This window comes from Sphingomonas melonis DAPP-PG 224, from assembly GCF_000379045.1.
Taxonomy (GTDB): Bacteria; Pseudomonadota; Alphaproteobacteria; order Sphingomonadales; family Sphingomonadaceae; genus Sphingomonas; species Sphingomonas aquatilis.
Genome location: NZ_KB900605.1, coordinates 1829961 through 1880000, shown reverse-complemented (window position 1 = coordinate 1880000; position 50040 = coordinate 1829961). Strand labels below are relative to the sequence as shown.

Here is a 50040-nt window from a genome sequence, read left to right as displayed (position 1 = left end):
GACCGTGTCGGCCACCGCTGCGGTGACACCCATCTAGGCGGGGGCGCCTGGGCCGTCAACACAAAAATTGCAGATTTTTTGCGGACACCCGAAAAAGTCGCTCAGAAGGCTTGCTGAGGCCCTCTACGCGTCGATCCGGTGAAGATCCCCGGTCTCGGGGTTCGTCGCGTCTCAACGCACCAGCGGCGGCCGGTTTCCCGGGCCGCCGCCTGACTGTCACATTCCTTTAGCGTCTTCCCCCTCGCCGGCCCGTGCCAGCAGCGCGCGCGCCTGCTTGAGATGCGGGGCATCGATCATCCGCCCATCCAGCTGCAGCGCCCCCGCTCCCGGTGCGGCGGCAAAGGCTGCCACTACCGCACGCGCGTCGGCCAGCGCCGCCTCCCCCGGCGTGAAGGCAGCGTTGATCACGGCGACTTGGCCCGGGTGGATCGCCATCATACCCGTAAAGCCGTCGCGCGCCCCGCGAGCAGCATACGCAGCGAGCCCGTCCGTATCGCGAATCGCCGGATAGACGGTTTCGATCGCGGCCACCCCCGCGGCATGCGCGCCCATCAAGGCGAGCGTCCGAACCACCTCATAGGGCGGCGTATAGCGCCCGTCCGATTCGCGTGCCGCACTGGCGCCGATCGCGGCAGGCAGATCCTCCGCCCCCCAGGTCACACCGGCGAGCCGCTCTGCCACCGCGTCATAGCCGCCGAGCGCAAAGACCGCGCGCGGCGTCTCGGTCGCCACCGGCAGGATCGGCACGACCGTATCCCCCATCCGCGCGACGAGCGCCGCAATGTCCGTTGCGCCCTCCGCCTTGGGCAGCATCACGCCGTCCGCGCCGCGCGCCGCGGCAAGATCGGCGTCGAGGTCCCCGCTCCCCAGCGGATTGACGCGGACGAACCGAATCACGTCCGCCGGTTCCGCCAGATAGCGCGCCACCGCCTCGCGCGCCGCCGCCTTCGCCGAAACCGCGACGGAGTCCTCCAGGTCGAGGATGATCGCATCCGCGCCGCTGGTCGCCGCCTTAGCGAATCGCTCCGGCCGGTCGCCGGGTACGAACAGCAGGGATCTCAGTCGCATCGCTCTCTCCTTAGACGCACCGTGCTAGCCGACGCCGCTGCCAGCGGCTACCGGCGCCGCATGACGAGCCCCGATACCTATGATGCGATCGTCCTCGGCGCCGGCGCCGCCGGACTGATGTGCGCCGCGGTCGCCGGACAACGCGGCCGCCGCATATTGCTGGTCGACCACAATGACGTAGTCGGCGCCAAGATCCTGATCTCGGGCGGCGGGCGCTGCAATTTCACCAATATCCACACGGCGCCCGACCGCTATCTGTCCGCCAACCCCCATTTCGCCAAGTCGGCGCTGGGCCGCTACACGGCGGCAGACTTCGTTGCCCTCGTCGATCGCTACGGGATCGCCTGGCACGAAAAGACGCTCGGCCAATTGTTCTGCGACGGATCGGCGAAGCAGATCGTCGCGATGCTGCGCGACGAATGCGCGGCGGGCAGCGTGGACTATGCCCTGTCATCGCCGGTCGGCGCGGTCGATCATGACGGCAACGCCTATCACGTCGCCCTGCCCCGCCGCACCGTGACCGCGCCGAAGCTGGTCATCGCCACCGGCGGTCCTTCCATCCCCAAATTGGGCGCGACCGGCTTCGCCTATGATCTTGCCCGCCGGTTCGGGTTGAAGGTGGTCGAGCCCCGGCCGGCGCTGGTGCCGCTGACGCTGGGCGGCGAGGAGGCGTTGTTCGCCACGCTGTCCGGCGTCGCGTCGGAGGTAGTCGCCAGCGCCGGCAAGGCGCGGTTCCGCGAGGCCGCCCTCTTCACCCACCGCGGCCTGTCGGGTCCCGCCATCCTGCAGGTGTCGAGCTATTGGCGCCCCCGCGAAACGATCGGCATCGACTTCGTGCCCAATGCCGCGCCCGGCTGGCTGATCGAGGCGAAGCGCCAGCAACCCCGCACAACGTTGCGCCGCGCGCTGGCCGCGCATCTGCCAGACCGGCTCGCCGAGGCACTGGCCGAGCGAATCGGCGTGAGCACGGAACTGGCCAACACGCCGGACCGGCGGCTGGACGAGGCGGCGCGACGCCTTGCCGACTGGCGTTTCGCGCCCAACGGCAGCGAAGGCTTTGCCAAGGCGGAGGTCACCGTGGGCGGGATCAGCACCGCCGATCTATCGTCGCAGACTCTCGAGGCGCGCCGGGTGCCGGGCCTTCACGCGATCGGCGAGGCGGTGGACGTGACCGGGTGGCTGGGCGGTTACAATTTCCAATGGGCGTGGGCGAGCGGCTGGGCCGCAGCGCAGGCGCTCTGAAATTTGCCTCGTCCCGAGAAACGTCACCCGAGCAACACCCGCACGCCGATCGCCAGAATCAGCGCGGGCACCGTGGTCACCACACCGACGCGCAGGAACTGGAAGAAGCTGACGTCCTCGCCTTCGCGACGGATCGCGATCAGCCACAGGATCGTCGCAAGACTGCCGGTGATCGACAGGTTCGGGCCGAGGTCCACGCCGATCAGCAGCGCATCGACGATCAGCTTGGGCGGGTGCGCCGCCGCGATCGTCTGCGCGGCGATCAGCCCGGCGGGCAGATTGTTGATCGCGTTGCTACCGACCGCGAGCAGGCCGCCTGCCGCCGCCGCGGTCGCGCGCAGGTCGCTCGCTGCGCCGTGCATCACCTGCGTGGCGAGCCACTGGATCAGCCCCGTTTCCGCCAGCGCCTCGACCATCACGAACAGCCCGGCGACGAGCAGAAGAACAGACCATGACACCCGCCGCAGCAATGGTAGTGGCGTCTCGCCGGCCCGCGCCTGCACCGCGATCGCGGTGGCAAGGCCTGCGCCGAAGGTCGGCCAGCCCAGGTCCCAGCCGACCGCCGACGCGATCGTCAGCAGGGTCGCCGTCGCACCGATCCCGATCAGCGCCAGCCGGCCACCGGTCGACAGGCTCACCCCTTCGCCTTGCGCTGCCGTTCCGCTCAACGCGTCGCGGAACAGAAAGCGCAGACCCGCATAAGTCGCCAGCAACGCCAACACCGACGGCAACGCGAACGCGCCGAGCCACGCGCCCAGTCGCGGCAGTTCACTGGCGTAGAGCACCAGATTGGCGGGGTTGGAGATCGGCAGCACGAAACTCGCCGCATTGGCGACCAGCGCACAGGCGAACAGCAGCGGCAGTGGCTTCACCTCCGCCTGTCGCGCTACGGCATAGACCGCCGGCGTCAGCACCACTGCGGTCGCATCGTTCGACAGGAAGGTCGTCACGACCACCCCGGTCAGGAACACCAATGTGAACAGGCGCGTGGCCGATCCGTTCGCGCGCGCCGCGGCAAGATTGGCGACCCAGTCGAACACGCCCTGTTCGCGCGCCGCCTCGGACAGCAGCATCATGCCGATCAGGAACAGATAGACGTCGCTGCCCTTCAGCACCGCGCCCCACGCCGCCGCGGGCGCGATCAGTCCGGTGATGAGCAGCAGCAACGCGCCGCCGACCGCCCAGATCGCCTCCGGCCAACGGAAGGGGCGCGCGATCACACCTGCGGTGGCGCCTGCACAGATGGCGACCGTCGCGATCATGCGGCGTGCCCCTTCGCCTTGGGCGCGGGATGCTTCGGCTTTGTCTCAGGCATCGCCATCGCATAGAGGGCGAGTCCGACCGCCGCTATCGCTGCCAATGTCAGGAAGCTCACGGCATAGCCGGCGCCGACGATGATCGTGCCCGCCAGCGTCGCGCTGAGCGCCGCGCCCAGCCCCTGCGCCGTCGCGACCGCGCCTTGCGCGACGTTGAAGCGGCCCGAACCCTTAGTCAGGTCGGCAATCACCACCGGGAACAGTGCGCCGAAGATACCGGCCCCTACCCCGTCGAGCGCCTGCACGCCGACCAGCCACCAGGCATCGTTCGACAGCGTATACAACGCGCCGCGCGCGGCCAGCACGCCGAACGCGACGAGGAACAGCGGCTTTCGCCCCCAGCTATCGACGTTGCGGCCGACGATGACGGCGACCGGCACCATCACCAATTGTGCGGCGACGATACAGGCGGCGGTCAGCGAGGTCGCCGAATCCTTGCCCACCGTCTTGGCGAGCAGCTGGCTGACGGAGGTCAACATCGCCGCATTGGCGAGGTGGAACAGGAACGCGATGGCGGCGAACAGCAGCAGCGGCCGGTTCTCGACCAGCACGCGCCAGCCGCCGGGCTGGTCGCAAGTCTCGTCCGGTTCGCAATCGAGGCCGCGTGCCACCGCATTGTCGATATCGCCGTTGCGGATGCGCAGCGCTGCGGCAACGCTTGCCACTGTCAGCGCGCCCATCAACCAGAAGACGACGACCGGCCCGAACTTCCACGCCAGTGCTCCGGCCAGCGCGGCGGATACGGCGTTGCCGGCATGATTGAACGCCTCGTTCCGCCCGACGCGCTTCGAAAACAGCTTGGGGCCGAACAAGCCCAGCGTGATCGCGCTGATCGCCGGGGCGAACACTGCCCCCGCCACCGCCGCGAGCGACTGGGTCGCAGTAACTATCGCGAAACCGTGGACGAAGGGCAGCGACACGCTGGTCAACGTCACCAGCAATGCCGCGACGATGACGATCGCCGGCTTGTTGCGGCTGCGGTCGATCAAGCCGCCTGCGGGCGTCTGCGATACCAGCCCGACGATGCCCGCGATGGTCAGCACCATGCCGACGGTCGCCTCGTTCCAGCCATGCGCCGGCCCGCGCACCGCGAGCAGATAGATGGCAAGATACGGGCCCAGCCCATCGCGCACATCCGCCAAGAAAAAGTTCAGCGCATCCAGCGTGCGCCCGGCGCCATGCGGTCCGCCGCGATCTCGGGGTGCGTGCCGTGGGGCCGGGGGAGCCAGTGTCGCCATGCAGTCGTCCTCACCGCGATGGTCGGCGCCGCGGCGGCCCCGTTCCAATCCGTCGCCGCCCAACGGCAGGCGCCGGGCTTTGATCCCGCATCGGACTAATAAATGTTACGGAATGTTGCCCCGCGCGTGCAGCGCCACCCTTCCGATTTTGCCCGAGTTGCGCAGCGGCGCGGTTTGGCGTAGGGAGCCCGCGCGGCCTCGCTCGGCCTCGGCTTCGCGGATTTGGCGCGCAGGCAGGGTCTCTTGGGGTTACGGCCACGGCCATGATGCGCACGCGATAAGCGCCACATTACCCGTATTGCCGCCCGCATTGGCCCGCGATTTCCATCGCGATTTTGTTGACCTGCTGCGCTCCAGCCCTGCCCTGTCGGCATGGGCTTCGGGGCCCGCTTTTATTTTAGGTTTCCCATGCCCTTTTCCTCCCTGCCCCCGCTTCTTGCTGAAGCGCTCGTCGCCCGTGGCTATGAAGCGCCCACCGCCGTCCAGGCCGCGGTGATCGAACCCGAAGCCGCCGGCCGCGACCTCGTCGTCTCCGCCCAGACCGGTTCGGGCAAAACGGTCGCCTTCGGTCTCGCCATGGCGGGCGAACTGCTCGTCGACGGCACGCTGCCGCCGCCGGGCCTCCCCCTCGCGCTGATCATCGCGCCGACGCGCGAACTGGCGCTGCAGGTCAGCCGCGAGCTGATGTGGCTTTATAAGGAAGCGCATGCGCGCATCGCCACCTGCGTCGGCGGCATGGACGCCAGCAAGGAGCGTCGCTCGCTCAGCCACGGCGCGCATATCGTCGTCGGCACGCCGGGCCGCCTGCGCGATCACCTCGAGCGCGGCGCGCTCGACCTGTCGGCGCTGCGCGTCGCCGTGCTCGACGAGGCGGACGAGATGCTCGACATGGGCTTCCGCGAAGACCTGGAGCAGATCCTCGATTCGTCGCCATCCGAACGCCGGACGCTGATGTTCTCGGCGACGATGCCCAAGCCGATCGTCGCGCTCGCCAAGCGCTACCAGAATGACGCGCTGCGCATCTCGACCGTCGGTGAGACGCGTGGCCACGGCGACATCCAATATCAGGCGGTCACCGTTGCGCCCGCCGATATCGAACATGCCGTCATCAACCTGCTCCGCTTCCACGAAGCGGAGACGGCAATCCTGTTCTGCGCCACCCGCGACAACGTCCGCCACCTCCACGCCAGCCTCGTCGAGCGCGGCTTCGCGGCGGTGGCGCTGTCGGGCGAACACAGCCAGAACGAGCGCAACCAGGCGTTGCAGGCGCTGCGGGACCGCCGCGCCCGCGTCTGCGTCGCGACCGACGTCGCTGCGCGCGGCATTGATCTGCCCAGCCTGACGCTCGTGATCCACGTCGAAATGCCGCGCGACGCCGAAACGCTGCAGCACCGCTCGGGCCGCACCGGTCGCGCGGGCAAGAAGGGCACCGCGGTGCTCATCGTCCCCTATCCGCGCCGCCGCCGCGTCGACATGATGCTGAAGCAGGCCAAGATCGCCTGCGACTGGATCCCCGCCCCGTCGGCCGACGACATCCGCAAACAGGATCGCGAGCGCCTGATCGCGACGCTGCTCGAACCGATCGAATATGACGACGAGGATCGCGAGCTGGCGCAGCGCCTGATTGCCGAAAAGTCGCCCGAGGATATCGCCGCCGCGCTCGTCCACGCGCACCGCGCCGCGATGCCGCAGGCGGAAGACCTGCTCGATTCGGCAGCGCCGCAGCAGAGCGAACGTCAGCAGGGTCCCCGCCCCGGCTTCGAGGATACCGTCTGGTTCCGCATGGACATCGGCCGCCGCCAGAATGCCGACCCGCGCTGGCTGCTGCCGCTGATCTGCCGCCGCGGCCACATCACCAAGGCGGAAATCGGCGCGATCCGCATCAACCCGAACGACACGTTGTTCGAAGTGCCGCGCACCGTCGCCGACCGCGTACTGGCCAGCGTACAGCGTACCGCCAACCCGGAAAGCGACGAAGGCAGCCTGCAGATCGTCCCCTTCGCCGGCAATCCGCGTGCCGAGGGCGGTCATGGCGGCGGTCCGCGCGGTCCCCGCGCGCCGCGTGACAATGCCGGTCGCCCGCGTACCGGCGGTGCGCCCGCGCGGCATCAGGCCAAGCCGTATCGCAAGGGCCCCCGCGGTTAAGGCGCGCGGCCGATGACGTCCGATCCGGCATCAGGCGTTCGCATCCTCGTCGATGGGGACGCCTGTCCGGTGAAGGACGAAATCTACAAAGTCGCGTGGCGCCGGGAGGTGCCCGTCACGCTGGTCAGCAACGCGCCCTTCCGCATCCCGCAGCACCCGCTCATCACGCGCGTCATCGTCAGCGACGGCTTCGACGCCGCCGATGACTGGATCGCGGAACGCGCCGATGCCGCAGCACTGGTGATCACTGCGGACATTTTGCTCGCCGATCGCTGCCTGAAGGCAGGCGCGTCCGTGCTGGCGCCTAACGGCAAGCCTTTCACGACCGCGTCGATCGGTGGCGCGATCGCGACGCGGGCGATCATGGCAGACCTGCGCGCGGGCGGCGAGCAACTGGGCGGCCCCAAACCCTTTGCCGCGGCCGATCGCAGCCGCTTTCTGCAGGCCCTCGACACGCTGCTGGCCAAGCTGCAACGCTGACGCCGACACGGGGTTCGGAACCGGACCTGTCGTTCACCGATTATCGCGGACAGTCCAACAAGGAGCATTCTCCATGTTTCGTCCGTTACTTATTGGTGCCGCCTTGGTGATCGCCGCCCCGGCCATCGCGCAGACCCAGAGCACCAATCCCGCCGATCAGCCCAGCACGCCGCTGCCCTATGATCCGGGTCACGACAGCAACACCCCGCGCAGCAACGCGATCGCCGCCGAAAGCGCGCCGGGCGTCGCAGCCGCCAATCGCGACGTCGCGGCACAGGCCCGCATGGATGGTCATGCTGTGACCGCGGTCAACGCCGCCAACGACGCGCGCTATCAGGCGGACGTCGCCGCCTATCGCGCCGCGATGCGTGCCCGTCGTCAGACGATCGTCGCGAATGCCGCGCTTCAGGCAGACCGCGAGCGTGCTTATGCGATGGCGATGGCCGACTGGCGCGCGCAGGTCGACGCCTGCGAACGCGGCAAGACCCGCGCCTGCAACCTCCCGAGCCCGGATCCCCAGAATTATATGTAAGGCGGCGCGCTCAAGACTAAGCACAGCTTAGTCGAGGACCAGCGGCAGCCCGGCCGACGACCGGGCGAGTTCACCCTCGCCCGTGTCGATCGACGACGCGGCTTCGCCGCGGCGGTGGCGCGCTGAAGACCAACTTCGGCCCCATCAAACCCGTCACCCCGGACTTGTTCCGGGGTCCACCAGGCGGCCAGGGGACGCCCAGAGGCTCAAAGCGCAAGCCTCGCCACAGAGTGGACTCCGGAACACGTCCGGAGTGAAGAAGAAAAAAGCCACGCCGAAACACGCCCACGCCGCGGCACAGCCGCGTCGTCGATCGACACGTGCGACGACGGGGTCGCGCGGTCGTCGGCCGGGCTGGCGCTGGTCCTCGGCTAAGCGGCCGCGCCGCTTAGCCTAGAGCGCTCAGCCTTCATCCCCCATCCGCAACGCTGCGATAAACGCCTCCTGCGGAATGCTCACCGAGCCATATTCACGCATCCGGGCCTTGCCCTTCTTCTGCTTGTCGAGCAGCTTGCGCTTACGCGTCGCGTCGCCGCCATAGCATTTCGCGGTCACGTCCTTACGCATCGCGCTGATCGTCTCGCGCGCGATCACCTTGCCGCCGATCGCCGCTTGGATCGGGATCTTGAACATGTGCCTCGGGATCAGCTCCTTCAGCCGCTCGACCATGCCACGCCCGCGCACTTCGGCGGTGCCGCGGTGGACGATCATGCTCAGCGCGTCGACCGGCTCCTCATTCACCAGAATGCTCATCTTGACGAGGTCGCCCTCGCGATAGCCGATCTGGTGATAGTCGAAGCTGGCATAGCCCTTCGACAGCGACTTCAGGCGATCGTAGAAGTCGAACACCACTTCGTTGAGCGGCAGTTCGTACGTCGCCTGGGCGCGGCCCGAGACATAGGTCAGGTTCTTCTGGATACCGCGGCGGTCCTGGCACAGCTTCAGGATGCTGCCGAGATATTCGTCGGGAACGTAGATCGTCGCCTCGATCCACGGTTCGCTGATCGACTCGATCTTGTTGGGATCGGGCATGTCGGCGGGGTTGTGCAGGTCGATCTGGCCGCCACCATGCGTCAGGTCGATCTGATAGACCACCGACGGCGCGGTCGTGATCAGGTCGAGGTCGTATTCGCGGGTCAGTCGCTCCTGGATGATCTCCAGGTGCAGCAGCCCCAGGAAGCCACAGCGGAAGCCGAAGCCCAGCGCCGCACTCGTCTCCATCTCGAAGCTGAAGCTCGCATCGTTCAACCGCAGCTTGCTGATCGATTCGCGCAGCTTCTCGAAGTCATTGGCGTCGACCGGGAACAGGCCGCAGAACACCACCGGCTGCACTTCCTTGAACCCCGGCAGCGGCTCGGCCGCGGGCTTCTTGGCGTCGGTCAGCGTGTCGCCGACGCGCGCCTGCGCGACGTCTTTGATCTGCGCGGTGATGAAGCCGATCTCGCCCGGCCCCAAATCGGTCAGCTGCTCGATCTTCGGCCGGAAGCAGCCGACGCGATCGACGAGGTGCGTCGTGCCCGCCTGCATAAAGGCGACCTGCTGCCCCTTCTTCAGCGTGCCGTCGATCACGCGGACGAGGATGACGACGCCGAGATACGGATCGTACCACGAATCGACCAGCATCGCCTTCAGCGGCGCGGTCGCATCGCCCTTGGGCGGCGGAATCTTGGTGACGATCGCGTCGAGGATGTCATCAATGCCGATCCCCGACTTGGCGCTCGCCAGCACCGCTTCCGACGCATCGAGGCCGATGACGTCCTCGATCTCCTTGCGCACCTTCTCGGGCTCGGCGGCGGGCAGGTCGATCTTGTTGATGACGGGCACGATCTCATGATCATGCTCGATCGACTGATAGACGTTGGCGAGCGTCTGCGCCTCGACGCCCTGCGCCGCGTCGACCACCAGCAGCGCGCCCTCGCACGCCGCCAGACTACGCGACACTTCGTACGCGAAGTCGACGTGGCCCGGCGTGTCCATCAGGTTCAGCGTATAGGTGACGCCGTCCTTCGCGGGATACGACAGGCGCACGGTCTGCGCCTTGATCGTGATGCCACGTTCCTTCTCGATGTCCATGTTGTCGAGCACCTGGCTCGACATCTCGCGGTCGGTCAGGCCGCCGGTGCGCTGGATCAGGCGGTCGGCAAGTGTCGACTTGCCATGGTCGATATGGGCGATGATCGAAAAGTTACGGATCTGCGAAAGCGGGGTCGTCATGCGCCGCCCCTAGCAGGGGACGACGGCTTTGCGCTAGTCGCGGCTCAGCGCCTCGATCGCGCGCAGCGCGTTGATGTACCGCGTCGAGCCCTGCCCGCTTACCAGCGCCCAGCGCACGCCGCGTTCCTCCAGGATCTTGCGGCTGAGATCGAAGAAACGCTGGCGTTGCGCGGGGCTGCCGAACATCCGCGTGCCATCGTCGACCCAGGGCAGATCGATATCGAACAGCAGGTAGATGTCCGCCGTGTTGGTCCAGGTTGCGAACCAGGGATCGCGGCGGCCGAACATCATGTCCGCCCACACCGCCGTCATCAGTGGATCGGTGTCCAGGATCACGGGATAGCTGCGTTCTGACAGCGCGCCGCGGGTCTTGCCGTCATGCCCCTTCGCGATCTCGACCAGATCGGCCATCGTCAGGTCGGTGCCGAACGCCTCGCAATAGGTGCGCCCGAACTCGGCGACATGCGGCACGCCACCGAAATGCTGGACGAGCCGCGGGATCATCGCCGACTTGCCGGTGCTTTCCGGCCCGTGCAGGCAGATCGTTCGCGGCGTCATGCCGCCACCGCCAGCTCGCGTCGCGTCGCCGAGCGCTGCCAGTCGACCAAGCCGTACACCGCCAGCGCCAGAAGCACACCGTACACCCCAGCGGTAAACCACAGCCCCTTGGCGACATAGAGCGGTACGCTCGCCACATCGACCGCAATCCACACCCACCAGCTTTCGATGCGACGGCGCGCCTGCAACAGCTGGGCTGCCACCGACGCGATGGCGATGGCACCGTCCCACCAGGGGTAAGAGGCATCGGTGTAGCGATGCATCAAGGCGCTCCAGATCGCCCAGGCGGCGATACCGCCCGCCAACCAGCGCGTCCGCCCCCGCGAATCGAGGGCGCCGACCACCACCTCGCCCGCCGCGTGTCGACTGCGCGACCAGTTCGCCCAGCCGTACAGATTCGCCGCGAAGAAAAAGCCCTGGAGCAGCGCATCGCTATACAGTCGCGCCTCAAAGAACACGCTTGCGTAGATCGCCACCGCCACCAGCGCGACCGGATAGTTCCACAGGCTGCGACCCGCGACGAGCGCCACGTTCAGGATTACCAGCGCCGCAGCAAGGGCTTCGATCATGTTCACGCGCCACCTGCTACGGCGGACACGCATGATTTCGCAAGAGAGTGCATCGGGCGCTTGCATCCCGTTTCGGGCGTGGCTATAGGCGCGCCTCCAAGCACGGTCGGGTCGCCGAAAACGACCCGGACGGACTCCGTCGGGGAGTAGCTCAGCCTGGTAGAGCACTGTCTTCGGGAGGCAGGGGCCGGAGGTTCGAATCCTCTCTTCCCGACCATTCTTCCGCTGTGGGTCCCACCCACGGCCCAAATACCCGCCGTGGCTTCTGCCATGGCCAAGCGCCCGTAGCTCAGCTGGATAGAGCATCAGACTACGAATCTGAGGGTCGGACGTTCGAATCGTTCCGGGCGCGCCATTTTCCAAACATCGATGGATGTGGCTCGGCGTCTCGCCGACCCGGCTCAGCCGCGCGCGAACGCAGCGGCCTCGGCGACCTGCGCATCGGTCGGCGTTACCCCCGTATACAGGATGAACTGCTGCAAGGCCTGTAACGTCGCCACCTCGGCGCCGGTGATGCAGCGCTTGCCTGCCTCGCGGGCGGCGCGGAGGAAAGGGGTTTCGGGCGGATATTGCACGACGTCGAAGGCGATCGTGCAGTCCGCGATCATCTCGGCCGGAAAGGCGAGCGCGTCGGCATCGGCACCCGTCATGCCGAGCGGCGTCACGTTGATCAGCAGCGCTGCGCCCTCGGTCAGTTCCGGCGCCCAGCGATAGCCGTACAGCGTCGCGAGCGGTTCGCCCGCCGCCCGGTTGCGCGCGACGATCGTGCCGTCGGCAAAGCCGCTGTCCCGCAGCGCGGCGGCGACCGCCTTGGCCATGCCGCCCGATCCGCGCAGCACGAATCGCGTGGCAGGGTCGACGTCGCGCAACAGATCCACCACCGCGCCATAATCCGTATTGTGGCCGGTCAGCACGCCATCGTCGTTGACGATCGTATTGACGCTGTCGATCGCCGCGGCGGAAGGCGCGAGGCCGTCGAGCAGCGCGATCACCGCCTCCTTGAACGGCATCGAGATCGCGCAACCGCGGATGTTCAACGCCCGAATGCCGCCCACCGCCGCGGGCAGGTCGGTGGTCGAGAAGGATTTGTAGACGAAGTCCAGCCCCGTCAGCTCGTACAGCCGGTTATGGAAGCGCGAGCCGAAATTGCCGGGACGCGCCGACAGGGACATGCACAACCGCGTGTCGCGGCCGATGGGGGGCTTGGTCATGCCCCCTCCTCTCGCGTGTCGGCGCCCGCGTCAACGCACGTCATTTCGCGAACGGACCGTTGCCGTTTGCCGCCCTTCATCGTCTCGCCCACCCGCGCCATATTGTGGATCAACGAGGGCCGCCGGCGATCCGCCGCCCCTCATCGGGAGACGTATCATGATCGACCTTCGTCCCTTCGCGTCGCTGGGCGGTGCCAACCATGGCTGGCTCGACGCCAAGCATCATTTCAGCTTCGCGAATTACTATGATCCCAAGCGCGAAAGCTGGGGCAATCTGCGCGTCTGGAACGACGATACGATCGCGCCGCAGTCCGGATTCCCGCCCCACCCCCATCGCGACATGGAAATCATCACCTACGTCCGCGAAGGCGCGATCACGCATCAGGACAATCTGGGCAACCTCGGCCGAACAGAGGCAGGCGACGTGCAGGTCATGAGTGCGGGCACCGGCATCGCGCATGCCGAATATAATCGTGAGGATGTGACGACCAAGATCTTCCAGATCTGGATCCAGCCGACCAGCCGCGGCGAAAAGCCTAGCTGGGGCGCCCGCCCCTTCCCCAAGGGCGAGCGCGCGGGACAGTTCGTCGTGCTGGCGAGCGGTTACGAGGAGGACGGCGATGCGCTGCGCATCCGCACCGACGGCCGCGTCGTCGCAGCGACGCTGAAGGCGGGCGAAAGCGCGGACTATCCGCTGGGCAAGGATCGGCGCGGCTATCTGGTGCCGGCAACGGGCGCGGTCGAGATCGACGGCGTGCGGGTCAACGCCCGCGACGGCGCGGCGATCGCGGACCAAGACGTGCTGCGGGTGACCGCGCTGGAGGATAGCGAGCTGGTGCTGGTGGACGTGGCGTAAGGCCCCTGCTGCACAGCGTGCCTCACCGCCCAACACGCCGGTCATGCTGAGCCTGTCGAAGCAGGGTGAGACTCACCTGCCCTTCGACAGGCTCAGGACGAACGGTTCCTGCGTGGCGAGCGCTCCGGCGGCTGCTCGCCACCGAGTGACCCGGCCGCGATCCTGCCCCGCAGGATCGCGAGTCCCGGTCACTCCCACTCGATCGTGCCGGGGGGCTTGCTGGTATAGTCGTAGACGACGCGGTTGACGCCCTTCACCTCGTTGATGATCCGGGTCGCGACCCGCGGCAGGAAGTCGCCGGGGAACTGGAACGCCTCCGCGGTCATGCCGTCGACCGAGGTGACGGCGCGCAGCGCCAGAACGCTGTCATAGGTACGACCATCGCCCATCACGCCGACCGAGCGGACCGGCAGCAGCACCGCGAACGCCTGCCAGATCGCATCGTACAGCCCGGCGTTGCGAATCTCTTCGAGATAGATGGCATCCGCCTTGCGCAGGATGTCGCAGCGTTCCTGCGTGACTTCGCCGGGGATACGGATCGCGAGGCCGGGTCCGGGGAACGGGTGGCGGCCGACGAAGATTTCGGGCAAGCCCAGCTCGCGACCCAGCGCGCGGACCTCGTCCTTGAACAATTCGCGCAGCGGCTCGACGAGCTTCATGTTCATGCGCTCGGGCAGGCCGCCGACATTGTGGTGGCTCTTGATCGTCACCGACGGACCGCCGGTAAAGCTGACGCTTTCGATGACGTCGGGATAGAGCGTGCCCTGCGCCAGGAACTCCGCCCCGCCGATCTTCTTCGCTTCCGCTTCGAAGACGTCGATGAAGGTCTTGCCGATGAACTTGCGCTTCGCCTCGGGGTCAGTGACTCCGGCGAGGCCGTTCATGAACAGGCTCTGCGCCTGCACATGGACCAGCGGGATATTGTAATGGCCCCGGAAGAGGCCGACGACCTGCTCCGCCTCACCGGCGCGCAGGATGCCGCCGTCGACGAACACGCAGGTCAGCTGGTCGCCGATCGCCTCGTGGATCAGCAGTGCGGCGACCGCCGAATCGACGCCGCCCGACAGGCCGCAGATCACCTTGCCGCTGCCGACCTGGGCGCGAATGTCGGCGATCTTGGCCTCACGGAACTCGGCCATCGTCCAGTCGCCGGTCAGGCCGCAGACGTGGCGAGCGAAATTGGCGATCAGCTTGCCGCCGTCCGGCGTGTGAACGACCTCCGGGTGGAACTGCACGCCATAGAAGCGGCGCGCCTCGTCGGCGACGATCGCGAAGGGCGCACCTTCCGATACGGCGACGGGGGTGAAACCGGGGGCGAGCGCGTCGACCTTGTCGCCGTGGCTCATCCACACCTGATGGCGCTCGCCCTCGGCCCACAGGCCGTCGAACAGGCCGCAGCTGGTCTGCACGTCGACGAAGGCCTTCCCGAACTCGCCACCGTCGCCGGAGACGACGACGTTGCCGCCCAGCTGCGCGGTCATGACCTGCTGGCCGTAACAGATGCCGAGGATCGGCAGACCGGCATCGAAGAAGCGCTGCGGCACGCGAGGGCTGTTCTCGGCCGTGACCGAGGCCGGACCACCGGACAGGATGATGCCGGCCGGCTTGATCCGGTCGAAGGCCTCGTCGGCGGACTGGAAGGGCGCGATCTCCGAATAGACCCCAGCCTCTCGCACCCGGCGGGCGATGAGCTGCGTGACCTGGCTGCCGAAATCGACGATGAGAATGCTGTCGCTGTGCTGCATGGGCGCAGGCCTTAGCGGCGCAGGCCGATCAGGCCAAGCCCGGCCGGTGGGGCGAAGGCCCCGTTCGACGACGCGGCTTTGCCGGGGTGGGCCAAGTCTCTGACAAACACGAAAAAGGCTGCACCATCGCTGGTGCGGCCTTTCGTATCCGAAGCACGACTCGGCAAAGCCGAGTCGTCGGACGTCGCTTGTAGCGACGCCGGCCGGACGAGGCTGGAGCCTCGATCCAGCTCCGCTGGCTCTTACGCCGCCTCGTCGAAATCCTCGTCCGACATCACCGGGCCCGAATCCTGGCCCTTGGCCGACACGTCGCGGTCGACGAATTCGATGATCGCCATCGGCGACGCGTCCGACGCGCGGATGCCAGCCTTGATGATGCGGGTGTAGCCGCCGTTGCGATCGGCGTAGCGCGACGCGAGAACGTCGAACAGCTTCACCAGCTGCACATCGTCGAGCAGGCGGGCGTGCGCCAGACGACGGTTGGACAGGCCACCCTTCTTCGCCAGCGTCACCAGCTTTTCGACGTAGGGACGCAGTTCCTTCGCCTTGGCGACGGTGGTGGTGATCTGCTCATGCTTGATGAGCGCGGCCGACATGTTGCGGAACAGGGCCGTACGATGGGCCGAGGTACGCTGCAGCTTACGGCCGCCGACGCGATGACGCATGGGTATTTCCTTCGTTTGTCAGGGGGCCGTGTCACGGAACCCCAAGGCTGGCGGTTTGATAGCAGGGGACCGCCGTTCACCCCTTTTGGAAAGTCACAAAAGTCACGCCGAAGCGTGGTCTTTCGGGCCGGGTGGCGGTGCGGCGAAGCCGCACCGGTCACGTCGATCGGGTTCGGGTTGCGGCGTTGCCGCTCCCCGACCCGTCGGCCGGGCTGACGCCGTCTTCGGGATAGCATCGCTATCCCGATGCAGCTTAGCCCATGATCTCCTGCTCGAGCTTCTTGGCCATCTCTTCGATGTTCTCGGGCGGCCAGCCGGGGATTTCCATACCCAGGCGCAGCCCCATCGACGAAAGCACTTCCTTGATTTCGTTCAAGGACTTGCGGCCGAAGTTCGGGGTGCGCAGCATCTCGGCTTCGGTCTTGCCGACCAGATCGCCGATATAGATGATGTTGTCGTTCTTCAGGCAGTTCGCCGAACGCACCGACAGCTCCAACTCGTCGACCTTCTTGAGGAGGTAACGGTTGATCTGCTGCGTGTCGCCCGCCGTCTCGCCACCGGCTGCCGGAGCGGCCGCCTGGCCGATCGGTGCCGAAGAGCGCGTGATCGCCGAATCGTCGAAGTGGACGAACAGCGCCAGCTGGTCCTGAAGGATGCGGCCGGCATAGGCCACCGCGTCTTCCGGGGTCACCGTTCCGTCGGTCTCGATCGTCAGCGTCAGCTTGTCGTAATCGAGGTCCTGACCGACGCGGGTCGGATCGACCTTGTACGACACCTGGCGCACCGGCGAATACAGCGCATCGACCGGGATCAGGCCGATCGGCGCATCGGCCGGACGGTTGGCGGTCGCGGGCACATACCCCTTACCGATGTCGGCAGTCAGCTCCATGTTGAGCGTCGCGCCTTCGTCCAGATGGCAGATGACCAGATCGGGGTTCATCACCTCGATATCGCCCGACACGGCGATGTCGCCGGCCTTCACCTCGGCCGGGCCGGTGGCGGACAGCTGGAGACGCTTCGGGCCTTCGCCCTGCATCTTGAGCGCGATCTGCTTGACGTTCAGGACGATGTCCGTGACGTCTTCGCGCACGCCGGCAAGGCTGCTGAACTCATGCAGCACGTTCTCGATCTTGATCGAGGTGACCGCGGCGCCCTGCAGCGACGAGAGCAGCACGCGACGCAGTGCGTTGCCGAGCGTCAGGCCAAAGCCACGCTCCAGCGGCTCAGCCACGAAGGTCGCCTTGCGCTTGCCATCGCCGCCCTTCTTCTCAAGGCCGTTGGGCTTCTTCAGTTCCTGCCAGTTCTTTGCATTGACAGACACAGGTGTCCCCTAATTTGGGCCGGAACGGGGGCAGCTCCAGCCGGGAGAAAGACGCGCCGGCTCGTCAGCCGGCGCGTGGGTAATCAGACGCGGCGACGCTTCGACGGACGCACACCGTTGTGCGGGATCGAGGTGACGTCGCGGATCGAGGTGATCTGGAAACCGACCGCCTGCAGCGCGCGCAGCGCCGATTCGCGGCCCGAACCCGGACCCTTCACCTCGACCTCGAGGGTGCGGACGCCGTGCTCGGCGGCCTTCTTGCCGGCGTCTTCCGCGGCCACCTGAGCGGCGTACGGGGTCGACTTGCGGCTGCCCTTGAAGCCCATCATGCCGGCGGACGACCACGAAATGGCGTTGCCCTGCGCGTCGGTGATGGTGATCATGGTGTTGTTGAAGCTGGCGTTCACATGCGCGACGCCGGCGGTGATGTTCTTGCGTTCGCGACGGCGAAGACGCTGCGGTTCACGTGCCATGGATTATGTCCTGACCTTAACTAGCTGAAACGCCGGGCGATCGTTGCCGACCAGCTTCCGGCGGAGAAGGAAGCGCGCAGGCGCTTACTTCTTCTTCCCTGCGATCGGCTTCGCCTTGCCCTTGCGGGTGCGCGCGTTGGTGTGCGTGCGCTGGCCGCGGACCGGCAGGCCCTTGCGGTGACGCAGACCACGGTAGCAGGCGAGATCCATCAGGCGCTTGATGTTCATCGCGGTTTCGCGACGAAGGTCACCCTCCACGGTGTGATCGGCGTCGATCGTCTCGCGGATCTGCAGCACTTCCTGATCGGTCAGGTCCTGAACGCGGCGCTCGGCGGCGATGTTCAGCTTTTCCGTGATTTCCTTGGCCTTGGCCGGGCCAATGCCGTGAATGTAGGTCAGCGCGATCACCACGCGCTTGTTGGTCGGGATATTGACACCCGCGATACGTGCCATGAAACGTTTCTCCTAGCTCCACAGGGCTTGGCATGGCCGCACAAACCCCATCTCGTCGCATCTTCCGAGCAGCACCTGCCCTGTACGCATGCACGCGACGCGCGCCAACAGGCGCCGCCGGGACCGGTGCTTCGGAAGGACAGGCAGGTAGGCGCGCGCAAACGCCCTGTCAAGCGAGCGGTTCCGCATTCGCCCGCACCTTCCTCAGCCCCACCCACCAGCGGCGGATGGCGATCGCCGTCCAGAGCAGCTCCACCGCGCCGAACGGCCAGGCACCCTGCAGGAACCCATAGGCCGAGCTGAGCAGGCAGCCGAAGGCGAAACCCAATGTCCACCACGGCGACCGCTCCTCCATCAGGTAGCACAGCAGCATGAACAGGATGGCGAACAGGCCGAACAGATTGAGCGCAGTCATGCCGATCGCTGTACCGCTTTGCGACGCCGAGGCCAGCCGTTAACCATTTGGTGAGCATGTTGGCGGCATCGTTCCCCGGGTCAGCCCGAGGAAGATGTCATGGCCCTGTCGCAACACGCCTATCGCCGGATCGCCCAGAAGGTGCAGATGCCCGCGCCTGCTACGGTGCCCTGGTCGGCGCCCTCGATGAGCGAGCTGATCGCGCGGATTGAGGCCGCCCTCGCGATGCGCCGGGCAGCGTAAGGGCCTACTTTCCTTACCGTATATATCGCCGTTCGCCCTGAGCCTGTCGAAGGGCGCCTACCCACGAGCGATCCGCTTGCGGTGAGGCGCCCTTCGACAGGCTCAGGGCGAACGGGTTACGGGAACCGGTAGAGGACGCGGTAGCGCGCCCCTTAAAGCGGTAGCGCGCGCCCTCACACCAGCGGGAACGGCGCCTTCGCGGTGAACGCCATCAGCAGCAACATGCCCGACAAGCCGGCGGACAGGCCGACCAGCAGATAGCCGACATATTGCAGCATCGGCGGATTGGGCCGCTTCAGCTTGGCGTTCCGGGCGGCGCCCTGGAACACGAAGCTCATCAGCATGCCATAGGTGAATACGATGGCCCCCAGCATAACGCTCCTTCTTGCCGTCTCCGGCGCAAAAGCCCCACATGCAGCCCCCCGGCCGCGTCCTGCCCGACACACTAAGCGCCGCGCCCTGACAAGTGGTTAACCATCGGCGGTGGGGAAAACGCGACGAGTGGGCGGATCGGCCTGCTGGTCAGGTCCGCATCACCGGCAGCACGATCCGCGCGATCAGACCCGGCGCGTTGTCGGCGAGTTCGAACCGTCCATCGTGCAACCGTGCGACCGCCTCGATCAGCGCCATGCCGAGGCCCGCCCCCGGCGTGGTACGCGCCGCATCCAGCCGTCCGAAGCGCTTCAGCGCCTGTTCGCGATCCGCCTCGGCGATCCCTGCGCCGCGGTCCTCGACCTGGATCGCGATCGCCGTCGCGTGCCGTTCCAATCGCAGCGTCAACGCGCCGCCATCGCCGGCATGTTTCAACGCATTGTCGATCAGGTTGCCGATCGCCTGGCTCAGCAATTCGCGATGGACGCGCATCACCGGCGCCGAGTCGTCGATCGCGACGGTGAAGACCAGCCCCGCGTCCTCCGCGACCGGTTCGTAGAGATCGGCGATCTCGCGTACCAGTTCGGCGGGCGCCACCTCGGTGAAGCGGTCGCGCGACACCGATTCGGATCGGCTGATCTCGATCACCATGGTCAGCATCCGCATCACGAGGTCGGTTTCGGTGAGCAGCCCGCCCAACGCAGCCTCGCGCGCCTGCGGATCGGCGATCAGCACCGCCTGCTCGGTCTTCGTTCGCAGACGCGCGAGCGGGGAGCGCAGATCATGGGCGAGGCTGTCGGTGACGACGCGCAGTTCGACCATCAGCCGTTCGAGTTTCGACAGCATCTGGTTCAATCGGTCCGCCAATCGGTCGAAGGCATCGCGATGCGCGGGCGTCAGCGGCACGCGCCGCGACAGATCGCCTTCGCTCACCGCCTCCACCACCGCGGCGATGCGCGTCAGTCGGCGGCCGACGTAGCGCGCGAGGATCAGCGCGGCGACCACCCCGAGCAACAGCGACAGCAGCACGGCGATCACCAGCGCATCCTCGATCGCACGCCGTTCGGTATCCACCACGTCGAGTCGGCGACCGGCGAACAGCCAATGGTCGCCGATCGGACGCAGCACATAACCGATGCCGTCGCGCGTGGTCGGCAGAGCGACATCGCCGATCCGGAACGCGGTGGGCAGCAGGGCCGGCGATAGGCCGGGGGGCAGCGCGCCCGCAACCGTCCGGCCCTTGTGATCCAACACCGCGATAAAGAAGGAACTGTCGTCACCCGTATGGGCCTGGGCGGTCGCGGCCACCACCGGCGGCAGCCCGCCGATGCGGTAGAGCGCGCGCATCGCCTCGGCATGTTCGATCGTGTCGCGACGCACCGTGTCGACGACCACCGCATCGGTCTGTTTCCAGACGAATCCGAGCAGCACGATATTGGCGGCCAGCGTCAACAGGATCGACAGCAGGGCGATACGGGCGGTGACGGACAGGCGCATGGCTCGCCCTATCGCAACCGGCGGTCAGCGGACAGTCCGGGACGGCCCCTTGCGGAGGACAGCCGCTACCGGCCGAACTCAGGCGGGGTCGGCCGCCAGACGGTAGCCCGCACCGCGCACGGTGTGGAGGATCGGCGTCGGAAAACCTTCCTCCAGCTTGCGGCGGAGGCGACCGATGTGGACGTCGACCACGTTGCTGCCGGGATCGAAATGGTAGTTCCAGATCTTCTCCAGCATCATCGTGCGCGTCACCACCTGCCCCGCATGCCGCGCAAGGAATTCCAACAGGTTGAATTCGCGCGCGCCGAGCGGGATCGATCGGCCGGCGCGGGTGACGGCGCGGGAGAGCAGGTCGATCTCCAGGTCGCCGACCGACAGGCGCGTCTTGGTCGGCTCCGCCCCGGCGCGGTCCGACCGGCGGACAAGCGCTTCGATCCGGGCCGACAGTTCGGCGAACGAGAAGGGCTTGCAGAGGTAATCGTCCGCACCCGCCTTCAAGCCGTCGACGCGGTCGTCCACGGCGCCCAGCGCGGACAGGATCAGCACCGGCGTATCCAGCCCCGCCGCGCGAATCGCGCTGACCATGGCGAGGCCGTCGAGGCCCGGCAGCATGCGGTCGGCGATGATGAGGTCGAAGATGCCCTCGCTGGCGAGGAACAGACCGTCACGCCCGTCATGCGCGGCTTCGACCGCGTAGCCGGCTTCGGACAGGCCCTTGGCGAGATAGGCCGAGGTCGACGCATCGTCTTCGACCACCAGGATCTTGCGGGTCATGCGCGCTCCTTTCGCCTGTCTGCAACCGTCTGCCTTCAAACGGGAACGGCCGCGGAAAGCAAGCCCTCCGCCGGCCGCCACGGCACCCCCGGGAGTGTCGGGCGCCGATCTCGTCGAACCGTTCGGCCGCGTGGCGACCATGGGTTCGGTGTAGAGAGTGCGAGGTGGAGGGGCGATGACCGCGACATGACAATTGCGTCATTTGCGGGCGATCGCCCCCACTCCCGTCATTCCCGCGAAGGCGGGAATCCAGACGCGCTACCGTCCCGCATCCAGCCGAAACGTCAGAGGTTATGGATTCCCGCCTGCGCGGGAATGACGGTTACGTGGTGATGATAGCCGCCCAAACGAACAAGGGCGGCCCCACCGGACCGCCCTTTCCTTATTCGAACCTGAGCGGGCTCACTCGCCGTCGAGGATTGTCGCAATCTCGTTCGCGACATGCTCGATGTCGGCCATCCCGTTGACCCGCTGCACCAGGCCGCGGGCCTGGTAGATCGGCAGGATCGGCGCGGTCTTGGCGCGATATTCGTTCATCCGCGTGCGCACGGTCTCGGCATTGTCGTCCGGCCGGCGCTTGAACTCGGTCGAGCCGCACACGTCGCACACGCCGGCGACCTTGGGCAGCTTGAACCGGTCATGATAGCCCTCGCCACACTTGGCGCAGGTGTAGCGGCCCTCGACGCGCTCGATCAGCGCAGCCTCGTCGACCTCCAGCTCGATGACATGATCGAGCGTCATGCCACGCGCTTCGAGCAGCGAATCGAGCGAAGCAGCCTGCGCCGCGGTGCGCGGATAGCCGTCGAAGATCGCGCCCCCGCCGACGCCCTGGTCCAGCCGCTCGCCGATCAGCGCCGAGACGATATCGTCCGACACCAGTTCGCCCGCATCCATCACCGCCTTCGCCTGCAGCCCGACGGGCGAGCCCGCCTTCACCGCAGCGCGCAGCATGTCGCCGGTCGACAGCTGCACCATGCCGCGCGAGGCCATCAGCCGCTGCGCCTGGGTGCCCTTGCCCGCCCCCGGCGGCCCGAGAAGGATGATGTTCACGCGTGTCCCCTTGTCGTCGGTGCAATCGTCGTCGCGGCGTTAACGCAGGCGCCCGCCCTTCAGCTTCGCCTTCTTGATGAGGTCGCCATATTGATGCGCCAGCAAATGGCTCTGGATCTGCGTCACCGTGTCCATCGTCACGTTGACGACGATCAACAGGCTCGTGCCACCCAAATAGAAGGGGATCGACAGTGCCGACACCAGATATTCCGGCAGCAGGCAGATGATGACCAGATAGGCCGCGCCGATCACCGTGATGCGCGTCAGCACATAGTCGAAATAGGTCTCGGTGTTCTTGCCCGGGCGGATGCCGGGAATGAACCCGCCATAGCGCTTCAGATTGTCCGCGGTCTCTTCCGGATTGAAGACGACGGCGGTGTAGAAGAACGAGAAGAAGATGATGCCGGCGGCGTAGAGCGCCATGTACACGGGCTGACCGTGCGCCAGATACTGGTTGAGCGCGATGATGAAATCGCCCCACTTCGACTGGCCCGCGACGCGCTGACCGGCGAACTGCGAGATGGTCAGCGGCATCAGCAGCAGCGACGAGGCGAAGATCGGCGGGATGACGCCCGCGGTGTTGATCTTCAGCGGCAAGTGGCTGCGATCCGCCTGCATGCCACGCTGCGTCTGGCGCTTCGGATATTGGATCAGGATGCGGCGCTGCGCGCGCTCCATGAAACAGATGAACAGGATCAGCGCGACGACCGCGACGATGATGCCGATCAGGCGCACCGCATCGATCGAGCCCGAGCGGCCGCCTTCCAGCAGGTTGACCAGCGTGGTCGGCAGGTGGGCGACGATGCCCGCCATGATGATGAGCGACACGCCGTTGCCGATGCCGCGGCTGGTGATCTGCTCACCCAGCCACATCAGGAACATCGTACCGCCGATCAGGCTGATGACCGCCGCGATGCGGAAGGTCATGCCCGGCTCGATCACCGCCTGCACGCCATTGGTGGCCGACAGCGCTTCGAGGCCGACGGCGATGAAATAGCCCTGGATCGCGGTCAGCGCGACCGTGCCATAGCGCGTGTACTGATTGAGCTTCTTGCGGCCCGATTCGCCTTCCTTCTTGATCGCGGCGAGCTGCGGCGACAGCGACGTCGACAGCTGCACGACGATCGACGCCGTGATGTACGGCATCACGCCCAGCGCGATCAGCGACATGCGGCTGAGCGAACCGCCCGAGAAGGTGTTGAAGAAATCGAGCACGCCGCCCGTGGTGCGCTGGCTCAGCAGGCCCAATGCGGTCGGATCGATGCCCGGCAGCGGCACGTAGGACAGCAGGCGGAAGACGATCAGCGCGCCGATCGTAAACCACAGCCGCTTTTTAAGGTCGGTCGCCTGCGCGAATTTCGCGAGGCTGATGCTTTGCGCCATCTGGTCGGCTGCGGATGCCATGCGTGTCGGTGTCCTGAAACGAAAACGGCGGGTAAGCGTTTGTCCGCCCCCGCCGCTCATATAGGCGCTACGCGCGCCTTGTCTAATCGCGACGCACCTCGTTTCTCATCCCTTCGTCCCCCCGGGGTCGTTGGCCCCGGGTCCATTCGCCCGCCGCAGTGTCGCCAGCGGGCCGATAGATGCCGGGCCAAACCCGGCATGACGAAGGATGAGACGAGAGCGGCTTACGCCTTGAACGACGCCTTCTTTTCCTGGCGCGCCTTATAAGCGACGCCCTTCTTGGCAGCGGCCTTCTCCGACGCCGGGACGACCGTCGGGATGTCGAGCGAGCCACCGGCCTTTTCGATCATCTCACGCGCACCGGCCGAAACACCCGCGACGTGGAACGACAGCTTGGCAGTCAGGTCGCCCTTGCCCAGCACGCGCACGCCGTCCTTGCCGCCGCGCACCAGACCGGCCGCCTTCAGCGCCGCCTGATCGATCGTGCCCTCGGCCGACAGCTTGCCCGAATCGATCGCCTTCTGGATCGCGCCGGTGTTCACCGTGGCGTAGTCCTTGGCGAAGATGTTGTTGAAGCCGCGCTTCGGCAGACGCATGTGGAGCGGCATCTGACCGCCCTCGAAGCCGGCGATGCTGACACCTTCGCGGCTCTTCTGACCCTTGACGCCGCGGCCGCCGGTCTTGCCCTTACCCGAGCCGATGCCGCGACCGACGCGGATCTTGGACTTGCGGGCACCCTGGTTGTCGCGGAGTTCGTTGAGCTTCATGATATGCACTCGCTTTCGCTTGTTACGCGCTGATGGATTGGAAGCCGGCGCGCATAGCGGCATCGCCCTCGCTTGTCACGTGCTTTCAGCGCGAGGGCGCCCGCGGCAGCAGACGTGGCAGCCAGCGCTCCACGGACCACGCGAGCGCGATCAACAGCACCGCCGCCAGCGCGAAGCCCCCTGCCCCTTTGGCGCGCTGCCAATCGACCAACAGCGGCATGTGCAGGACGTAGAGGCCATAAGAGATGCTCGCGACCCCGGACCAGAGCGCCGGCGACCATGCGCTGGCACGCCCCATCAGCCGGCCGATCGGACCGAACATCACCGCAACCACGACGGCGGCCACCACGAAATGTCGCAGCGGCAAGATCGGATAGAGGCCGATCCCATATCGCGGCTGCACCAGCGCCACCACCAGCGCGACGCCACAGAGCGCGACCAGCCATGCCAGCGGCACCGCGATCGCCCGGACGCTCCGCTCCCCATCGAGATAGGCCTGTGCCGCCATCGCGCCCGCCCACCACAAGGGATAATAGGCGATCACCAGCGCCAGATGGTTCGGCACCATCGCGAACAGCGCATAGGCCCCGCAGCCGATCGCGCCCACCGCATGCGTCGTCAGCGCCGGCCGCTTGGCCCACAGCGCCAGTGTCGGGGGGAAGATGATGTAGAAGGCAATTTCGTACGACAGCGACCACAACGGATCGTTGCCCAGATACGGATCGGCCCACACCCCGGGCTTCAGCGTCGACACGTCCTGTATCGCCAGCAACGTGCCGATCAGCCGTCCCGCGTCGAAATGCCGGGCGAGCGTGCCATTGTCCCAATAGACGAGCGTCGAGACGATCATCGCCACGATCAGCGGCGGATAGATGCGCCGCACGCGTCGCCACGCATAGCCCCGCGGCGACAGCGCCCGGACACGTTCGTTCGCGAAGATCACGAAGCCGCTGAGCAGGAAAAAGACGATCACCGCCTCCTGCCCGAAGCGCAGCAGGTGCCCGGTCAATCCGGGGAATCCATAGCCTTTGGCGACATGGTGCGCGACGACGTACAGCGCGGCGCAGGCGCGCGCGGCGTCGAGCAGCGCGCGGACGTGGGGGCTCAGCGCGGGGGGCTGCGGCCTGGCGGTCATCAAAGCCGGTCGCGCAAACGTCGTGCAGGGATCATGCGACTAGGTGGCACAGATCGCTGCCCTTTGCCCATAGGATGGATTGCGCGATAGAGGGCGCTAGGCGTCGAAACACAGCTCGTCGCCTCCTCCTCCCTTCATCCCCGCGGAGGCGGGGATCCAGACACGCTAGCGACTGACGCTGGCCGCACGAGATGCCCGTCTCCGCGGGAACGCCCACGGGAGGAGTGGCAGCGGGTAATGCACCATGTGCCTGAGCTTGCTGATCACTCCCGATGACAAAGGCGATAGCTCCACGCCGCGCGAGCCCACCTCCACCAAACAAAAAAAAGATCCCATGGGCGCGGGCTGGCGCCGGTTGAGGCAGACTGACCTTCCCGCTTTGTCGTGAAGGAGGTTGCCCGTGCCCGTGTCCGTCTCATGCCATGCCGCCGTCAGCACGCAGCTGAACGCAATCTTCGTGTCGCTGGAGCTGAGCCGCTCCACCTGGCTGGTGACGTCGCTGTCGCCGGGTCGCGGCGAGCGGATCTCGCGGCATCAGGTGAAGGGCAGCGACGTGCCGGCACTCCTGGAGCGGTTCGCGCAGTTACAGGCGAAGGCCGAGGCGCGGATGGGCGAGCAGTACCCGTTGGTCGTCATCCAGGAGGCGGGCCTCGACGGCTTCTGGATACACCGCTGCCTGGTGCGCGAGGGTATCGAGAGCTACGTCGTCGACGCCGCCTCGATTGCCGCTTCACGACGCAGCCGGCGCGCCAAGACGGACAAGCTCGACGGCGAGGCGCTGGTCCGCACGCTGCTGGCCTACAAGCGCGGGGAGCCGCGGGTGTGTGCGATGGTGGCGGTGCCGAGCGTCGAGGACGAGGACCGGCGACGCATCTCGCGCGAGCGGCGGGCTTTGGTCGTGGAGCGGGTGCGGCACGTCAACCGCATCAAGGGCCTGCTGTTCGCGCAAGGGGTCGGCGACTACGAGCCACTGCGCGCCGACCGGCGGGCGCGGCTGGACGAACTGGTGACCGGCGATGGACGACCGCTGCCCCGGCATGTTCGCCGCGAGATCGAGCGCGAGCTGGACCGGCTGGAGATGGTCGTCGGCCAGATCAAGCAGGTCGAAGCCGAGCGCGACGCGCTGCTCGAGCCGCGGTCGGATGCCGCCGGTGAGGCGGACACTGGTCCCCGGCTCATCCAGTTGCGCGGCATCGGTCCTGAGTTCGCCGGCGTGCTGCACGCAGAAGCGTTCTTCCGCAGCTTCAGCAATCGACGACAGGTCGCCGCCTATGCCGGGCTGGCCCCATCACCGTGGCAAAGCGGCAGCATGGACCGGGAGCAGGGCGTGTCCAAGGCGGGCAACAAGCGGTTGCGAACGACCATGATCCAGGTCGCCTGGCTGTGGCTGCGTCATCAGCCGGACTCGGAGCTGACGAAGTGGTACGCGGAGCGGGTGGGCGCGAACGGTGGTCGCGCGCGGCGGGTCATGATCGTGGCAGTCGCACGCAAGCTGCTGATCGCGCTGTGGCAGTTCGTCTCGGCCGGCGTGGTGCCCGCAGGCGCGCTGCTGAAGGCCGCATGAGCACGTAACCCGATACGAGTTCCCGCAGGGCATCGTCCCTGCCGGATCCAGGTGGACGGACCGGAGGTCCCTGTTGGCTTCAGATGCCGAAAAAAAGGTTGGTCCCGTCTCCTGAGCCAGACCCGACGCAAGCGGGATTGTGGTGCAGCCGCGCACGAGCGGCGACCGGATGTGAGGTTAGAGCGGACCGGTCACCGGGACGCTTGTTGCAACAGGCTCAGGCCAGTGATCCAGAAATTGAGGAGGACGACCATGGCCTGACGCTCTGACCATTCCTGACGATTGATCTGGAATGGCGACGACAAAGCGATAAGCTGGCGTCATGTACGCCGCACGAGCCAAGCGCACCTATCCTTCAATTTGGCGGGTGATCCTCGCCTTTGTAGTGGTCCCGGGCGCAGCCGCCTTGTTGATGGCTATTGCTATGCCAGCATATGAGGGCATCACCGATCCGCTCGAACGGATCTGGCGGAGCGCTGTGGCATTTGCCGTGTTTGGCGCTTACCCTCCAGCCTTTATCATCGGGCTCCCGGCGTTCTTCATGTTACGCCGACACGTCAATGCGACAATCATCAACTGCGCTGCGACTGGTGCAGTGGTCGCCGCTCTTCCCTGGCTCGTGCTCGCGTTAATAAGTCGACCGGATAATGCGAGCATTGATGGACGATCAACCGTCATCGACGGATCTTTGACTGCTTACGGATGGCTGATGAACTTCTACTACGTCGGCCAAATTGCCCTATTAGGCGCTATTGCAGGCGCGCTGTTTTGGTTCATTGCTGCGGCTGGCAGCCGAACCGGCAAGGTAGAACAGATATGATTGTGCGGAAGGAAAGAGGCTGCACGCTCTACCGCACAGCCTCTTGACCTGAGAACTCCCATGTGAGGGGCCGGCGAACCGACCCCTTCTTTTTGTCCATCGAAATGCGAGGGCTCAGCCCTGCACTTCGACCATATGCTGGACCTTGCGGATCATGCCGCGCACTTCGGGGCTGTCTTCCAGCTCCGAGACCTTGTGCATCTTGTTGAGGCCAAGGCCGATCAGCGTCGCGCGCTGATCCTTCGTGCGGCGGATCGGCGAACCGGTCTGCTTGATCTTGATCGTCGCCATGTCGCGTTACTCCGTGACGGCCGCTGCGTCCGCCTCGGCGGTCTGCGAACCACCGCGGCCGAGCAGGTCGGCGATCTTCTTGCCACGACGCTGTGCGACCGACTTCGGCGAAGTCTGCTCACCCAGCGCTTCGAACGTGGCGCGGATCATGTTGTAGGGGTTCGACGTGCCGACCGACTTGGTCACGACGTCCGCGACGCCGAGCGATTCGAAGATCGCGCGCATCGGACCGCCGGCGATGATGCCGGTGCCCTGCGGCGCCGAGCGCAGCGTCACGCGACCGGCACCGAAGTGGCCGTTGCCGTCATGATGCAGCGTGCGGCCGTCCTTCAGCGGAACGCGAACCATCGCCTTCTTCGCCGATGCGGTCGCCTTCGAAATGGCTTCCGGCACTTCGCGTGCCTTGCCATGACCGAAGCCGACGCGGCCCTTGCCGTCGCCCACGACGACCAGCGCTGCGAAGCCGAAGCGCTTGCCGCCCTTCACCGTCTTCGAGACGCGGTTGATGTGGACCAGCTTCTCGATCAGCTCTTCGCCGCCGTCGTCCTGGCCACCACGACGATCGTCGCGACGACCGCCACGGCCGCCGTCACGGCCACCGCGATTGCCGCCCGGACCACCGGGACCACGACCGCCGCCACGGCCGCCACGAGGACCGCGACCACCGCCCGGACCGCCGAAGCCGCCCTGGCCCTGCTGCGCGTCCTGGGGCGCGCCTTCAGCCGCTGCGGGCTGCACGTTGTTTTCGTCAGCCATCGTCAGAACTCCAATCCGGCTTCACGCGCGGCTTCCGCCAGCGCCTTGACACGGCCGTGGAACAGGAAGCCGCCGCGATCGAACACGACCTGCGTCACGCCCGCTGCCTTCGCCGCTTCCGCCACGCGGGTGCCGACTGCGGTCGCTGCCGCAATGTTAGCGCCCGAGGTGCCGCGCACGTCCTTTTCCAGCGTCGAGGCCGACGCGACGGTCTTGCCGGCGACGTCGTCGATGACCTGGGCATAGATGTGCTTGCCCGAGCGATGGACCGACAGCCGCGGACGGGTGCCGGCACGCGCCTTCAGCGCGGTACGATTGCGCCGACGGCGCTTCGCGAACAGAGAAAGACCCTTGGTCATTACTTCTTCTTCCCTTCCTTGCGGAAGATGAACTCGCCGTCGTACTTGATGCCCTTGCCCTTGTACGGCTCCGGCTTGCGCCAGCGGCGGATCTCGGCGGCCAGCTGGCCGACCTTCTGCTTGTCCGCGCCGCTGATCTCGACGGTGGTGGCGTCCGGCGTCTTCACCTCGATGCCTTCCGGCACGTCGATGTTGACGTCGTGGCTGTAGCCAAGCTGCAGCTTCAGGGTACGACCCTGCGCCGCGGCGCGATAGCCGACGCCGGTGATGAGCAGCTTCTTGGTGAAGCCGTCGGTGACGCCCGTCACCAGGTTCTGCACCATCGTGCGCTGCATGCCCCAGAAGGCGCGGGCGCGCTTGGTGTCGTTGGCCGGCTGCACCGAGATGCCGCCGTCTTCGAGCGTGTAGCTGATCTCGTCACGCAGCGGCATGGTGAGGGTGCCCTTGGGGCCCTTCACGCTGATGATGCCGTCGTTGATCGTCGGGGTCACGCCCGCCGGTACGGTGACCGGCTTCTTACCGATGCGGCTCATCAGAACACCTCCGCGAGCACTTCGCCACCGACGTTCTGCTCACGCGCTTCCGCGTCCGAGAGAACGCCACGCGGCGTCGAGACGATGGTGATGCCGAGGCCGTTGCGGACGCGCGGGAGTTCCTGCGAGCCGGAATAGACGCGGCGGCCGGGCTTCGAGACGCGCGCGACGTGCTTGATCGCCGGCTGGCCTTCGAAATACTTCAGCTCGATGCGGACGCCGGCGGCCGGGCCCATCTGTTCGTCGCTGTAGCCACGGATGTAGCCTTCGCGCTGCAGCACGTCGAGGACGCGCAGACGCAGCTTCGACGCGGGCGAAAGGACGCTGTCCTTCTTCGCGCGCTGGCCGTTGCGGATGCGGGTGAGCAAATCACCCAAGGGATCGGTCACTGCCATGATAAATCCTTACCAGCTCGACTTGGTCAGGCCGGGGATCATGCCCTTGTTGGCCAGATCACGCAGCATCACGCGAGCAAGACGGAACTTGCGATAATATGCACGCGGACGACCGGTGATCTCGCAGCGGTTGCGGATACGGGTCGGGTTCGCGTTGCGCGGCAGTTCCGCCATCTTGAGGCGAGCGATCAGACGCTCGTTCTCGTCCAGGCTCTTGTCGTTTGCCTGGGCCTTCAGCTTCGCAAGCTTGGGAGCGTACTGCTTTACCAGCTTCTTGCGACGCTCGTTCTTGTTGATCGAACTCAGTTTCGCCATGGACTTAAGCTCTCTTCCTTACTTCAGGGAAGCCAGACCGCTCACGCGGCCTGCTTCTGCTGCTCAGCCTCGGGCTGAGGGAACGGGAAGCCGAACAGGCGGAGCAGCTCGCGCGCCTCGTCGTCCGTCTTCGCGGTGGTGGTGACGATCACGTCCATGCCGCGCACCTTGTCGATGCGGTCATAGTTGATCTCGGGGAAAATGATCTGTTCCTTGATGCCGCAGGCATAGTTGCCGCGACCGTCGAAGGACTTGGGGTTCAGACCACGGAAGTCGCGCACGCGGGGCAGCGCGATCGTGATGAAACGGTCCAAGAACTCGTACATGCGCTCGCGACGCAGCGTCACCTTGACGCCGATCGGCATGCCTTCACGCAGCTTGAACTGCGCGATCGACTTCTTGGCCTTGGTGATCACCGGCTTCTGGCCCGCGATCAGCTCCATTTCCGACGCGGCCTGATCGACACGCTTCTTGTCCTGGGTCGCTTCGCCAACGCCCATGTTCAGCACGATCTTCTCGATCCGGGGGATCTCGTTGACGTTCTTGTAGCCGAACTTCTCGACCATCGCCTTGATGATCGTGTCTTCGTAAATGCCCTTCATCCGGGGCTTGTAGGCATCAGCCATCGATCTTCTCCCCGGACTTCACGGCCACGCGGACCTTCTTGCCGTCCTGCGTCTCGAAACGGACGCGGGTGGGCTTGCCGTCGGCGGTCACGTGCGCGACCTTCGAGATGTGCATCGGCGCTTCGGTGCGCTCCAGGCCACCCTGCGGGTTCGCCTGGGTCGGCTTGCGGTGACGGGTCGCGACGTTAACGCCCTCGACCACGACCTTGCCGTCCTTCGGCATGGCGACGGTCACGGTGCCGGTCTTGCCCTTGTCCTTGCCGGACAGGACGATGACGCGATCGCCCTTCTTGATCTTCGCGGCGGCCATTACAGCACCTCCGGCGCCAGAGAGATGATCTTCATGTGCTTCTTGCCACGCAGCTCGCGCACGACCGGGCCGAAGATACGGGTGCCGATCGGCTCCTCGTTCTTGTTGACCAGGACGGCGGCGTTGCCGTCGAAGCGGATGGTCGAACCATCGGCACGATGAATGTCCTTGGCGGTGCGAACGATGACCGCGCGATGCACGTCACCCTTCTTCACCTTGCCGCGGGGCTGCGCTTCCTTGATCGACACGACGATGATGTCGCCGACCGATGCCGTGCGGCGCTTCGAGCCACCCAGCACCTTGATGCACTGCACCCGCTTCGCGCCGCTGTTGTCAGCGACGTCGAGATTGGATTGCATCTGGATCATTGATCCATTTCCTTCTCGTCAATGGGGTGGATACCGACCCAACCCCGCCTAAAACAATGACCCCGGCGCAGCGGACTGCACCGGGGGAGCGGCCCTGTAACCGCTCCGCTGGCAGGACGCAAGCCCTGCCCTTGCCATCCGCCGGCACGATGGCCGGCGGCGTGACTTATGCGTCGACGTCGACCCGTTCCGGCGTCGCATGGGTGTTCACCCGATCGATCACCTTCCAGGTCTTCAGCTTCGAGATCGGCGCAGTCTCTTCGATGCGCACGGTCTCGCCCTGCTTGTACTCATTCGCCTCGTCATGGGCGTGGTACTTCTTCGAACGGCGGATGATCTTGCCGTAGAGCGGGTGCTTCACCTTACGCTCGACGTTCACAACCACCGTCTTGTCGCCCTTGTCGGAGACGATCAGTCCGGTCAGCACGCGCTTCGGCATGTGCTAATTCCTTACTTGGCGGCCGCGGCGCGGGTGCGCTGCGACTGCAGGGTCTTGATCCGCGCGATGTCGCGACGGACTTCACGCACGCGGCTCGACTTTTCGAGCTGGTTCGTCGCCGCCTGGAAGCGGAGGTTGAACTGCTCGCGCTTCAGCTGGCCGAGGTTCTCGGCGAGCTGATCGTCGCTCTGGCTGACGAAATCGGTCTTGGCCATCTTACTCGCCTCCGAGGTGCGAGGTGTCGCCCAGGCGGGCAACGACCTTGGTCTTGATCGGGAGCTTCATCGCGGCGCGCTCGAACGCCTCCGCGGCGATCTTGCCCTCGACGCCGTCCAGCTCGAACAGGATCCGGCCCGGCTTGACGCGGGCGGCCCAGAATTCCGGCGAACCCTTACCCGAGCCCATGCGGACTTCGGCAGGCTTCGACGAGACCGGCACGTCCGGGAACACGCGGATCCACAACCGGCCCTGACGGCGGATGTGACGCGTGATCGCGCGGCGGGCCGCTTCGATCTGACGGGCGGTGATCCGGTCCGGCTCCATCGCCTTCAGGCCGTACGACCCGAAGTTCAGGCTGGTGCCGCCCTTTGCATCGCCATGGATGCGGCCCTTGAAGGCCTTGCGGAATTTGGTGCGCTTTGGCTGCAACATGGTGTGTCAGTCCTTAACGACGGTCGTCACGAGCCGGACGGACGCCGGAGGTCTGAGCCTCCATCATCAGCCGGTCGGTCGCCATCGGGTCATGGCCGAGGATCTCGCCCTTGAAGACCCAGACCTTCACGCCGCACACGCCATAGGACGTGTGGGCTTCGGCCTCGGCATAGTCGATGTTCGCGCGCAGCGTGTGCAGCGGAACGCGACCTTCACGATAGCTCTCGGTACGAGCGATCTCGGCGCCGCCAAGACGGCCACCGCACATCACCTTGATGCCATCGGCACCCAGGCGCATCGCCGACTGCACCGCGCGCTTCATGGCGCGGCGGAAGGCGATACGACGCTCGAGCTGGTCGGCGATGCCCTGCGCGACGAGGCGCGCGTCGATTTCCGGCTTGCGGATTTCGACGATGTTCAGCGACACGTCCGACTTGGTCATCGCGCCGAGCGTCTTGCGCAGCTTTTCGATGTCCGAGCCCTTCTTGCCGATGATCACACCGGGACGGGCAGCGAAGATCGAGATGCGGCACAGCTTGGCCGGACGCTCGATCACCACCTTCGAGATCGCCGCCTGCGGCAGCGTCTTCACGATGTACTGGCGGATCTTCAGATCCTCCAGCAGCAGCTGGCCATAGTCATGGCCCTCGGCGAACCAGCGGCTGTCCCAGGTCCGGTTGATCTGGAGCCGCATGCCGATCGGGTTGCTCTTGTGACCCATTATGCTTCTTCCTGCTCGCGCACGACGATGCGCAGACGGCTGAACGGCTTCAGGATGCGGGTGGACTTGCCACGGCCGCGGGTCGCGAAGCGCTTCATGGTGATCGACTTGCCGACCGACGCCTCGGCGACGACGAGCGCGTCGACGTCGAGGTTGTGGTTGTTCTCGGCATTGGCGATGGCCGAAGCCAGGACCTTGCGCGCGTCGACCGCCATCGCCTTCGTCGAGAAGGAGAGGATGTTCATCGCATCGCCGGCCTTCTTGCCGCGGATGAGGCCAGCGACCAGGTTCAGCTTCTGCGCCGAGCCACGGATCTGGGTGCCGACCGACAGGGCTTCCTTGTCGCCGACCTTACGGGGGGATGCAGGCTTGCTCATCAGCGCTTGCCCTTCTTGTCAGCGGCGTGACCTGGGAAGTAGCGCGTCGGCGCAAACTCACCCAGCTTCATGCCGACCATGTCTTCATTGACCGACACCGGCACGAACTTGCGGCCGTTGTAGACGTTGAACGTGAGGCCGACGAACGACGGCAGGATGGTGGAACGACGCGACCAGGTCTTGATCGGCGCGCGGCCACCGGCATCCTGCGCGGTTTCCGCCTTCTTCAGAAGGCTCAGTTCGACGAACGGGCCCTTCCAGACTGAACGAGCCATGGTTTAGCCCTTCCTCTTGGTCGAATGACGCGACCGGATGATCATCTTGTCGGTCGACTTGTTGTGACGGGTGCGCGCACCCTTCGTCGGCTTGCCCCAAGGCGTGACCGGATGACGGCCGCCCGAGGTCCGGCCTTCACCACCGCCGTGCGGGTGGTCGACCGGGTTCTTCGCGACACCGCGGGTCAGCGGCCGCTTGCCCATCCAGCGCGAACGACCGGCCTTGCCCAGGTTCTGGTTCTGGTTGTCCGGGTTCGACACCGCACCGACCGTCGCCATGCACTCGCCACGGATGTAGCGCTGCTCGCCCGAGTTCAGGCGGACGATGACCATGCCGCGGTCACGACCGACGACCTGCACGTAGGTGCCGGCCGAACGGGCGATCTGGCCGCCCTTGCCCGGCTTCATCTCCACGTTGTGGACGATGGTGCCGACGGGGACCTGACCGATCTCCATCGCGTTGCCCGGCTTGGTGTCCGTCTTCTTGGCGGCGATGATCTTGTCGCCCGGTGCCAGACGCTGCGGCGCGATGATGTAGGCCAGCTCTTCGTCGGCATACTTCACCAGCGCGATGAACGCCGTGCGGTTGGGGTCATATTCGAGCCGCTCGACAGTGCCCTCGACGTCCCACTTGCGACGCTTGAAGTCGACGTAGCGGTACTTCTGCTTGTGACCGCCGGCGATGCCGCGCGAGGTCACATGGCCCTTGTTGTTGCGACCGCCGCTCTTGCGCTTGCCTTCGGTAAGCGCCTTGACCGGCTTGCCCTTCCACAGGGAGGACTTGTCGACGAGGACGAGGCCGCGCTGCGCGGGCGTCGTCGGGTTGTAATGCTTGAGTGCCATGACCCTTAGATCCCCGTCGTCACGTCGATGGACTGGCCGTCCTTCAGGGTGACAATGGCCTTCTTCATGTCGGAGCGCTGGTACGGAGCGCCCTTCCACTTCTTGGTCTTGCCCTTCTGGACGATCGTGTTCACGCCGGTCACGGTGACGTCGAAGAGCGCTTCGACGGCAGCCTTGATCTGCGGCTTGGTCGCATCGCCTGCGACCTTGAAGACGACGGCGTTATGCTCGGAGAGCAACGTCGCCTTTTCGGTGATGTGCGGCGCGACGATCACGTCATAATGACGGTTGTCGACGGCCTTCTGCTGCTTAGCCATTGAAGCGAGCCTCCAGCTTTTCGACCGCCGCGCGGGTCAGCACCAGCGTGTCAGCCTTCAGGATGTCATAGACGTTGGCACCGGCCGACGGCAGGACGTTGATGCCGTGCAGGTTGCCGGCGGCCAGCGCGAAGCTCGTCTCGACGGCGTCGCCGTCGATCACCAGCGCGGTCTTGCCGAAGCCGACCTTGGCGAGATCGCCGACCAGCGTCTTCGTCTTGCCGTTCTCCACCGCCAGGCTGTCCATGACGATCAGCGAGCCGGCCTTCGCATGGCTCGACAGAGCCATCTTGAGACCGAGGGCGCGGATCTTCTTGTTCAGCGACGGATTGAAGTCGCGGACGCGGGCGCCGTGCGCCTTACCACCACCAACGAACACCGGAGCGCGGCGATCGCCGTGACGGGCCACACCGCCGCCCTTCTGGCGACCGAGCTTCTTACCCGAACGGGCGACATCGGCGCGCTCGCGCGTGCCACGTGCCGTCTCGCGACGCTTTTCCAGCTGCCAGGTCACGACGCGGTGCAGGATGTCGGCGCGCGGATCGAGGCCGAAGACCTCGTCGTTGAGCTCGACGTCCGCCGCAGCGGTGCCGGCGAAGGATTGAACCTTGACCTTCACGTTCAGCCCTCCTGGCCGTCGGTCGCTTCCGGCGCGCTCGTCTCAGCGGGCGTGTCGGCGGCGGTGTTGCTGTTGGCAGCCTGCTTCAGGCTGGCGGGATACGGGGTGTCGGCGTGCGCCTTCACCTTGACGGCGTCCTTCACGAACAGCCAGCCACCCTTCGAACCGGGCACCGAGCCCTTCACGAAGATCAGGCCGCGCTCGACGTCGGTGCCGACGACTTCCAGGTTCTGCTGGGTGCGGTTCTTGTCGCCCATGTGACCGGCCATCTTCTTGTTCTTGAAGACGCGGCCCGGATCCTGACGGTTACCCGTCGAACCGTGCGAACGGTGGCTGACCGAGACGCCGTGCGTCGCGCGCAGACCGCCGAAGTTCCAGCGCTTCATGGCGCCGGCAAAGCCCTTACCCTGGGTACGACCCTGAATGTCGACCAGCTGGCCGGCAACGAAGTGGTCGGCCGACAGTTCGGCGCCGACGTCGAGGAGGTTGTCCTCGGTCACGCGGAACTCGCAGACGACCGCCTTGGGCTCGACTTCGGCCTTGCCGAAGTGGCCGCGCTGCGGCTTGGCGACATTCTTGGCCTTGGCGACGCCAGCACCGAGCTGGACGGCGGTGTAGCCATCACGATCCATTTCGCGACGGGCGACGACCTGAACGCCTTCAAGCTGCAGGACGGTGACGGGCACGTGGCGGCCGTCGTCCTGAAACAGGCGGGTCATCCCCATTTTCTTCGCGATCACGCCGGTACGCATGATCCTGCACTCCTTTTACAGAGGCACGCCGGGACCATTCCCGAACGTGCGTGCGACCCTTCCGAAGAAGGATCATCCAACCCGTGTGTAACTGCGTCGGCCCCGTCCCGGGCTGGATGCCCCCGTTGCCGGGGACGTGACGGGAGACGCTGGCCCGGCTCCGTAGAGCCGGCGGTATCTCGTGTCTGTCAGGGGCCCCACGAGGCGGGGTTCCTAACCGGCTGCCACCGCATCACGCGGAAAACAGCAAACCCGCGGGACTCACGTCGACCGCGGGGATGCGGGCCATTACGCCAGCTTGATCTCGACGTCAACGCCAGCGGCGAGGTCGAGCTTCATCAGCGCATCGACCGTCTGCGGGGTCGGCTGCACGATGTCGAGCATGCGCTTGTAGGTGCGCACTTCGAACTGCTCGCGCGACTTCTTGTCGATGTGCGGGCCGCGGTTGACGGTGAACTTCTCGATGCGGGTCGGCAGCGGAATCGGGCCGCGGATGAGCGCGCCGGTGCGACGCGCGGTGTCGGCGATATCGCCGGTCGCCTGGTCGAGAACGCGATGGTCGAACGCCTTGAGGCGAATACGGATGTTGCTGTCCATGATCCCTACCGATGCGAGGAGCACGACCCCGGCCGTCTCCACCGCGGTGATGCGGAGGACTCGTGCCGCAGGTGCTGGACCGGCGGGATGAGATCCCACTGAAACAGCGGGACGACGAGAAAGAGCCGAAACTCAATAAAACTGAAGGGCGGCCCAATACGGCGGCCCTCATAAAAAGGCAACAGCCCGACTCTCCTTTTTTGGGAGAGCCGGGCTGCTGCTGTTCCGGTCGGCGCGGGGAAGACCCCGCCCCGTCTGGTTCTTACTTGTCGATCGCGCTCACGACGCCCGCGCCGACGGTACGACCGCCCTCACGGATGGTGAAGCGCTGGCCGACGTCCATGGCGATCGGCGCGATCAGCTTGATGCCGAGCGCGATGTTGTCGCCAGGCATGACCATCTCGGTGCCCTCGGGCAGCTCGACGGTGCCGGTCACGTCCGTGGTACGGAAGTAGAACTGCGGACGATAGTTCGCGAAGAACGGGGTGTGACGGCCGCCTTCTTCCTTCGACAGCACGTACACTTCCGACTTGAAGTCGGTGTGCGGCTTGATCGAACCCGGCTTGCAGAGCACCTGGCCACGCTCGACTTCGTCACGAGCGACGCCACGGATCAGCGCGCCGACGTTGTCACCCGCCTGGCCCTGGTCGAGCAGCTTGCGGAACATTTCGACGCCGGTGACGGTGGTCTTGCGGACTTCCGGGTGGATGCCGACGATTTCGACTTCTTCACCAACCTTGATGATGCCGGTTTCGACACGGCCGGTGACCACGGTGCCGCGACCCGAGATCGAGAACACGTCTTCGATCGGCATCATGAACGGCTTGTCGAGCGGACGCTCCGGCTGCGGGATGTAGTCGTCGACGGCGGCCATCAGCTCGAGCACGGCTTCCTTGCCGAACTTGTCGTTCGAACCCGACAGCGCGCAGGTCGCCGAACCCTTGATGACGGGGATGTCGTCGCCCGGGAATTCGTACGAGCTGAGCAGCTCGCGGATTTCCAGCTCGACCAGCTCGAGGATTTCCTCGTCGTCGACCAGGTCGACCTTGTTCATGAACACGACCATCGCCGGCACGCCGACCTGACGGGCAAGCAGGATGTGCTCGCGGGTCTGCGGCATCGGGCCGTCGGTCGAGGACACGACCAGGATCGCGCCGTCCATCTGGGCGGCACCGGTGATCATGTTCTTCACGTAGTCGGCGTGACCCGGGCAGTCGACGTGCGCATAGTGACGGTTGGCCGTCTCATACTCGACGTGCGCGGTCGAGATGGTGATGCCGCGAGCGCGCTCTTCCGGAGCCTTGTCGATGTTTTCGAAATCGACCTTTTCCGACAGACCCTGGTCGGCCAGCACCTTCGTGATCGCTGCGGTCAGCGAGGTCTTGCCATGGTCGACGTGACCAATGGTGCCGATGTTGAGGTGCGGCTTGTTCCGCTCGAATTTTGCCTTAGCCATTTTCCTACCTTCTGATTCGAATTCGGTGCCGCCGGGGGGCTACGCGAACGCGGCCCTTTAGCGGGAGTTTGTGGGTAATGCCAGCCCCTCGTGGGAGAGGCCGACCGGGGAGTAAATCCCCAGTCGTCGGACGGGCTCGACTGCGTCGCCCCGCCGGCCGGCCTTGCGGCGACTTAGGGCCAAGCGTGCTTGGCCCTATGCGCCTCAGGCCATCTTCGCCTTCACTTCGTCTGCGACGTTCTGCGGCACTTCGTCATAGTGCGAGAACTGCATCGAGTAGCTGGCGCGGCCCTGCGTGAACGAGCGCAGCGAGTTCACGTAGCCGAACATGTTCGCCAGCGGGACCATCGCGGTCACCGCCTGCGCGTTGCCGCGCGTGTCGGTGCCCTGGATCTGGCCACGACGCGAGTTCATGTCGCCGATGACGTCGCCCAGATAGTCCTCAGGGGTAACGACCTCGACCTTCATGACCGGCTCGAGCAGCGTGATGCCCGCCTTCTGGGCGCCTTCACGCATCGCACCGCGCGCGGTGATTTCGAACGCCAGCGCCGACGAGTCGACGTCGTGGTACGCGCCGTCATACAGCGTGATGTCGAAGTCGATGATCGGGAAGCCGACCAGCGAACCCGTGGCCGCCGTCTCGCGGAAGCCCTTTTCGATCGCAGGGATATATTCGCGCGGAATGTTACCGCCCTTGATCTCGTCCTTGAAGACGATGCCCGCGCCACGCTCGCCCGGCGTCAGCTTCACCTTCACGCGACCGAACTGACCGGTGCCGCCCGACTGCTTCTTGTGCGTGTAGTCGATATCCACGGCCTTCTTGAGGTATTCGCGATACGCCACCTGCGGCGCACCGACGTTTGCCTCGACCTTGAACTCGCGCTTCATGCGGTCGACGAGAATCTCGAGGTGGAGTTCGCCCATCCCCTTGATGATCGTCTGGCCCGATTCGTGATCGGTCGACACGCGGAACGAGGGATCCTCGGCAGCCAGGCGGTTGAGCGCGATGCCCATCTTTTCCTGGTCGGCCTTGGTCTTCGGCTCCACCGACAGCTCGATGACCGGCTCGGGGAATTCCATGCGCTCCAGGATGATCGGGTGCGCCGGATCGCAAAGCGTGTCGCCCGTCGTCGTTTCCTTGAGACCCGCCAGCGCGACGATGTCGCCCGCACGCGCCTCTTCGATGTCCTCACGCGAATTCGCGTGCATGAGGAGCATACGGCCGATCTTTTCCTTCTTGTCCTTCACCGAGTTCAGGTAGCCGCCCTTGACCAGGACGCCCGAATAGATGCGCGCGAAGGTGAGCGAGCCGACGAACGGATCGTTCATGATCTTGAACGCCAGCGCCGAGAACGGCGCGTCGTCCGACGACGGACGCTCGTCCGGCGTTTCGCCGTCCAACTTCACGCCGTTGATCGCCGGCACGTCGAGCGGGCTCGGCAGATAGTCGACGACCGCGTCGAGCAGGGGCTGCACGCCCTTGTTCTTGAACGCCGAGCCGCAGACGACCGGCACGAACGCCATCGACAGCGTACCCTTGCGGATCAGCGCCTTCAGCGTCTTCGTGTCGGGCTCGTTGCCCTCGAGGTACGCTTCCATCGCCTCGTCGTCCTGCTCGACGGCGAGTTCGATCAGGTCGTTGCGGTACTTCGCCGCCTTCTCGACCATGTCGGCCGGGATGTCCTGATATTCGAACTTCGCGCCGAGCGATTCCTCGAGCCAGATGATCGCGCGGTTCTCAACCAGGTCGACCAGGCCCTTGAAGCCGCCCTCGACACCGATCGGCAGATACAGCACGGCCGGCTTCGCACCGAGACGCTCGATGATCGAGTTCACGCAGAAATAGAAGTCGGCGCCGGTACGGTCGAGCTTGTTGACGAAGCACATGCGCGGCACGCCGTACTTGTCGGCCTGACGCCACACGGTTTCCGACTGCGGTTCGACGCCGGCAACGCCGTCGAAGCACGCGACCGCGCCGTCGAGGACGCGCAGCGAACGCTCGACTTCGATGGTGAAGTCGACGTGGCCCGGCGTGTCGATGATGTTGATCAGGTGCTCAGGGCCCTGACCCTCTTCGGCCTTCCACTTGCAGGTGGTGGCGGCCGACGTGATCGTGATCCCGCGCTCCTGCTCCTGCTCCATCCAGTCCATCGTCGCGGTGCCTTCGTGCACTTCGCCGATCTTGTAGGACTTGCCGGTGTAATAGAGGATGCGCTCGGTCGTGGTCGTCTTGCCGGCGTCGATGTGCGCCATGATGCCGATATTGCGATAGCGCTCGAGCGGATGGCTGCGGGCCATGATCGTGATTTCCTTAGAGATATGGGGAGCGCAGCTTTCGCCGGCTCCCCATGATATAGTTTAAAAGCGGTGCGCTTCCAAGCCTTACCAGCGGTAGTGCGAGAACGCCCGGTTCGCTTCCGCCATGCGGTGCGTGTCTTCGCGCTTCTTCACCGCGTTGCCGCGGTTGTTGGCGGCGTCCATCAGCTCGCCCGAGAGGCGGGCCGACATGGTGTTCTCGCTGCGGGCACGCGCCGCGGCGATGAGCCAGCGGATCGCGAGCGCCTGGGCGCGCTCCGGACGAACCTCGACGGGGACCTGATAGGTCGCACCGCCGACGCGGCGCGAGCGCACTTCGATGCCCGGCTTGATGTTGTTCAGCGCGTCGTGGAACACGCCGATCGGCTCGCGCTTCGCGCGCTGCTCGACGGTTTCCAGAGCACCGTAGACGATGAGTTCTGCGACGGACTTCTTGCCGTCCAGCATCACCGAATTCATGAACTTCGACAGAACCTCATCCCCGAACTTGGGATCAGGCAGGATGACCCGCTTTTCGGGACGACGACGACGTGCCATTTCAAAAACCTTTCAAACTTCAGCCTTCTGGACGAGCCTCTCGGGAGGCCGACCGGCTTACTTCGGACGCTTGGCGCCGTACTTGGAGCGGGACTGGCGACGATCCTTGACGCCCTGCGTGTCGAGCACGCCGCGCAGGACGTGGTAGCGCACGCCGGGAAGATCGCGCACACGGCCGCCGCGGATGAGCACCACCGAGTGCTCCTGCAGGTTGTGGCCTTCGCCCGGGATGTACGAAATGACTTCGCGGCTGTTGGTCAGGCGAACCTTGGCCACCTTGCGAAGCGCCGAGTTCGGCTTCTTCGGGGTCGTCGTGTAGACGCGGGTGCAGACGCCGCGCTTCTGCGGGTTCTGCTCCATCGCAGGGACCTTCGACTTGGCCTTCTGCGGGTCGCGGCCCTTGCGGACCAGCTGGTTGATCGTCGGCATGAAGCCTTCACCTCGTATATGGGTTACTTTGCTGGAGCCATCACAGCACTTCGGAATACAAAAAGGGACGCGGACGGCGAAACGCCACCCCGGCCCCACAACTTTTGCATCCAGCAATGTTCAAGCTTGCCCACCGGATCGCTCCGATGGAACGGGCGGGCCTATACGCAGAGTCGGGCCGGCGGTCAATCCAGGGCGGTCCGGCCACGCTACCGTACGGGCATGATGACGCCTTAACCACGCGGCAACCGGTCCCGGTGCAGAACGCGCCCATGCCGCCGTTTCGTCCTGCCCCCCCCCCCATGCCGGTCGCGGCGCTTGCGAGCGCGGCGGTGGTGGCGGGCCTGTTGCCCGATACCGGCTGGAGCGACGCTTTGGCCTTGCTGGCCATCACCGCCGCGCTGTTCGCCGCGCACGAACGCCGCCATCGCGATATGGCGATCGCCGCGGCGTTGGGCGTCGCCTTGTCCCCGGCGGGGCTGCTCCTGGCGCCGCTATGCCTGGGCCTCGCCATCGGCCGCGGCGCGATCCGACACCTGCCCGTGGCTGCCGTCATCGGGCTGCTGGTCGCCACCCGCCTGCCATGGAACGCGCCGGCCGCTCAGCTGCCGAATCTGGCGACGCTTCCCGCAGCATGGCCGACAAGCCTCGCTTTGGTCGCCGCAATCGGCGTCGGCACGAGTGCGTGGCTGACGGCCCGCGGCACGATCACCCGTCCGGCCGCCGTGTTCGCCGAAGCCCGCTTAGGGATCGTCGTGCTGGCCATGCTCCTGCCACTGCCGCCGGGCGTGCTCGGCTTCGTGGTGATGGTCCTTGCCCTCCCCCTGCCGACCCCCATCCGGTGCCAAGCAGCGAACGACAATATCGTCGTGCGCCGCCCGATCCGCCTCGCCGCCTGACGCATTCGGCCCGCGCGGCGTCTTTCGTCACACGAGCCGCTTGCGGTTTCGCCCGGACAGCGCTAGAGGCCGCCCCCGGCTGCAGGAGTGTAGCTCAGTTGGTAGAGCATCGGTCTCCAAAACCGAGGGCCCACGGTTCGAGTCCGTGCACTCCTGCCAGTTCGCCACGTAACGGCGAACACGCGCATCGCGACGAACTCTTCGAAAAATAAGACTGACAGATGAATGATCTGTCATAATCCTTGACGAAGGTTGTTTACGCCGCCGTCGGTCGTCCCTACACGCGCCCGCATCATGGATGAAGCGACCCGCCACACCCTCGTCATTGCGATTATCGCGGTTCTGCTTCTGATCGGCACGCCGGTGCTCGTCCTGAAGTTGCGCAAGCGCAAGCGGGACAAGCTGCGGCGGCGCGGGATCAAACGCTACGGCCATTGATCGCGTGAGGCAGGCGGGCCGCCCTTGCGTTCGGCGCCCCGTACGGCTATTTGCGCAGGCCATCCGACAGCTGAGGACGGGCAGCGCCGGTTTCCCATCACGGGAAAGCGGCGGAAGGCTCATGCCCCGGCGGTACGGATTTTCGTGATTCCAGCGGGTTTCTGAGAAAAACAGTGGCAAAGACGACCCCCATCGAATTCATCCGCCAGGTCCAGGCCGAAACCAAGAAGGTGGTCTGGCCGACCCGGCGCGAGACGATCATGACGGGCGTCATGGTGGTCATCATGACGACCATCCTCGCGCTGTTCTTCCTGGGCGTTGATACGTTCTTCAACGCGGTCGTCCAGGCGCTGCTCAAGCTCGCGAAGTAAAGGTTCAGGCAATGGCGCGCTGGTACATCATTCACGCCTATTCGGGCTTCGAGGGCAAGGTTCGCGACGCGATCATGGCAGAGGCGACGCGCCTCGGCCTGGAGCAGCTGGTCGAGCAGATCGAAGTGCCGACCGAGACGGTCACGGAAGCCCGTCGCGGCAAGAAGATCGCGGTCGAGCGCAAGTTCATGCCGGGCTATGTGCTCGCCAAGCTGAACATGAACGACGACGTCTATCACCTCGTCAAGAACACGCCCAAGGTCACCGGCTTCCTCGGCAGCATGGGCAAGCCGCAGGCGATCAGCGAGGCGGAAGCCGCCCGCATGCTCAACAGCAAGGAAGAAGCGGCCGCCGCGCCCAAGACCAAGATCAAGGTCGATTATGAGATCGGCGATGCGGTCAAGGTGCTCGAGGGTCCGTTCGCGAGCTTCAACGGCGTCGTCGAGGAGCTCGATTTCGACAAGGCGAAGGTCAAGGTGTCGGTGTCGATCTTCGGCCGCGCGACCCCGGTCGAGCTGGACTTCGAACAGGTCGAACGCAGCAAGTAAGTCCTGCCGGCGCGTGGCGCTGGCAATCTTGCAGAAACACACGGGAAAACCGGGGCTTAGGCTCCGGTTTTATTGTGTTTCCGGCCGACCGGCCAGGGCGCCACGGTGGCAACCCGGCACGCGTTCGGCCATTGTGCCTGCATCACGGTCACCGGCCCAAAGGCCGGGACCGCCGCAGGAGACCCATGATGCCCCCTCACCTTCCCGTGCTGGCCCTGACGCTTGGTCTGGCGGCACCAGCGATGGCGCGTAATGTCGCGCCGACGGTGACGATCGACCACAGCGCACAGCTCGATCATCACAGCGGCCCCGTCACCGCCCGGTATCGCGGCGCGTTGGTGGTCGACCATCGCCAGATCGGCGCCGTCGCGCCCGCCGGCCGCGCCGCCAGCCTGCGCTGCCACTGGACCGCCCAGCTCGCGGTCGAGCGCCACGCCACCACCGCGACCGGCGCCACCACGCAGCGCAGCTTTGTGAGCGATCGGTCGCTATCCGGCCATCGTCCCGGCTGGTGCGCCGGCCAGCGCGACGCCATCGCGCGTGACGTCGCCGCGCAGTCCATCGCTCTGGACCGACACATCCAGGCGGTCGCCCGCGAGGATCATGACATATTGCGTGCCGAGCTCGACCGTCTCCACGGCAGCGTTGCCGCCGGATGATCGACATCCTTGCGAAAGCCGCCCTCGCTGCCGGCGCACTGCTGGCGACCACGCCCGCCATCGCGCAACTCGCGACCAGCGCCGGAGTCGAGGCGACGACGGACGAGAATCGCCGCGGCATCAGCTGGAGCGAGGGCCGCGCCTCGATCGCGGGGGATGCCACGGTGAGCGGCTACGGCCTCGATCTCACGGCGCGCGTCGCGGCGCTGCGCGGATCGGACCGGCACTGGGGCGCGGACGCGGTTGCCGACCTGACGCTCGGCAGCGGGTGGGACGTCGGGGCGGTGCGGCTGCGCGCGCAGGGCACCGCGCATATCTTCGGCGGCGCCCGTGGAAACATGGACTATGCCGAACTCGGCGGATCGGCGAGCTACACCTATGGCCCCGCCGATCTGACCGCGGGGGCGATCTGGGCGCCCGAGCAGCGTGCGATCGGGGGCAGCAACCTGTACCTCTATGCCAATGCGAGCGCGGGCCTCCCCGGCACGCCGCTGACCGCGATCGCCGGCGTCGGCCATTCGTCGGGAACGGTCAGCGACCCGGTTCGCGCGGAGCGGTTGCGCCCCGGCGGCGCCTATACCGATTGGCGGCTCGGCGTCGAATATCGCCGCGATCGCCTGACGCTGGGCGTCGACTATGTCGGGACGGACGTCACGCGCGCCGATGCGTTCGGGCCGTTCGCGGATGCGGGCCATGCCGGCGACAGGCTGCTCGGCCGGGTCCGCTTCGACTTCTGATCCCGCGCATCGCCACGGGACGCGATCACGCCGCCTGCGCGATCTCGTCCCGTTCCGCCGCGCGCAGCGTCAGCACCGCGGTCGCGCCCAGTCCCTTGCCGTCGCTCTCGAGGCGCAGGCTGCCCTCCATCGCGGTCATCGAATTGGCGCACCAGTGCAGGCCGAGCCCGCCCGATTTGTGCGCGCGCGTCGAGAAGCCGCGCTGGAACAAGGTCGCGCCCGTCGCCGCATCGAAGCCCTCGCCATCGTCGAGAATGCGTACGACGACCTGATCGCCGTCCTCGTCGATCGTCACCCCGATCGACCCGCTCTGCCGCCCGGTCGCCGCAATCGATTCGGCCGCATTGCCCAGCAGGTTGCCGATCACCTGGCTCAGGATCACGCGGTTCGCCAAGGCCAGATGCGCCTCCGCCGGGAAGCTGAACGCGATCGACGCGCTGTCCGAATAGCGCGCGATGGCCGCGTTGCGTGCGACGATCTCGCTGAGGTCGCAGCGTTCCAGGCTGGGGCGCTCGTGCGCCTGCTTCTGCTGTTGCCCGATGATCTCCAGCACGTGCGCCATCGCCTCGCGCCCCACCTCCAGCTCGCGGCGCATCGCCTCGCGGCTCGCCATCTTGGCGGCGAACGCGGCCTGGACGAAGGCGGCGAGCTTGGCGCGGCGCTCGGCCGGCAAATCGTCGCGCGCGAGTTCGGTGATCGCCCGTTCCAGCGTCGCGCGATCGATCGGCGGCGCCTGCGCGATGCCCTGGCTCAGGATCGTGCTGATCGGATTGAGCGCGTTACGCACATTATGCATCACCGCGACTGCGCTCTCGCTGCGGCCCAGCGCGAAGCTCTGCACCTCGATCTGTTCGCGCAGGTCCTTCAGCTGCGACAGCATCGCGTTGAGGCTGCGGCCCAGCGAGCCGAATTCATCGCGCCGCCCGTCGTCCTGGAACAGCGCCATCGATCCCGACGCGCGCACCCGCTGCATATGCCGTTCGACGCGCAGCAGCGGCGCCAGCACCAACCGCGCGATGACGCGGCGCAGGACGAGCAGCACGATCAGCAGTAGCAGCGTCGACCCGGCGATGGCGAGCAGCAGCATCCGCCGTCCCAGCAGCGACACGTCGCGCACGACATGGAATCGTGCCGCGGCAACGGCATGGCCATCGACACCCGCGATCGGCACGGCAATCGCCATCGTGCGCTTGCCCGGCGTGACCATCGGCGCATCGCCCAGCCCGGACCGGTCGATGCGCGCATCGAGGCGGATCAGGTCGGACAGCTGACGCGACGTCACCTGCCGCGCCATGAGCACATAGCCACGCGGGATGCCGGTGCCGTCGGAGCGCCGCACCTGCGCCACGCCGATCGCCGCGACCACCGGCCCGAGCCGCGCATAGAAATGCCCGGAATTGTTGCGTCCGATCACCCTGGCGAGATCGGCATGCGTCGCCAGCTGCACCAGCGCCGTGCGCAGCCGCACCCGTTCGCGTCCGCTGGCGGGGTCGAGCCAGCGCGCGATGCGCAGCGTCCCCTGCGGCGTCACATAGGCCATGCCCTGCACGCCGAGGTTGGTCATCGCCAGCGGCGAGAAGCTGTCGCGTTCGAACGTCGCCGCCGCGGGCGATCCCGGCGGCGTCGCCATATAATCGTAGCTCTGCGTCCAGTCGCCATAGTCGCGCACGGCGTTTTCGACCTTGGCGGCATATTCGCCCAGCGCCGCCTGCGTGCGCTCGACATGGCCAGCGATCGCCTTGGCCTCCAGCGCCGAAAAACTCGGCGTGATGACGCTGGCGAGCAGTAGGGTGATCCCCAGCGCACCGGCCACGCCGACCGCGGTCAGGATCAGCACCAGCTTGGCACCGAGCGAGGCAGGACCGATCGGCCGCCGGCGCCCGAAGGGCCACCGGGTCCGTAGCGCCGGGATCATCCGTGCGTGCCCGTGGCGGCTCCGGCTTCGACCAGGTCCTGATTGAGGAACCGCTGCTCAGCCAGCGCCAGCGCCGCATCGGGCGCAACCGGCCGCGAGAAGAAATAGCCCTGCAAATGGCTCGCCCCCGCGAGTCGCAGCGCCTGCACCTGCGCTTCGGTCTCGACGCCCTCGGCGATCACTTCCAGCCCCAGCGCGCGGCCCAGGTGGATGATCGAATGGACGATCGCGGCACTCTCACGCTCGCGCCCCATGCCGTCGATGAAGCTGCGATCGATCTTCAGGCTGTCGAGCGCGAATTTCCGGATGTTGTAGAGCGACGAATAGCCCGTGCCGAAATCGTCCAGAGCGATGCGGAATCCCATCTGGCGCAGCTTGTACAGCGTTTCGGCGGCGCGTTCGGCGTCGTCGAAGATCGCGGTCTCGGTGATCTCGATCTGCACGCGGTTCGGCGTCACGCCGGCGCGCTGCACCGCCTCCATGATGTGGCCGACGAAATTGTGGCGGCGGAATTGGCGGGGCGAGAAGTTGACCGAGACATATTGGCCGGGGAAGCGCGTCACCATGGCGAGCGCGGTGTCGAGGATCCAGTCGCCCAGTTCGTGGATGACGTTCGATTCCTCGGCGATCGGGATGAAGGTCGCCGGGCTGATCGGCCCATATTCCTGCGTGTTCCAGCGGACCAGCGCCTCGAAGCCCGTCACTTCCAGCTGGTTGCGCGCGACGATCGGCTGATAGACGAGGCTCAGCTCGTCGCGCGCGATCGCCTGGCCCAGCCCATGTTCGATCCGGCGGCGGAAGCGGATGCCCTCGTCCATGCTCTCGTCGAACAGGCGGGTCACGCCGCGGCCGGCGCGCTTGGCATCGTTGAGCGCCAGGTCGGCGCGGCGCAGCGCGTCGATGGGATCGCACACCCCTGCCCCCTCGACGACGACAAGGCCGGCGGAGGCGCCGCTCTGTACCGAATTGCCGAATACCTGATGCGTACCGGCGCAGGCCGCGACGATGCGGTCGCAGGCCATGACCGCCGCCTCCTCGCCGGGTGCATCGAACAGCACGCCGAATTCGTCGCCACCCAGACGCGCGACGATCGCGCCCTCGGGCGCCTGCGCATGGAGGATGCTGCACACTTCGCGGATCAGTGCGTCGCCGGCCAAGTGGCCCAGCGTGTCGTTGACGATCTTGAACCTGTCGAGATCGAACATCGCGGTCGCGAACAGGCCGGGCCGCTTGGCGCGATCACCCAGCGCGCGCAGGAAGGCGAGCCGGTTGGGCGCATCGGTCAGCGAATCGTGCGTCGCCATGTGGATCGCGCGGCTTTCGTTCGCGGCGAGTTCGGCGCTCTGCTCCTCGAGCTGGACGATCTGGGCGGCGAGCTGCTCCCGCGCGGCGGTGAGTTCGCGATCGACCTGCCAGCGATGCGCCAGGGCGGTCGCGGTCTGGACGATCTCCGCCACTTCGAACGGCTTGGCGATGTAGAAGATCTTGTCCGCCGGCCCTGCGACCTTGCTGATCTCGATCGGCGAAAAGTCGGAAAAGCCGGTGACGATGCACAGGTTGATCTCGGGATCGAGCGCGCGGATGCGACGCGCGGTCTCGCGGCCGTCGATGCCCGGCGGCATGCGCACGTCGATGAACGCGACGGCATAGGGCGTGCCCGCCGCCAGCGCCGCCTCCACCGCCGCGACCGCGTCGAGGCCCTGATGGCAATGCGTCAGGTCGAAGCTGTCGTCCGCCGCCGCATCCGCCGACGGCGCGTCGTCGCCGAACAGCTCCGCCGCCATCGCGTCGAGCGCATTCTCCGCCGCACCGCGCTGCACCGCGAAGCAGCGGGCATAGCTGTCGTGCATGGCCGGCTCGTCATCGACGATCAGCAGGCGCTTCGAAACGGCGGCGGTCATCTGCAGCAACTTCCCTCTTATGGTTGACGAGGGAGTAAGCAGATGCGGTTAAGGCGTCGTAAACGCCCCCGCCGACGCGGCCGTGCCCATGCGTTCGGCCAGCGCCTGCTCGCCGAGCACGATCGCGCCGAGCGGCCCGGCATTGCCCCCCAGCGCGGGCGGC

General features: G+C 66.3%; 61 protein-coding genes and 3 tRNA genes (1 of these 64 cut by a window edge). 17 read left to right on the top strand and 47 right to left on the bottom strand.

What is annotated here, in order from left to right; all coding sequences use genetic code 11:
* Positions 1-216: 216 nt before the first annotated feature.
* Positions 217-1068 (bottom strand): HpcH/HpaI aldolase/citrate lyase family protein, encoded by an 852-nt coding sequence (locus SPHME3_RS0109225; protein WP_017979447.1) that lies wholly within the window; start codon positions 1066-1068, stop codon positions 217-219.
* 60 nt (positions 1069-1128) lie between these two features.
* Between SPHME3_RS0109225 and SPHME3_RS0109220 the strand changes: the two genes are divergently transcribed.
* On the top strand, positions 1129-2310 hold the full coding sequence (locus SPHME3_RS0109220) for a BaiN/RdsA family NAD(P)/FAD-dependent oxidoreductase (RefSeq protein WP_024310416.1): 1182 nt from the start codon (positions 1129-1131) through the stop codon (positions 2308-2310).
* A gap of 23 nt (positions 2311-2333) precedes the next feature.
* On the opposite strand, the gene SPHME3_RS0109215 is transcribed toward SPHME3_RS0109220, so the two are convergent.
* Together SPHME3_RS0109215 and SPHME3_RS0109210 are read right to left on the bottom strand one after the other, a co-directional pair.
* Positions 2334-3572: an arsenic transporter gene (locus tag SPHME3_RS0109215; protein WP_017979449.1), complete on the bottom strand. Its 1239-nt coding sequence runs from the start codon at positions 3570-3572 to the stop codon at positions 2334-2336.
* Positions 3569-4864, bottom strand: coding sequence for an MFS transporter (locus tag SPHME3_RS0109210; RefSeq protein ID WP_024310415.1), 1296 nt, complete (start codon positions 4862-4864; stop codon positions 3569-3571). Before SPHME3_RS0109210 ends, SPHME3_RS0109215 begins: the two co-directional genes overlap by 4 nt.
* 408 nt (positions 4865-5272) lie before the next feature.
* On the opposite strand from SPHME3_RS0109210, the gene SPHME3_RS0109205 reads away from it, so the two are divergent.
* The 3 genes from SPHME3_RS0109205 (at position 5273) to SPHME3_RS0109195 (ending at position 8021) form a co-directional block, all read left to right on the top strand.
* Positions 5273-7009, top strand: a complete 1737-nt coding sequence (locus tag SPHME3_RS0109205) for a DEAD/DEAH box helicase (RefSeq protein ID WP_017979452.1) — start codon at positions 5273-5275, stop codon at positions 7007-7009.
* 12 nt (positions 7010-7021) lie between these two features.
* Positions 7022-7489, top strand: coding sequence for a YaiI/YqxD family protein (locus SPHME3_RS0109200; protein ID WP_017979453.1), 468 nt, complete (start codon positions 7022-7024; stop codon positions 7487-7489).
* A gap of 73 nt (positions 7490-7562) precedes the next feature.
* Positions 7563-8021 (top strand): hypothetical protein, encoded by a 459-nt coding sequence (locus tag SPHME3_RS0109195; protein ID WP_226341824.1) that lies wholly within the window; start codon positions 7563-7565, stop codon positions 8019-8021.
* 402 nt (positions 8022-8423) lie between these two features.
* Here SPHME3_RS0109195 and lepA read toward each other — a convergent pair whose 3' ends face one another.
* Genes lepA through pnuC form a run of 3 tightly spaced genes read right to left on the bottom strand, consistent with a single transcriptional unit; the run spans position 8424 to position 11362 of the window.
* Positions 8424-10235, bottom strand: a complete 1812-nt coding sequence (gene lepA / locus SPHME3_RS0109190; protein ID WP_017979455.1) for a translation elongation factor 4 — start codon at positions 10233-10235, stop codon at positions 8424-8426.
* A 33-nt stretch (positions 10236-10268) separates the two neighbouring features.
* Entirely contained in the window at positions 10269-10793 is a 525-nt protein-coding gene (locus tag SPHME3_RS0109185) for an AAA family ATPase (RefSeq protein WP_017979456.1), read from the bottom strand.
* Positions 10790-11362, bottom strand: coding sequence for a nicotinamide riboside transporter PnuC (gene pnuC / locus SPHME3_RS0109180; protein WP_018250687.1), 573 nt, complete (start codon positions 11360-11362; stop codon positions 10790-10792). Before pnuC ends, SPHME3_RS0109185 begins: the two co-directional genes overlap by 4 nt.
* Positions 11363-11502: 140 nt before the next feature.
* Between pnuC and SPHME3_RS0109175 the strand changes: the two genes are divergently transcribed.
* Both SPHME3_RS0109175 and SPHME3_RS0109170 read left to right on the top strand, forming a co-directional pair.
* Positions 11503-11579, top strand: a tRNA-Pro gene (locus tag SPHME3_RS0109175).
* Positions 11580-11640: 61 nt separating this feature from the next.
* Positions 11641-11717, top strand: a tRNA-Arg gene (locus SPHME3_RS0109170).
* Between the two features lie 46 nt (positions 11718-11763).
* Here SPHME3_RS0109170 and SPHME3_RS0109165 read toward each other — a convergent pair.
* The gene (locus SPHME3_RS0109165) at positions 11764-12573 is read right to left on the bottom strand and encodes a shikimate 5-dehydrogenase (protein ID WP_017979458.1); all 810 of its coding nucleotides are present in this window, start codon (positions 12571-12573) and stop codon (positions 11764-11766) included.
* Between the two features lie 157 nt (positions 12574-12730).
* Here SPHME3_RS0109165 and SPHME3_RS0109160 point away from each other — a divergent pair, with 157 nt between their 5' ends.
* Positions 12731-13429, top strand: a complete 699-nt coding sequence (locus tag SPHME3_RS0109160) for a pirin family protein (RefSeq protein ID WP_017979460.1) — start codon at positions 12731-12733, stop codon at positions 13427-13429.
* Between the two features lie 188 nt (positions 13430-13617).
* Here SPHME3_RS0109160 and guaA read toward each other — a convergent pair whose 3' ends face one another.
* The 6 genes from guaA to SPHME3_RS0109130 form a co-directional block, all read right to left on the bottom strand.
* Complete coding sequence (gene guaA / locus SPHME3_RS0109155) at positions 13618-15174, bottom strand: glutamine-hydrolyzing GMP synthase (protein ID WP_017979461.1); 1557 nt, start codon at positions 15172-15174, stop codon at positions 13618-13620.
* 242 nt (positions 15175-15416) lie between these two features.
* Entirely contained in the window at positions 15417-15839 is a 423-nt protein-coding gene (gene rplQ, locus SPHME3_RS0109150) for a 50S ribosomal protein L17 (RefSeq protein ID WP_017979462.1), read from the bottom strand.
* Positions 15840-16092: 253 nt separating this feature from the next.
* Positions 16093-17160: a DNA-directed RNA polymerase subunit alpha gene (locus SPHME3_RS0109145; protein ID WP_017979463.1), complete on the bottom strand. Its 1068-nt coding sequence runs from the start codon at positions 17158-17160 to the stop codon at positions 16093-16095.
* 83 nt (positions 17161-17243) lie between these two features.
* Positions 17244-17633 (bottom strand): 30S ribosomal protein S11, encoded by a 390-nt coding sequence (rpsK, locus tag SPHME3_RS0109140; RefSeq protein WP_017979464.1) that lies wholly within the window; start codon positions 17631-17633, stop codon positions 17244-17246.
* Positions 17634-17717: 84 nt separating this feature from the next.
* Entirely contained in the window at positions 17718-18086 is a 369-nt protein-coding gene (rpsM, locus tag SPHME3_RS0109135; RefSeq protein WP_017979465.1) for a 30S ribosomal protein S13, read from the bottom strand.
* A gap of 169 nt (positions 18087-18255) precedes the next feature.
* Positions 18256-18501, bottom strand: a complete 246-nt coding sequence (locus SPHME3_RS0109130) for a hypothetical protein (RefSeq protein ID WP_017979466.1) — start codon at positions 18499-18501, stop codon at positions 18256-18258.
* A 99-nt stretch (positions 18502-18600) separates the two neighbouring features.
* Here SPHME3_RS0109130 and SPHME3_RS21335 point away from each other — a divergent pair, with 99 nt between their 5' ends.
* Positions 18601-18744, top strand: a complete 144-nt coding sequence (locus SPHME3_RS21335) for a hypothetical protein (protein ID WP_017979467.1) — start codon at positions 18601-18603, stop codon at positions 18742-18744.
* A gap of 173 nt (positions 18745-18917) precedes the next feature.
* Here SPHME3_RS21335 and SPHME3_RS0109120 read toward each other — a convergent pair whose 3' ends face one another.
* The 7 genes from SPHME3_RS0109120 to SPHME3_RS0109090 all read right to left on the bottom strand — a co-directional run bounded on the left by SPHME3_RS0109120 (position 18918) and on the right by SPHME3_RS0109090 (position 25743).
* Positions 18918-19118, bottom strand: a complete 201-nt coding sequence (locus SPHME3_RS0109120; RefSeq protein ID WP_017979468.1) for a hypothetical protein — start codon at positions 19116-19118, stop codon at positions 18918-18920.
* Positions 19119-19266: 148 nt separating this feature from the next.
* Entirely contained in the window at positions 19267-20613 is a 1347-nt protein-coding gene (locus tag SPHME3_RS0109115; protein WP_017979469.1) for a sensor histidine kinase, read from the bottom strand.
* A 78-nt stretch (positions 20614-20691) separates the two neighbouring features.
* Positions 20692-21387, bottom strand: coding sequence for a winged helix-turn-helix domain-containing protein (locus tag SPHME3_RS0109110; protein WP_017979470.1), 696 nt, complete (start codon positions 21385-21387; stop codon positions 20692-20694).
* Positions 21388-21789: 402 nt separating this feature from the next.
* Positions 21790-22437, bottom strand: a complete 648-nt coding sequence (locus tag SPHME3_RS0109105) for an adenylate kinase (RefSeq protein ID WP_017979471.1) — start codon at positions 22435-22437, stop codon at positions 21790-21792.
* A 39-nt stretch (positions 22438-22476) separates the two neighbouring features.
* Positions 22477-23841, bottom strand: coding sequence for a preprotein translocase subunit SecY (gene secY / locus SPHME3_RS0109100; RefSeq protein ID WP_017979472.1), 1365 nt, complete (start codon positions 23839-23841; stop codon positions 22477-22479).
* Between the two features lie 224 nt (positions 23842-24065).
* Positions 24066-24608 (bottom strand): 50S ribosomal protein L15, encoded by a 543-nt coding sequence (rplO, locus tag SPHME3_RS0109095; protein WP_017979473.1) that lies wholly within the window; start codon positions 24606-24608, stop codon positions 24066-24068.
* 85 nt (positions 24609-24693) lie between these two features.
* On the bottom strand, positions 24694-25743 hold the full coding sequence (locus SPHME3_RS0109090; RefSeq protein WP_017979474.1) for an acyltransferase family protein: 1050 nt from the start codon (positions 25741-25743) through the stop codon (positions 24694-24696).
* A gap of 406 nt (positions 25744-26149) precedes the next feature.
* On the opposite strand from SPHME3_RS0109090, the gene SPHME3_RS0109085 reads away from it, so the two are divergent.
* Both SPHME3_RS0109085 and SPHME3_RS0109080 read left to right on the top strand, forming a co-directional pair.
* Positions 26150-27307, top strand: coding sequence for an IS110 family RNA-guided transposase (locus SPHME3_RS0109085; RefSeq protein WP_172436192.1), 1158 nt, complete (start codon positions 26150-26152; stop codon positions 27305-27307).
* Positions 27308-27629: 322 nt separating this feature from the next.
* Complete coding sequence (locus tag SPHME3_RS0109080) at positions 27630-28127, top strand: hypothetical protein (protein WP_018250504.1); 498 nt, start codon at positions 27630-27632, stop codon at positions 28125-28127.
* A gap of 114 nt (positions 28128-28241) precedes the next feature.
* Here the strand turns inward: SPHME3_RS0109080 and rpmD are convergent, their stop codons facing one another.
* From rpmD to rpsL, 24 genes are all read right to left on the bottom strand, one after another.
* Positions 28242-28418 carry a 50S ribosomal protein L30 gene (rpmD, locus tag SPHME3_RS0109075; RefSeq protein WP_017979476.1) on the bottom strand — a complete coding sequence of 59 codons (177 nt, stop codon included), beginning with the start codon at positions 28416-28418 and terminating at the stop codon, positions 28242-28244.
* A 6-nt stretch (positions 28419-28424) separates the two neighbouring features.
* Complete coding sequence (rpsE, locus tag SPHME3_RS0109070; protein ID WP_017979477.1) at positions 28425-29174, bottom strand: 30S ribosomal protein S5; 750 nt, start codon at positions 29172-29174, stop codon at positions 28425-28427.
* A gap of 2 nt (positions 29175-29176) precedes the next feature.
* Complete coding sequence (rplR, locus tag SPHME3_RS0109065; protein WP_017979478.1) at positions 29177-29533, bottom strand: 50S ribosomal protein L18; 357 nt, start codon at positions 29531-29533, stop codon at positions 29177-29179.
* The gene (gene rplF, locus SPHME3_RS0109060) at positions 29533-30066 is read right to left on the bottom strand and encodes a 50S ribosomal protein L6 (protein ID WP_017979479.1); all 534 of its coding nucleotides are present in this window, start codon (positions 30064-30066) and stop codon (positions 29533-29535) included. The genes rplR and rplF overlap by 1 nt, the downstream gene beginning before the upstream one ends.
* Positions 30066-30461 (bottom strand): 30S ribosomal protein S8, encoded by a 396-nt coding sequence (gene rpsH / locus SPHME3_RS0109055; protein WP_017979480.1) that lies wholly within the window; start codon positions 30459-30461, stop codon positions 30066-30068. Before rpsH ends, rplF begins: the two co-directional genes overlap by 1 nt.
* A 9-nt stretch (positions 30462-30470) precedes the next feature.
* Positions 30471-30776 carry a 30S ribosomal protein S14 gene (gene rpsN / locus SPHME3_RS0109050; RefSeq protein WP_017979481.1) on the bottom strand — a complete coding sequence of 102 codons (306 nt, stop codon included), beginning with the start codon at positions 30774-30776 and terminating at the stop codon, positions 30471-30473.
* A gap of 41 nt (positions 30777-30817) precedes the next feature.
* Positions 30818-31402, bottom strand: coding sequence for a 50S ribosomal protein L5 (gene rplE, locus SPHME3_RS0109045; protein ID WP_017979482.1), 585 nt, complete (start codon positions 31400-31402; stop codon positions 30818-30820).
* Positions 31395-31712: a 50S ribosomal protein L24 gene (gene rplX / locus SPHME3_RS0109040; protein ID WP_017979483.1), complete on the bottom strand. Its 318-nt coding sequence runs from the start codon at positions 31710-31712 to the stop codon at positions 31395-31397. The genes rplE and rplX overlap by 8 nt, the downstream gene beginning before the upstream one ends.
* On the bottom strand, positions 31712-32080 hold the full coding sequence (gene rplN, locus SPHME3_RS0109035; protein WP_017979484.1) for a 50S ribosomal protein L14: 369 nt from the start codon (positions 32078-32080) through the stop codon (positions 31712-31714). The genes rplX and rplN overlap by 1 nt, the downstream gene beginning before the upstream one ends.
* A gap of 166 nt (positions 32081-32246) precedes the next feature.
* Positions 32247-32519, bottom strand: coding sequence for a 30S ribosomal protein S17 (rpsQ, locus tag SPHME3_RS0109030; protein ID WP_017979485.1), 273 nt, complete (start codon positions 32517-32519; stop codon positions 32247-32249).
* A gap of 11 nt (positions 32520-32530) precedes the next feature.
* Positions 32531-32734, bottom strand: a complete 204-nt coding sequence (gene rpmC, locus SPHME3_RS0109025; protein ID WP_017979486.1) for a 50S ribosomal protein L29 — start codon at positions 32732-32734, stop codon at positions 32531-32533.
* A gap of 1 nt (position 32735) precedes the next feature.
* Positions 32736-33170 (bottom strand): 50S ribosomal protein L16, encoded by a 435-nt coding sequence (gene rplP / locus SPHME3_RS0109020; protein ID WP_017979487.1) that lies wholly within the window; start codon positions 33168-33170, stop codon positions 32736-32738.
* A 13-nt stretch (positions 33171-33183) separates the two neighbouring features.
* Positions 33184-33891, bottom strand: a complete 708-nt coding sequence (gene rpsC, locus SPHME3_RS0109015; protein ID WP_017979488.1) for a 30S ribosomal protein S3 — start codon at positions 33889-33891, stop codon at positions 33184-33186.
* Positions 33891-34268: a 50S ribosomal protein L22 gene (gene rplV, locus SPHME3_RS0109010; RefSeq protein ID WP_017979489.1), complete on the bottom strand. Its 378-nt coding sequence runs from the start codon at positions 34266-34268 to the stop codon at positions 33891-33893. The genes rpsC and rplV overlap by 1 nt, the downstream gene beginning before the upstream one ends.
* Positions 34268-34543, bottom strand: coding sequence for a 30S ribosomal protein S19 (gene rpsS, locus SPHME3_RS0109005; RefSeq protein ID WP_017979490.1), 276 nt, complete (start codon positions 34541-34543; stop codon positions 34268-34270). The genes rplV and rpsS overlap by 1 nt, the downstream gene beginning before the upstream one ends.
* A gap of 3 nt (positions 34544-34546) precedes the next feature.
* Positions 34547-35386: a 50S ribosomal protein L2 gene (gene rplB / locus SPHME3_RS0109000; protein ID WP_017979491.1), complete on the bottom strand. Its 840-nt coding sequence runs from the start codon at positions 35384-35386 to the stop codon at positions 34547-34549.
* Between the two features lie 5 nt (positions 35387-35391).
* Positions 35392-35703 carry a 50S ribosomal protein L23 gene (locus SPHME3_RS0108995; protein WP_017979492.1) on the bottom strand — a complete coding sequence of 104 codons (312 nt, stop codon included), beginning with the start codon at positions 35701-35703 and terminating at the stop codon, positions 35392-35394.
* Positions 35696-36322, bottom strand: a complete 627-nt coding sequence (gene rplD, locus SPHME3_RS0108990; RefSeq protein WP_017979493.1) for a 50S ribosomal protein L4 — start codon at positions 36320-36322, stop codon at positions 35696-35698. Before rplD ends, SPHME3_RS0108995 begins: the two co-directional genes overlap by 8 nt.
* 2 nt (positions 36323-36324) lie before the next feature.
* Positions 36325-37074, bottom strand: a complete 750-nt coding sequence (gene rplC / locus SPHME3_RS0108985) for a 50S ribosomal protein L3 (RefSeq protein ID WP_018250686.1) — start codon at positions 37072-37074, stop codon at positions 36325-36327.
* A gap of 288 nt (positions 37075-37362) precedes the next feature.
* Positions 37363-37671, bottom strand: a complete 309-nt coding sequence (rpsJ, locus tag SPHME3_RS0108980; protein ID WP_007406109.1) for a 30S ribosomal protein S10 — start codon at positions 37669-37671, stop codon at positions 37363-37365.
* Positions 37672-37933: 262 nt separating this feature from the next.
* Positions 37934-39127: an elongation factor Tu gene (gene tuf, locus SPHME3_RS0108975; protein WP_017979495.1), complete on the bottom strand. Its 1194-nt coding sequence runs from the start codon at positions 39125-39127 to the stop codon at positions 37934-37936.
* Positions 39128-39331: 204 nt separating this feature from the next.
* Positions 39332-41425 (bottom strand): elongation factor G, encoded by a 2094-nt coding sequence (fusA, locus tag SPHME3_RS0108970; protein WP_017979496.1) that lies wholly within the window; start codon positions 41423-41425, stop codon positions 39332-39334.
* 84 nt (positions 41426-41509) lie between these two features.
* A complete protein-coding gene (rpsG, locus tag SPHME3_RS0108965) occupies positions 41510-41980 on the bottom strand; it encodes a 30S ribosomal protein S7 (RefSeq protein WP_017979497.1) in 471 nt (156 codons plus the stop codon).
* 57 nt (positions 41981-42037) lie between these two features.
* Positions 42038-42409 carry a 30S ribosomal protein S12 gene (gene rpsL, locus SPHME3_RS0108960; protein ID WP_010185487.1) on the bottom strand — a complete coding sequence of 124 codons (372 nt, stop codon included), beginning with the start codon at positions 42407-42409 and terminating at the stop codon, positions 42038-42040.
* A gap of 302 nt (positions 42410-42711) precedes the next feature.
* Here rpsL and SPHME3_RS0108955 point away from each other — a divergent pair, with 302 nt between their 5' ends.
* The 7 genes from SPHME3_RS0108955 to SPHME3_RS0108925 all read left to right on the top strand — a co-directional run bounded on the left by SPHME3_RS0108955 (position 42712) and on the right by SPHME3_RS0108925 (position 46061).
* The gene (locus SPHME3_RS0108955) at positions 42712-43308 is read left to right on the top strand and encodes a hypothetical protein (protein ID WP_017979498.1); all 597 of its coding nucleotides are present in this window, start codon (positions 42712-42714) and stop codon (positions 43306-43308) included.
* 83 nt (positions 43309-43391) lie between these two features.
* Positions 43392-43467, top strand: a tRNA-Trp gene (locus SPHME3_RS0108950).
* A gap of 135 nt (positions 43468-43602) precedes the next feature.
* Positions 43603-43746 (top strand): hypothetical protein, encoded by a 144-nt coding sequence (locus tag SPHME3_RS21330; RefSeq protein ID WP_017979499.1) that lies wholly within the window; start codon positions 43603-43605, stop codon positions 43744-43746.
* A gap of 173 nt (positions 43747-43919) precedes the next feature.
* Entirely contained in the window at positions 43920-44117 is a 198-nt protein-coding gene (gene secE, locus SPHME3_RS0108940) for a preprotein translocase subunit SecE (RefSeq protein WP_017979500.1), read from the top strand.
* Positions 44118-44128: 11 nt separating this feature from the next.
* Positions 44129-44665 carry a transcription termination/antitermination protein NusG gene (gene nusG, locus SPHME3_RS0108935; protein ID WP_017979501.1) on the top strand — a complete coding sequence of 179 codons (537 nt, stop codon included), beginning with the start codon at positions 44129-44131 and terminating at the stop codon, positions 44663-44665.
* A 185-nt stretch (positions 44666-44850) separates the two neighbouring features.
* Positions 44851-45324: a hypothetical protein gene (locus tag SPHME3_RS0108930; RefSeq protein ID WP_231292037.1), complete on the top strand. Its 474-nt coding sequence runs from the start codon at positions 44851-44853 to the stop codon at positions 45322-45324.
* Positions 45321-46061 (top strand): TorF family putative porin, encoded by a 741-nt coding sequence (locus SPHME3_RS0108925; protein WP_017979503.1) that lies wholly within the window; start codon positions 45321-45323, stop codon positions 46059-46061. The genes SPHME3_RS0108930 and SPHME3_RS0108925 overlap by 4 nt, the downstream gene beginning before the upstream one ends.
* Before the next feature lie 25 nt (positions 46062-46086).
* Here the strand turns inward: SPHME3_RS0108925 and SPHME3_RS0108920 are convergent, their stop codons facing one another.
* The 3 genes in view from SPHME3_RS0108920 to SPHME3_RS0108910 are tightly spaced (at most 48 nt apart) and all read right to left on the bottom strand, a layout consistent with a single transcriptional unit that may run on beyond the window.
* Entirely contained in the window at positions 46087-47976 is a 1890-nt protein-coding gene (locus SPHME3_RS0108920) for an ATP-binding protein (RefSeq protein WP_017979504.1), read from the bottom strand.
* The gene (locus tag SPHME3_RS0108915; protein WP_018250684.1) at positions 47973-49877 is read right to left on the bottom strand and encodes an EAL domain-containing protein; all 1905 of its coding nucleotides are present in this window, start codon (positions 49875-49877) and stop codon (positions 47973-47975) included. Before SPHME3_RS0108915 ends, SPHME3_RS0108920 begins: the two co-directional genes overlap by 4 nt.
* Positions 49878-49925: 48 nt before the next feature.
* Positions 49926-50040, bottom strand: the 3' end of a protein-coding gene (locus SPHME3_RS0108910; protein ID WP_017979506.1) for an ROK family protein. Its footprint extends 818 nt past the window's final position; only the last 115 of its 933 coding nucleotides appear in the window; the start codon falls outside the window, past its right edge; its stop codon occupies positions 49926-49928.

Excerpts from the sequence above, each read along its gene's own strand:
- guaA (WP_017979461.1), bottom strand. The coding sequence starts at position 15,174 with ATGCAGCACAGCGACAGCATTCTCATCGTCGATTTCGGCAGCCAGGTC.
- SPHME3_RS0109130 (WP_017979466.1), bottom strand. The coding sequence starts at position 18,501 with ATGACTGCGCTCAATCTGTTCGGCCTGTTCGCCATCCTGTTCATGCTG.
- SPHME3_RS0109185 (WP_017979456.1), bottom strand. The coding sequence starts at position 10,793 with ATGACGCCGCGAACGATCTGCCTGCACGGGCCGGAAAGCACCGGCAAG.
- SPHME3_RS0109160 (WP_017979460.1), top strand. The coding sequence starts at position 12,731 with ATGATCGACCTTCGTCCCTTCGCGTCGCTGGGCGGTGCCAACCATGGC.
- rplC (WP_018250686.1), bottom strand. The coding sequence starts at position 37,074 with ATGCGTACCGGCGTGATCGCGAAGAAAATGGGGATGACCCGCCTGTTT.
- SPHME3_RS0108925 (WP_017979503.1), top strand. The coding sequence starts at position 45,321 with ATGATCGACATCCTTGCGAAAGCCGCCCTCGCTGCCGGCGCACTGCTG.
- SPHME3_RS0109200 (WP_017979453.1), top strand. The coding sequence starts at position 7,022 with ATGACGTCCGATCCGGCATCAGGCGTTCGCATCCTCGTCGATGGGGAC.
- rplO (WP_017979473.1), bottom strand. The coding sequence starts at position 24,608 with ATGAAGCTCAACGAACTCCGCGACAACCAGGGTGCCCGCAAGTCCAAG.
- SPHME3_RS0108995 (WP_017979492.1), bottom strand. The coding sequence starts at position 35,703 with ATGGCTAAGCAGCAGAAGGCCGTCGACAACCGTCATTATGACGTGATC.
- rplF (WP_017979479.1), bottom strand. The coding sequence starts at position 30,066 with ATGAGCCGCATCGGTAAGAAGCCGGTCACCGTACCGGCGGGCGTGACC.
- SPHME3_RS0109215 (WP_017979449.1), bottom strand. The coding sequence starts at position 3,572 with ATGATCGCGACGGTCGCCATCTGTGCAGGCGCCACCGCAGGTGTGATC.
- rplN (WP_017979484.1), bottom strand. The coding sequence starts at position 32,080 with ATGATCCAGATGCAATCCAATCTCGACGTCGCTGACAACAGCGGCGCG.
- rpsQ (WP_017979485.1), bottom strand. The coding sequence starts at position 32,519 with ATGCCGAAGCGCGTGCTGACCGGACTGATCGTCTCCGACAAGGGCGAC.
- SPHME3_RS0108920 (WP_017979504.1), bottom strand. The coding sequence starts at position 47,976 with ATGATCCCGGCGCTACGGACCCGGTGGCCCTTCGGGCGCCGGCGGCCG.
- nusG (WP_017979501.1), top strand. The coding sequence starts at position 44,129 with ATGGCGCGCTGGTACATCATTCACGCCTATTCGGGCTTCGAGGGCAAG.
- rpsE (WP_017979477.1), bottom strand. The coding sequence starts at position 29,174 with ATGGCTGACGAAAACAACGTGCAGCCCGCAGCGGCTGAAGGCGCGCCC.
- rpsJ (WP_007406109.1), bottom strand. The coding sequence starts at position 37,671 with ATGGACAGCAACATCCGTATTCGCCTCAAGGCGTTCGACCATCGCGTT.
- rpsC (WP_017979488.1), bottom strand. The coding sequence starts at position 33,891 with ATGGGTCACAAGAGCAACCCGATCGGCATGCGGCTCCAGATCAACCGG.
- rpsL (WP_010185487.1), bottom strand. The coding sequence starts at position 42,409 with ATGCCGACGATCAACCAGCTGGTCCGCAAGGGCCGCGACCCGCAGAAG.
- SPHME3_RS0109210 (WP_024310415.1), bottom strand. The coding sequence starts at position 4,864 with ATGGCGACACTGGCTCCCCCGGCCCCACGGCACGCACCCCGAGATCGC.
- SPHME3_RS0108930 (WP_231292037.1), top strand. The coding sequence starts at position 44,851 with ATGATGCCCCCTCACCTTCCCGTGCTGGCCCTGACGCTTGGTCTGGCG.
- SPHME3_RS0109115 (WP_017979469.1), bottom strand. The coding sequence starts at position 20,613 with ATGCGCCTGTCCGTCACCGCCCGTATCGCCCTGCTGTCGATCCTGTTG.
- SPHME3_RS0109225 (WP_017979447.1), bottom strand. The coding sequence starts at position 1,068 with ATGCGACTGAGATCCCTGCTGTTCGTACCCGGCGACCGGCCGGAGCGA.
- SPHME3_RS0109165 (WP_017979458.1), bottom strand. The coding sequence starts at position 12,573 with ATGACCAAGCCCCCCATCGGCCGCGACACGCGGTTGTGCATGTCCCTG.
- pnuC (WP_018250687.1), bottom strand. The coding sequence starts at position 11,362 with ATGATCGAAGCCCTTGCTGCGGCGCTGGTAATCCTGAACGTGGCGCTC.
- SPHME3_RS0109120 (WP_017979468.1), bottom strand. The coding sequence starts at position 19,118 with ATGCTGGGGGCCATCGTATTCACCTATGGCATGCTGATGAGCTTCGTG.
- SPHME3_RS21335 (WP_017979467.1), top strand. The coding sequence starts at position 18,601 with ATGGCCCTGTCGCAACACGCCTATCGCCGGATCGCCCAGAAGGTGCAG.
- rplX (WP_017979483.1), bottom strand. The coding sequence starts at position 31,712 with ATGGCCGCCGCGAAGATCAAGAAGGGCGATCGCGTCATCGTCCTGTCC.
- rpmC (WP_017979486.1), bottom strand. The coding sequence starts at position 32,734 with ATGGCCAAGACCGATTTCGTCAGCCAGAGCGACGATCAGCTCGCCGAG.
- tuf (WP_017979495.1), bottom strand. The coding sequence starts at position 39,127 with ATGGCTAAGGCAAAATTCGAGCGGAACAAGCCGCACCTCAACATCGGC.
- rpsM (WP_017979465.1), bottom strand. The coding sequence starts at position 18,086 with ATGGCACGTATCGCGGGTGTCAATATCCCGACCAACAAGCGCGTGGTG.
- SPHME3_RS21330 (WP_017979499.1), top strand. The coding sequence starts at position 43,603 with ATGGATGAAGCGACCCGCCACACCCTCGTCATTGCGATTATCGCGGTT.
- secY (WP_017979472.1), bottom strand. The coding sequence starts at position 23,841 with ATGGCATCCGCAGCCGACCAGATGGCGCAAAGCATCAGCCTCGCGAAA.
- SPHME3_RS0109205 (WP_017979452.1), top strand. The coding sequence starts at position 5,273 with ATGCCCTTTTCCTCCCTGCCCCCGCTTCTTGCTGAAGCGCTCGTCGCC.
- SPHME3_RS0109090 (WP_017979474.1), bottom strand. The coding sequence starts at position 25,743 with ATGACCGCCAGGCCGCAGCCCCCCGCGCTGAGCCCCCACGTCCGCGCG.
- rplE (WP_017979482.1), bottom strand. The coding sequence starts at position 31,402 with ATGGCTGATGCCTACAAGCCCCGGATGAAGGGCATTTACGAAGACACG.
- SPHME3_RS0108915 (WP_018250684.1), bottom strand. The coding sequence starts at position 49,877 with ATGACCGCCGCCGTTTCGAAGCGCCTGCTGATCGTCGATGACGAGCCG.
- rpsH (WP_017979480.1), bottom strand. The coding sequence starts at position 30,461 with ATGGCAGTGACCGATCCCTTGGGTGATTTGCTCACCCGCATCCGCAAC.
- rpsK (WP_017979464.1), bottom strand. The coding sequence starts at position 17,633 with ATGGCACGTGAACCGCAGCGTCTTCGCCGTCGCGAACGCAAGAACATC.
- rpsG (WP_017979497.1), bottom strand. The coding sequence starts at position 41,980 with ATGGCACGTCGTCGTCGTCCCGAAAAGCGGGTCATCCTGCCTGATCCC.
- rplP (WP_017979487.1), bottom strand. The coding sequence starts at position 33,170 with ATGTTGCAGCCAAAGCGCACCAAATTCCGCAAGGCCTTCAAGGGCCGC.
- lepA (WP_017979455.1), bottom strand. The coding sequence starts at position 10,235 with ATGACGACCCCGCTTTCGCAGATCCGTAACTTTTCGATCATCGCCCAT.
- fusA (WP_017979496.1), bottom strand. The coding sequence starts at position 41,425 with ATGGCCCGCAGCCATCCGCTCGAGCGCTATCGCAATATCGGCATCATG.
- rplV (WP_017979489.1), bottom strand. The coding sequence starts at position 34,268 with ATGAGCAAGCCTGCATCCCCCCGTAAGGTCGGCGACAAGGAAGCCCTG.
- rplQ (WP_017979462.1), bottom strand. The coding sequence starts at position 15,839 with ATGCGTCATCGCGTCGGCGGCCGTAAGCTGCAGCGTACCTCGGCCCAT.
- rpmD (WP_017979476.1), bottom strand. The coding sequence starts at position 28,418 with ATGGCGACGATCAAGATCAAGCAGACCGGTTCGCCGATCCGCCGCACG.
- SPHME3_RS0109195 (WP_226341824.1), top strand. The coding sequence starts at position 7,563 with ATGTTTCGTCCGTTACTTATTGGTGCCGCCTTGGTGATCGCCGCCCCG.
- rplB (WP_017979491.1), bottom strand. The coding sequence starts at position 35,386 with ATGGCACTCAAGCATTACAACCCGACGACGCCCGCGCAGCGCGGCCTC.
- SPHME3_RS0109080 (WP_018250504.1), top strand. The coding sequence starts at position 27,630 with ATGTACGCCGCACGAGCCAAGCGCACCTATCCTTCAATTTGGCGGGTG.
- SPHME3_RS0108955 (WP_017979498.1), top strand. The coding sequence starts at position 42,712 with ATGCCGGTCGCGGCGCTTGCGAGCGCGGCGGTGGTGGCGGGCCTGTTG.
- rpsS (WP_017979490.1), bottom strand. The coding sequence starts at position 34,543 with ATGGCTCGTTCAGTCTGGAAGGGCCCGTTCGTCGAACTGAGCCTTCTG.
- rpsN (WP_017979481.1), bottom strand. The coding sequence starts at position 30,776 with ATGGCGAAACTGAGTTCGATCAACAAGAACGAGCGTCGCAAGAAGCTG.
- SPHME3_RS0109220 (WP_024310416.1), top strand. The coding sequence starts at position 1,129 with ATGACGAGCCCCGATACCTATGATGCGATCGTCCTCGGCGCCGGCGCC.
- rplR (WP_017979478.1), bottom strand. The coding sequence starts at position 29,533 with ATGACCAAGGGTCTTTCTCTGTTCGCGAAGCGCCGTCGGCGCAATCGT.
- SPHME3_RS0109110 (WP_017979470.1), bottom strand. The coding sequence starts at position 21,387 with ATGACCCGCAAGATCCTGGTGGTCGAAGACGATGCGTCGACCTCGGCC.